Annotated in this window: 47 protein-coding genes and 1 other RNA gene (1 of these 48 running past the window's edge); 15 read left to right on the top strand and 33 right to left on the bottom strand. The window is 70.9% G+C overall.

Annotated features, from left to right (window positions below):
- The first annotated feature begins 10 nt into the window (after positions 1 to 10).
- Positions 11 to 820: a crotonase/enoyl-CoA hydratase family protein gene (locus tag ABZX61_RS02600; RefSeq protein ID WP_350728482.1), complete on the top strand. Its 810-nt coding sequence runs from the start codon at positions 11 to 13 to the stop codon at positions 818 to 820.
- Here ABZX61_RS02600 and ABZX61_RS02595 read toward each other — a convergent pair.
- A complete protein-coding gene (locus tag ABZX61_RS02595) occupies positions 817 to 1,923 on the bottom strand; it encodes a nitronate monooxygenase family protein (protein WP_350728481.1) in 1,107 nt (368 codons plus the stop codon). The two genes, ABZX61_RS02600 and ABZX61_RS02595, sit on opposite strands and share 4 nt — an antisense overlap.
- Before the next feature lie 124 nt (positions 1,924 to 2,047).
- Entirely contained in the window at positions 2,048 to 2,989 is a 942-nt protein-coding gene (locus ABZX61_RS02590; RefSeq protein WP_355190910.1) for a DUF3068 domain-containing protein, read from the bottom strand.
- A gap of 302 nt (positions 2,990 to 3,291) precedes the next feature.
- On the opposite strand from ABZX61_RS02590, the gene ABZX61_RS02585 reads away from it, so the two are divergent.
- Both ABZX61_RS02585 and ABZX61_RS02580 read left to right on the top strand, forming a co-directional pair.
- Entirely contained in the window at positions 3,292 to 4,011 is a 720-nt protein-coding gene (locus ABZX61_RS02585; protein WP_355190908.1) for a class I SAM-dependent methyltransferase, read from the top strand.
- The gene (locus tag ABZX61_RS02580) at positions 4,008 to 5,177 is read left to right on the top strand and encodes an acyltransferase (protein ID WP_355190906.1); all 1,170 of its coding nucleotides are present in this window, start codon (positions 4,008 to 4,010) and stop codon (positions 5,175 to 5,177) included. The genes ABZX61_RS02585 and ABZX61_RS02580 overlap by 4 nt, the downstream gene beginning before the upstream one ends.
- Here ABZX61_RS02580 and ABZX61_RS02575 read toward each other — a convergent pair.
- The 5 genes from ABZX61_RS02575 to ABZX61_RS02555 form a co-directional block, all read right to left on the bottom strand.
- On the bottom strand, positions 5,104 to 9,159 hold the full coding sequence (locus tag ABZX61_RS02575; RefSeq protein ID WP_355190904.1) for an alpha-(1->3)-arabinofuranosyltransferase family protein: 4,056 nt from the start codon (positions 9,157 to 9,159) through the stop codon (positions 5,104 to 5,106). The genes ABZX61_RS02580 and ABZX61_RS02575 overlap by 74 nt on opposite strands.
- The gene (locus ABZX61_RS02570) at positions 9,156 to 10,286 is read right to left on the bottom strand and encodes a glycosyltransferase family 4 protein (protein WP_355190902.1); all 1,131 of its coding nucleotides are present in this window, start codon (positions 10,284 to 10,286) and stop codon (positions 9,156 to 9,158) included. Before ABZX61_RS02570 ends, ABZX61_RS02575 begins: the two co-directional genes overlap by 4 nt.
- A complete protein-coding gene (locus ABZX61_RS02565) occupies positions 10,283 to 11,080 on the bottom strand; it encodes a glycosyltransferase (protein ID WP_350728475.1) in 798 nt (265 codons plus the stop codon). Before ABZX61_RS02565 ends, ABZX61_RS02570 begins: the two co-directional genes overlap by 4 nt.
- A gap of 8 nt (positions 11,081 to 11,088) precedes the next feature.
- Positions 11,089 to 11,223, bottom strand: a complete 135-nt coding sequence (locus ABZX61_RS02560) for a hypothetical protein (RefSeq protein WP_318787313.1) — start codon at positions 11,221 to 11,223, stop codon at positions 11,089 to 11,091.
- Positions 11,224 to 11,326: 103 nt separating this feature from the next.
- A complete protein-coding gene (locus ABZX61_RS02555) occupies positions 11,327 to 12,919 on the bottom strand; it encodes a hypothetical protein (RefSeq protein WP_355190899.1) in 1,593 nt (530 codons plus the stop codon).
- Between the two features lie 154 nt (positions 12,920 to 13,073).
- Here ABZX61_RS02555 and ABZX61_RS02550 point away from each other — a divergent pair, with 154 nt between their 5' ends.
- Positions 13,074 to 14,936: a hypothetical protein gene (locus ABZX61_RS02550; protein ID WP_355190897.1), complete on the top strand. Its 1,863-nt coding sequence runs from the start codon at positions 13,074 to 13,076 to the stop codon at positions 14,934 to 14,936.
- 3 nt (positions 14,937 to 14,939) lie between these two features.
- On the opposite strand, the gene ABZX61_RS02545 is transcribed toward ABZX61_RS02550, so the two are convergent.
- Both ABZX61_RS02545 and ABZX61_RS02540 read right to left on the bottom strand, forming a co-directional pair.
- Positions 14,940 to 17,117: an acyl-CoA dehydrogenase gene (locus tag ABZX61_RS02545; RefSeq protein ID WP_355190895.1), complete on the bottom strand. Its 2,178-nt coding sequence runs from the start codon at positions 17,115 to 17,117 to the stop codon at positions 14,940 to 14,942.
- Positions 17,118 to 17,179: 62 nt separating this feature from the next.
- Positions 17,180 to 18,241, bottom strand: a complete 1,062-nt coding sequence (locus ABZX61_RS02540) for a hypothetical protein (RefSeq protein ID WP_355190893.1) — start codon at positions 18,239 to 18,241, stop codon at positions 17,180 to 17,182.
- 80 nt (positions 18,242 to 18,321) lie between these two features.
- On the opposite strand from ABZX61_RS02540, the gene ABZX61_RS02535 reads away from it, so the two are divergent.
- Positions 18,322 to 19,752 carry an AMP-binding protein gene (locus tag ABZX61_RS02535; RefSeq protein WP_355190891.1) on the top strand — a complete coding sequence of 477 codons (1,431 nt, stop codon included), beginning with the start codon at positions 18,322 to 18,324 and terminating at the stop codon, positions 19,750 to 19,752.
- Between the two features lie 18 nt (positions 19,753 to 19,770).
- Positions 19,771 to 20,841: a trypsin-like peptidase domain-containing protein gene (locus ABZX61_RS02530; RefSeq protein WP_355190889.1), complete on the top strand. Its 1,071-nt coding sequence runs from the start codon at positions 19,771 to 19,773 to the stop codon at positions 20,839 to 20,841.
- A 76-nt stretch (positions 20,842 to 20,917) separates the two neighbouring features.
- On the opposite strand, the gene ABZX61_RS02525 is transcribed toward ABZX61_RS02530, so the two are convergent.
- The 5 genes from ABZX61_RS02525 to ABZX61_RS02505 all read right to left on the bottom strand — a co-directional run bounded on the left by ABZX61_RS02525 (position 20,918) and on the right by ABZX61_RS02505 (position 27,541).
- Positions 20,918 to 21,460: an OmpA family protein gene (locus ABZX61_RS02525; RefSeq protein ID WP_355190888.1), complete on the bottom strand. Its 543-nt coding sequence runs from the start codon at positions 21,458 to 21,460 to the stop codon at positions 20,918 to 20,920.
- Positions 21,444 to 22,028, bottom strand: coding sequence for a hypothetical protein (locus tag ABZX61_RS02520; protein WP_355190886.1), 585 nt, complete (start codon positions 22,026 to 22,028; stop codon positions 21,444 to 21,446). Before ABZX61_RS02520 ends, ABZX61_RS02525 begins: the two co-directional genes overlap by 17 nt.
- Before the next feature lie 73 nt (positions 22,029 to 22,101).
- Complete coding sequence (locus ABZX61_RS02515; RefSeq protein WP_355190884.1) at positions 22,102 to 24,894, bottom strand: BTAD domain-containing putative transcriptional regulator; 2,793 nt, start codon at positions 24,892 to 24,894, stop codon at positions 22,102 to 22,104.
- Between the two features lie 13 nt (positions 24,895 to 24,907).
- Positions 24,908 to 26,536 carry a serine/threonine-protein kinase gene (locus ABZX61_RS02510; protein ID WP_355190882.1) on the bottom strand — a complete coding sequence of 543 codons (1,629 nt, stop codon included), beginning with the start codon at positions 26,534 to 26,536 and terminating at the stop codon, positions 24,908 to 24,910.
- Between the two features lie 42 nt (positions 26,537 to 26,578).
- Complete coding sequence (locus ABZX61_RS02505; RefSeq protein ID WP_355190880.1) at positions 26,579 to 27,541, bottom strand: GlxA family transcriptional regulator; 963 nt, start codon at positions 27,539 to 27,541, stop codon at positions 26,579 to 26,581.
- Positions 27,542 to 27,640: 99 nt separating this feature from the next.
- Between ABZX61_RS02505 and ABZX61_RS02500 the strand changes: the two genes are divergently transcribed.
- Positions 27,641 to 28,048, top strand: a complete 408-nt coding sequence (locus tag ABZX61_RS02500) for a hypothetical protein (RefSeq protein WP_355190878.1) — start codon at positions 27,641 to 27,643, stop codon at positions 28,046 to 28,048.
- On the opposite strand, the gene ABZX61_RS02495 is transcribed toward ABZX61_RS02500, so the two are convergent.
- From ABZX61_RS02495 to prfB, 13 genes are all read right to left on the bottom strand, one after another.
- A complete protein-coding gene (locus ABZX61_RS02495; RefSeq protein ID WP_355190876.1) occupies positions 27,993 to 29,156 on the bottom strand; it encodes a hypothetical protein in 1,164 nt (387 codons plus the stop codon). The two genes, ABZX61_RS02500 and ABZX61_RS02495, sit on opposite strands and share 56 nt — an antisense overlap.
- Entirely contained in the window at positions 29,153 to 30,532 is a 1,380-nt protein-coding gene (locus ABZX61_RS02490; protein ID WP_355190874.1) for a hypothetical protein, read from the bottom strand. Before ABZX61_RS02490 ends, ABZX61_RS02495 begins: the two co-directional genes overlap by 4 nt.
- Positions 30,533 to 30,682: 150 nt before the next feature.
- Positions 30,683 to 31,288, bottom strand: a complete 606-nt coding sequence (locus tag ABZX61_RS02485) for a hypothetical protein (protein ID WP_355190872.1) — start codon at positions 31,286 to 31,288, stop codon at positions 30,683 to 30,685.
- Positions 31,285 to 32,121, bottom strand: coding sequence for a hypothetical protein (locus ABZX61_RS02480; protein WP_355190870.1), 837 nt, complete (start codon positions 32,119 to 32,121; stop codon positions 31,285 to 31,287). The genes ABZX61_RS02485 and ABZX61_RS02480 overlap by 4 nt, the downstream gene beginning before the upstream one ends.
- A gap of 166 nt (positions 32,122 to 32,287) precedes the next feature.
- Positions 32,288 to 33,316 (bottom strand): TIGR04500 family putative peptide maturation system protein, encoded by a 1,029-nt coding sequence (locus tag ABZX61_RS02475; protein ID WP_355190868.1) that lies wholly within the window; start codon positions 33,314 to 33,316, stop codon positions 32,288 to 32,290.
- Positions 33,306 to 34,313: an MvdC/MvdD family ATP grasp protein gene (locus ABZX61_RS02470; protein ID WP_355190867.1), complete on the bottom strand. Its 1,008-nt coding sequence runs from the start codon at positions 34,311 to 34,313 to the stop codon at positions 33,306 to 33,308. The genes ABZX61_RS02475 and ABZX61_RS02470 overlap by 11 nt, the downstream gene beginning before the upstream one ends.
- Before the next feature lie 74 nt (positions 34,314 to 34,387).
- Positions 34,388 to 34,555 (bottom strand): hypothetical protein, encoded by a 168-nt coding sequence (locus ABZX61_RS02465; RefSeq protein WP_355190865.1) that lies wholly within the window; start codon positions 34,553 to 34,555, stop codon positions 34,388 to 34,390.
- Between the two features lie 433 nt (positions 34,556 to 34,988).
- Positions 34,989 to 35,372: a transfer-messenger RNA gene (gene ssrA, locus ABZX61_RS02460) on the bottom strand.
- A gap of 289 nt (positions 35,373 to 35,661) precedes the next feature.
- On the bottom strand, positions 35,662 to 37,539 hold the full coding sequence (locus ABZX61_RS02455) for a penicillin-binding transpeptidase domain-containing protein (RefSeq protein WP_355190863.1): 1,878 nt from the start codon (positions 37,537 to 37,539) through the stop codon (positions 35,662 to 35,664).
- A gap of 19 nt (positions 37,540 to 37,558) precedes the next feature.
- Positions 37,559 to 38,026, bottom strand: a complete 468-nt coding sequence (gene smpB / locus ABZX61_RS02450) for an SsrA-binding protein SmpB (protein WP_350728456.1) — start codon at positions 38,024 to 38,026, stop codon at positions 37,559 to 37,561.
- Positions 38,027 to 38,048: 22 nt separating this feature from the next.
- Entirely contained in the window at positions 38,049 to 38,957 is a 909-nt protein-coding gene (gene ftsX, locus ABZX61_RS02445; protein WP_355190861.1) for a permease-like cell division protein FtsX, read from the bottom strand.
- A gap of 20 nt (positions 38,958 to 38,977) precedes the next feature.
- Positions 38,978 to 39,667, bottom strand: a complete 690-nt coding sequence (gene ftsE / locus ABZX61_RS02440; protein ID WP_020541427.1) for a cell division ATP-binding protein FtsE — start codon at positions 39,665 to 39,667, stop codon at positions 38,978 to 38,980.
- A gap of 391 nt (positions 39,668 to 40,058) precedes the next feature.
- Positions 40,059 to 41,177 (bottom strand): peptide chain release factor 2, encoded by a 1,119-nt coding sequence (gene prfB / locus ABZX61_RS02435; RefSeq protein WP_355190858.1) that lies wholly within the window; start codon positions 41,175 to 41,177, stop codon positions 40,059 to 40,061.
- 121 nt (positions 41,178 to 41,298) lie between these two features.
- Here prfB and ABZX61_RS02430 point away from each other — a divergent pair, with 121 nt between their 5' ends.
- The 3 genes from ABZX61_RS02430 to ABZX61_RS02420 are packed head-to-tail and all read left to right on the top strand — an operon-like array spanning position 41,299 to position 43,101.
- A complete protein-coding gene (locus ABZX61_RS02430; RefSeq protein ID WP_355190856.1) occupies positions 41,299 to 42,345 on the top strand; it encodes a hypothetical protein in 1,047 nt (348 codons plus the stop codon).
- Between the two features lie 46 nt (positions 42,346 to 42,391).
- Positions 42,392 to 42,622, top strand: coding sequence for a hypothetical protein (locus tag ABZX61_RS02425; protein WP_350728452.1), 231 nt, complete (start codon positions 42,392 to 42,394; stop codon positions 42,620 to 42,622).
- A complete protein-coding gene (locus tag ABZX61_RS02420; protein WP_355190854.1) occupies positions 42,619 to 43,101 on the top strand; it encodes a Clp protease N-terminal domain-containing protein in 483 nt (160 codons plus the stop codon). The genes ABZX61_RS02425 and ABZX61_RS02420 overlap by 4 nt, the downstream gene beginning before the upstream one ends.
- A gap of 168 nt (positions 43,102 to 43,269) precedes the next feature.
- On the opposite strand, the gene ABZX61_RS02415 is transcribed toward ABZX61_RS02420, so the two are convergent.
- The 4 genes from ABZX61_RS02415 to ABZX61_RS02400 form a co-directional block, all read right to left on the bottom strand.
- Positions 43,270 to 48,144, bottom strand: coding sequence for an NAD-glutamate dehydrogenase (locus ABZX61_RS02415; protein ID WP_355190852.1), 4,875 nt, complete (start codon positions 48,142 to 48,144; stop codon positions 43,270 to 43,272).
- Between the two features lie 38 nt (positions 48,145 to 48,182).
- The gene (locus ABZX61_RS02410) at positions 48,183 to 48,986 is read right to left on the bottom strand and encodes a tryptophan 2,3-dioxygenase family protein (RefSeq protein ID WP_350728449.1); all 804 of its coding nucleotides are present in this window, start codon (positions 48,984 to 48,986) and stop codon (positions 48,183 to 48,185) included.
- Positions 48,987 to 49,085: 99 nt separating this feature from the next.
- Positions 49,086 to 49,283 (bottom strand): zf-HC2 domain-containing protein, encoded by a 198-nt coding sequence (locus ABZX61_RS02405; RefSeq protein ID WP_355190849.1) that lies wholly within the window; start codon positions 49,281 to 49,283, stop codon positions 49,086 to 49,088.
- Positions 49,283 to 49,837, bottom strand: coding sequence for a sigma-70 family RNA polymerase sigma factor (locus ABZX61_RS02400; protein WP_221519425.1), 555 nt, complete (start codon positions 49,835 to 49,837; stop codon positions 49,283 to 49,285). The genes ABZX61_RS02405 and ABZX61_RS02400 overlap by 1 nt, the downstream gene beginning before the upstream one ends.
- A gap of 160 nt (positions 49,838 to 49,997) precedes the next feature.
- Between ABZX61_RS02400 and ABZX61_RS02395 the strand changes: the two genes are divergently transcribed.
- The 5 genes from ABZX61_RS02395 to ABZX61_RS02375 all read left to right on the top strand — a co-directional run bounded on the left by ABZX61_RS02395 (position 49,998) and on the right by ABZX61_RS02375 (position 56,244).
- Entirely contained in the window at positions 49,998 to 50,594 is a 597-nt protein-coding gene (locus tag ABZX61_RS02395) for a DUF4142 domain-containing protein (protein WP_355190847.1), read from the top strand.
- Complete coding sequence (locus ABZX61_RS02390; RefSeq protein WP_355190846.1) at positions 50,591 to 52,108, top strand: DUF1996 domain-containing protein; 1,518 nt, start codon at positions 50,591 to 50,593, stop codon at positions 52,106 to 52,108. The genes ABZX61_RS02395 and ABZX61_RS02390 overlap by 4 nt, the downstream gene beginning before the upstream one ends.
- A gap of 144 nt (positions 52,109 to 52,252) precedes the next feature.
- Positions 52,253 to 53,041 carry a hypothetical protein gene (locus ABZX61_RS02385; protein WP_355190844.1) on the top strand — a complete coding sequence of 263 codons (789 nt, stop codon included), beginning with the start codon at positions 52,253 to 52,255 and terminating at the stop codon, positions 53,039 to 53,041.
- Positions 53,042 to 53,090: 49 nt separating this feature from the next.
- Positions 53,091 to 54,734, top strand: coding sequence for an NADH-ubiquinone oxidoreductase-F iron-sulfur binding region domain-containing protein (locus ABZX61_RS02380; protein WP_350728446.1), 1,644 nt, complete (start codon positions 53,091 to 53,093; stop codon positions 54,732 to 54,734).
- Positions 54,735 to 54,822: 88 nt separating this feature from the next.
- Positions 54,823 to 56,244, top strand: a complete 1,422-nt coding sequence (locus tag ABZX61_RS02375; protein WP_355190842.1) for an FAD-binding oxidoreductase — start codon at positions 54,823 to 54,825, stop codon at positions 56,242 to 56,244.
- Here the strand turns inward: ABZX61_RS02375 and ABZX61_RS02370 are convergent.
- Complete coding sequence (locus tag ABZX61_RS02370; RefSeq protein ID WP_355190840.1) at positions 56,241 to 57,068, bottom strand: L,D-transpeptidase family protein; 828 nt, start codon at positions 57,066 to 57,068, stop codon at positions 56,241 to 56,243. The two genes, ABZX61_RS02375 and ABZX61_RS02370, sit on opposite strands and share 4 nt — an antisense overlap.
- Before the next feature lie 134 nt (positions 57,069 to 57,202).
- Positions 57,203 to 57,436, bottom strand: the 3' end of a protein-coding gene (locus ABZX61_RS02365) for an ABC transporter permease (protein WP_355190838.1). It continues 543 nt past the right edge of the window; only the last 234 of its 777 coding nucleotides appear in the window; the start codon falls outside the window, past its right edge; the stop codon is at positions 57,203 to 57,205.

The following is a 57,436-nucleotide window of genomic DNA, read 5'->3' as shown; positions in this document are numbered from 1 at the left end:
GGAGGCGTACGTGGAGCTCCTGCCGATCAGCACTCCCCACTGCCGGATCGAACGAGACGGCCATGTCCTGATCGTCACCATGAACCGGCCGGAGGCACGCAACGCGCTCTCCTCGGACATGCTGATCGGCCTGGCCTCGGCATGGGCGTACGCGTCGGCCGAGGCCGGGATCAGGGTGGCGATCCTGACGGGCGCGGAGGGCACGTTCTGCGCGGGGGCCGACCTCAAGGCCATGGGGCAGCCGTCCACGGACCCGGAGGTCCAGGCCAGGGCCGCGCAGATCCCCAACTTCCACTGGAAGGGCCTGCTCAGGGAGGAGCTGCCCACCAAGCCGATCATCAGCGCGGTCGAGGGCTACGCGGTGGCGGGCGGCACCGAGCTGCTGGTGGGGACGGACCTGCGGGTGGTGGCGGAGTCGTCCACGCTGGGGCTGTTCGAGGCCAAGCGGGCGCTCTTCCCCATGGGCGGCAGCGCCGTACGCCTGCCCCGGCAGATCCCGTACTGCCACGCCATGGACCTCCTGCTGACCGGCCGCCCGATCACGGCGGCGGAGGCGCTGTCCATGGGGCTGGTCAACCGCGTGGTGCCCGACGGCCAGGCGCTGGCCTCGGCCCGGGAGCTGGCCGAGGACGTCGCCTCCTCGGGGCCGCTCTCCGTGCAGGCGATCCTGCGCACATACCGGGACACCCTGGGCATGCCGGAGCCGGAGGCGCTGAAGGTGTCGGACGAGATCGGCTGGCCGGTGATCGGGTCGGAGGACGCCAAGGAAGGCACCAGGGCCTTCCGCGAGAAGCGCCCCCCGACCTACCACGCGCGCTAGTCGCCGGTGAGGCGCTCCAGGCGTTCGAGCGCCTCACCGTACTCCTCCACCAGGCCGAACATGACGTCCTTGGTCGAGCGGACCTGGTTGGTGATGCCGATGACCTGGCCGGCCGGAAAGGTGGCCAGGTCCGACACGTCGGAGCGGCCGATGCGCCGCAGGGCGTCCGACACCAGCATGAACTGCAGGGGCATCGGCAGCGTGCCGGGCGACTCCTCCGACTCCCACGCCTCCGTCCAGGCGTTCTTGAGCAGCCGCGCGGGCTTGCCGGTCCAGCTGCGCGAGCGGACGGTGTCGCGGGAGGTGGCCTCCAGGATGCGGCGCTTGGCCATCTCCGGGGTGTCGGCCTCCTCGACCGTGAGCCAGAGCGAGCCGGTCCAGACGCCCTCGGCGCCCAGCGCCATCCCCGCCGCCATCTGGCGGCCGTTGCCGATGCCGCCGGCGGCCAGGACGGGCACGTCCACCGCGTCCACCACCTGCGGGATCAGCACCATGGTGGAGATCTCGCCCGTGTGGCCGCCGGCCTCGGTGCCCTGGGCGACCACGACGTCCACGCCGACCTCCACCTGCTTGAGCGCGTGCCGGGGCGTGGAGGCCAGGGCGGCGACCTTGACCCCGTGCTCGTGGGCGAGGTCCACCACGTCGGCAGGGGGCGGGCCGAGCGCGTTGGCCAGCAGCGCGATGGGGTGCCGCAGGGCGACCTCGACCTGGGGGCGCGCGGTGGCGTCCGTCCAGCCGAGCAGCACCTTGCCGGGGTCGGCGTCCGACGACAGCGGCGGGACCCCGTGCTTGGCCAGGAGGTTCTCGACGAACCCCCGGTGGCCGTCGGGGATCATCGACTGCAGGCGGCCCACCAGCTCCTCGGGCGCGAAGTCGGCGCCCTCGTAGGAGGCGGGCATGACGACGTCCACGCCGTACGGCTTGCCGTCCACGTGGTCGTCGATCCACTTGAGCTCGGTCTCGAGCTCCTCGGGGGTGAAGTAGAGCGCACCGAGCACACCCATGCCGCCGGCGCGGCTCACGGCCGCGACCACGTCCCTGCAGTGGCTGAAGGCGAAGATCGGGAGCTCGATTCCGAACATGTCCGTGACACGTGTCCGCATGAGCCGACCATAAGCCGCGAAACCAGCGAACTGCAACGCGTTCTACCCTAGAACCTTTGCTCTAGTCACGAGTTCGGCCGGGCTGCTCGCGCAAGCCGGGCCGAACTGCAACCTGTTCCAGCAATTACGCGTCGACCGGCTCCTTGACAACGGCGCGCGGCGTGCGGCGGCGGGCGACCACCAGCGCGGCGCCGAACGCGAGCAGGCCCGACGCCAGCAGCGCGATGGGGATCGTGGTCTTCACCAGGGTGATCTGGTTCTTGGCGTCCCTGGCCGTGGCCACCAGGTTGGAGACGGTCTTCGGAGTGAAGGAGGCGGTGGCGACCAGGGCCTTGGCCCGCTCGACGCCGTCCTGGCTCTTGAGCGTCTCGTTCCTGCTCACTTCCTGCTTGACCGGCGCGCCGCTGGTGGGCTCCACCCAGTACGTGTCCACGCCCTCGTACCAGCGGTCGACCTGGACGTCACCGGTCCCCGTCATCCCCATCATCGAGGCGGGGGCGCTCAACGTCGCGATCTTGGTCGGCGGCACCTTCAGCTGGAACTTGTAGACGGGCAGCCCGTCCACGGTGTCCTCGCTGACGAACGTCGCGTCGAAGGCGTGCTTGGCCGTCTGGTTGAAGTACTTGTAGGTCTTCTTCTCCACGCCGAAGGGGAACAGGTAGATCTGCCCCTCCAGGGCCACGGGCTCCTTGTTGACGCTCACCCCGCAGCAGTTGACGCCCACGCCGGTGTGCCGGTCGAAGGCGCTGCGCCGCTCGGAGATGTTGATCTGCGGCTTGTTGTTGGTGACGTCGTCCACCACGGTGAACTCGTCCCAGACGACGCGGGAGTCGGTGGCCTGCGAGACGTCGCCGCGGGTGGTGACCAGCATCTTGAGGTTCGCGGTCAGCACCTTCCCGTCGGCGACGGAGAAGTACTGGGACGACGGGGCCTCGAGCTCGACGGTGCTGTACTGGCCCGCCGGCGCGGAGATGACCCGGTCCGCCGCCCAGAATTTCACCATTCCTGCGAGGACCACCAGAAACGCACCAACGGCGACGAGAACGAGTACAGGTGTGCGCTGCATTCAAGATCCTCCTGGCGTCGAAGGTGCGAGAACCGGTTACATACTCAGCGCCCCGCCCCCCGGACTTCAAGTCGCGCGTGTGATGTACGTAACATGATCGTTACTGGAAAGTAGCATCCGGCGAGACGTCTTCACAGCCACATCCGAGTAACAAATCGGAACATGTTCTACGAAGGACCGTCGGTGCACCGAACATACCCTGTCCGACGACCGCTCTCTTGACGCCCCCGGCGATTGCCTGTACCCAGGCATCGGAACGCGTTCTATTCTGGGTGTCTTCTCGACGGGACGGAGTCGTGGGCATGCGTGCCGATCTGGCCAGGTCCATCCGGCTGTTCCGCGCGTTCAGGACAGAGCAGGCCAAGCCGGACGCGTACTACACCACCCTCGCCACCGACACCGCCGCCCAGCTCGCGGACCGCGTGTCCCTGGCCGGCGCCACCGTGCTCGACGTGGGCGGCGGCCCCGGATACTTCGCCGACGCCTTCAGGCGGGCCGGCGCCCGGTGCGTGTGTGTGGACGTCGATGCGGGAGAGCTGACCGGCCAGGGCGCACCGGGCTCCGGCGTGCTGGGCAGCGCCCTGGAGCTGCCGCTCGCCGACGGGTCGGTCGACGTGTGCTTCTCGTCCAACGTGCTGGAGCACGTTCCGGACCCGTGGCGGATGGCGGCCGAGATGGCCCGGGTCACCCGCGAGGGCGGGGTGATCTTCCTCGCGTACACGAACTGGCTCTCCCCGTGGGGCGGGCACGAGACCTCGCCCTGGCACTATCTGGGCGGCGAGCACGCCGCCCGCCGGTACGCGCGGGTGCACGGCAGGCAGCCCAAGAACCGCTACGGGCGCTCGCTCTTCCCCGTCTCCGTCGCGCACGGCCTGCGCTGGGCGCGGTCCGCGCGGGACGTCGAGCTGGTCGACGCCTTCCCGCGCTACCTGCCGTGGTGGTGCCGTCCGCTGGTCAAGGTCCCCGTCGTCCGGGAGTTCGTCACGTGGAACCTCGTCCTGGTGCTCAGGAAACTCGGGTGACGGCCGCCGCGGAGGGCCCCGCCACCGGGCGGGACGCCGCGCTCGACGGCATCCGGGCCCTGGCCGCGCTCGGCGTCTGGGTCCTGCACGTGGGCGGCAACACCGGGATGATCTACCAGGAGGGCATGTTCGCCTGGATGACGTCCCGGCTCGGCATCGCCGTGCCGATCTTCTTCCTGCTGTCCGGGCTGCTGCTCTACCGGCCGTGGGCCCGTGCCGTGCTGGAGGACGCGCCGTCGCCGCGGGTGGGCCGCTACCTGTGGCGGCGGGCGATGCGCGTGCTGCCCGCCTACTGGCTGGTCACCGCGGTGGCGCTCTGGGCCTGGGGGCAGCTCGACTGGACGGGCTGGCTCAAGTGGCTGTTCCTGCTGCAGAACTACTTCGAGCAGGGGCGGGCGCCCGACGGGCTCTACCAGATGTGGACGATGCCCATCGAGATGGCCTTCTACCTGGTCCTGCCGGTGCTCGCCTGGCTCCTGCACCGGTGGGCGCGCGGCGGCAACCGGCCTCTCCGGCTGCTCGGCGGCATCGCGGTGCTCCCGGTGATCTCGCTGGCCGGCGTGGTCGTCTCGCACGTGCTCGACCAGCCGGAGCTGGCGCTGTGGCTGCCGAACCACCTGATCTTCTTCGCCGCCGGCATGGCGATGGCCGTGCTGTCGGTGTGGATCAAGCGGCGCGAGGTGGTGGACGCGCTGGCGCCGCAGCTCCTGGTGCTGGCGCTGCTGGCGTTCGCGGTGCTGAGCACGGAGCTTGCCGGGCCGCGCACCCTCACGCTGCCCAGCCTGTCGCAGTCGCTGTGGCGGATGCTCCTGGAGACGGCGGTGGCGGTGCTGCTGGTGGCCCCGTTCGCGCTGGCCTCCCGGCGCGACACGCTGCCGCACCGGGTGCTGGGCAACCCGGTGACCGCCTATCTGGGGCGCATCTCGTACAGCTTCTTCCTGTGGCACGCGCCGGTGATCACGCTCTTCTACAAGCTCACCGGCCGCCCGGTGTTCAGCGGCGACTTCGTGGGCGTGGCGGTGCCCACGCTCGTCGGCTCGCTGCTGGTGAGCGCCGTGAGCTACCACCTCGTCGAGGAGAACGCGCTTCGGCTCAGCCGCCGGTGGCGGTCAGCACCTCCTGCTCGGCCGGAACCTCAGGCTCCGGTGTCGGCTCCGGCGCCGTGACGAGCTGGCCGAACAGCGACCCCACCGCCGCGCACGACAGGAGCTGCGGCACCTGGTCGAGCAGCGGATCGACGTCGACACCCCGGTTGCGCAGGAACACCCCGGCGGCCAGCGCCACCGTCGCCGCGCCGAACAGGCCCGCCGTCGCCCAGTGCGTGTGCGGCCGGCGTACCCGCAGCCAGAGGGTGGCCACGACGGCGGCGAGCGCCACGAGCATGCCGGGCCAGTTCGCCACCCAGCCGCCGAACGCCAGGCCCAGCACCACGACGTAGGGCACGCGCCAGCGCGACAGCCGCGACTCCGCCGCGGCGGCGGTCTCCTTGACGTGCTCGGGGCGGGGTCCGTGCATCACCAGGGAGAGGAGCGCGAGCAGCGCGATCCCGGCCAGGCCCAGCCCGAGCGCGAGCCGGTAGGGCTGGTCGGGCTCGTACGTCAGCCGCACCGTCCCCGCGGTGCCCGCGGGCAGCTGCCAGCCCTGCTTCCACCCGTCGATCCGGATCGGGCGCAGTTGCCGGCCGTCCAGTTCGGCCCGCCAGCCGGCGTTGAAGTTCTCGTTGACCACGAGGAAGGAGTCCTCCGGCGCGCTCACCCGTACCTCGCGCTCGACGGAGGACCAGGCGCCGCGGGCGGCGGAGCTCTCCACGGCCTTGCGCCGGGGCGGGAACGCGCCGATCGCGAGGTTCTCCACCGCGAACGGCTCCCAGCCGGCCGCCCGCACCCGGTTGTCCCCCGCCCGCAGCGTGACCTGGCCGCACGCGGTGATCTGCACGGGCCGCCCCTCCAGCAGGTCGGCATAGACGCCGGTGACCTTGGTCTGCACGGCCGCGCCGTTCACCTGGAGGGTCGGGCCCAGCCCGCAGGCCAGCCGGAACGCCGGCCCGGCCGGCCGGCTCGCCGGGCTGACGCCGGGGATCACCAGCTCGGTGACCTGGAGCCGGCGCGAGGCCGGGTAGAAGCGCAGCTTCAGCCGCGTCGTGGTGAGCGGCTTGAACCGCAGCGTCCCGCCGGCGTCCACCCGGCCGCCGCGGACCTCGCCCTTGGCACCGGTCACGACCACGTCGAGCGCCTGCCGGTCGCCGCCGGGGCGGGCGACCTGGATCTGCGAGACGGTCCGCCGGCCCTTCCAGCCCAGCGTGAGCGTCGGCTCGGCGTCCTCCGGCGAGGGCACCCACGTGGTGGCGGAGTCGGCGTCGAACGCCGACCTCGGCGCGACCACCGCGTCCTTGCTCATCGCCGACGAACCGGTCACCGTGGTCAGGTCGCCGCTCAGCCGGGTGAACCGGTCGACGAGTGCGACGTCCCGCAGCACCGCCGAGCCCCGCAGGGTGGTCTTCCGGCCGGAGTCCGAGGTGAACGTCCGGTCGAACCCGGCGCCCTCCTCCCCCGACCTGACCAGCAGCGGGTTGCACACCCAGCGGGCCCAGTTGCGCATGCAGCGCGGCCGCTCGTCCAGCCCGCGGTCCATGACGAAGACGTCCCCGTCCCGGCCCGGCATCCTGATGGTGCGGCCGGGCAGGACCCCGGGGATCGCGACCTCGGTGATGCCGACCCGCTGCACGAAGCTCCACTCCGCGTTGTACGTGCCCAGCACCCTGATCCGCACCCAGGCCGTCGGCCCGGCGGGGACGCGGAGCGTTTGAGCGTCGTTGGTCCTGGCCACGTCCTGCACCAGCCGGCCGCTCTCGGTCTCCACGGCCACCTTCCTGACCGACTGGCTGATCAGCAGGTTGTTGGTGAAGGTCACTCGCAGCCGGGGGATCTCCCGGGGCTGGCGGAGGTCGATCCGGAGCCATTCGTTCTCCGGCCGCTTCCAGCCGCCGCTCTCCCAGCCGGTGTCCAGGTCGCCGTCCAGCGCGGCCCAGGGGCCGCGGCCGGGGGTGCTGAGGCCGGGCACGGCGTCGGCGTCGGCGACCGAGGAGGAGGCCGTGACGTCGGCGATGCCGTCGTACTCGGCGGTGGCCGTCTCCTCCAGCCAGCCGTCCTCCAGCAGGTCGAGCTCCTTGACGCCGGTGAAGTCGTCGCGCCGGTCCGCGGTCAGGGTGGGTGACCAGTTGGACCTGATCTCGCCGAACTGCCGCTCGCGCAGCCGCAGCCCGTCGCTGACCACGGTGGGCAGGCCGGAGTCGGCCCCGTCGCCGTTCACCAGCGCCGGGCCCTCGCCGAGCAGGCCGAGGTCGCCCATCGTCAGCAGCGAGTCCGGGCCGCCGCGCACCTCCAGCGCGTCCGCGGCGGGCTCCACGCTGACCATGTCGGTGCTCTCCGACACCTTGTACAGCTCCAGCGCCGGGAAGGGCCAGTCCACCGACTCGATGGCGTCGTCGGTGCCGGTGTCGCCCACCTCGCCGCCGAACGAGGTGACCTTGGTGATGCCGGGCGACTCGCGCAGCGCCTCGTAGACGCGTGACGGCCAGGCTCCCTGCAGGTTGGCCCGCATCAGGTCGTTCCTGACGAGCAGGTAGTGCACGCCCATCCTGCGCAGCACCTCGGTCAGCCCCGCCGAGCCGTGGCCCGCGGTGAGCCGCTGGTCGATGGCGTCGAGCAGCCTGGTCATGCCCACGGAGCCGGCCGCCGTGACCTGCCGGGCGGTCCAGCGGACGGCGGACAGCGGCTGCAGGGGGTCGTCCATGGGCCGGCCCCACAGGTACTCGCCGAACTTGGAACCGGGCACGACGAGCACCCCGTCGTCACCGGCGTTCTGGTTGAGCCACGTCGCGGCCTGCCGCCAGTAGAGCGGCACCTCCTTGAACTCGCCGGGCGGGGCCAGGCCCTGGTTGAACACCGGCAGCACCAGCGCGGCGAGCGTCGCCACGGCCACCGACCGGATCGGCAGCCGCGCCCGGGCCGTCACGTGGGCCAGCAGGTGGGCCAGGCCGAGCGCCAGCGGCAGCCGGACGAGGGGGTCGAACTTGCGCAGGTTGCGCAGCGGCGCGAGCGGCCCGTCGAGCAGCCAGCGCACGGGCTCGGCGACGACCGGCTCCAGCGCGCTCATGTGCCCGGCGACCAGCGCCGCCGTGCCGATCAGGAACAGGGTGACGACGAACCCCTTGGCGGGCAGGTCGCGCCGGGCCAGCCCGGCCAGGCCGAGCGCGGCGAGCAGGCCCGTGACCAGGACCATGGCGGCCGCGGTGGCGATCTCGTACCCGGGCGGCTGCGTGGCGACGCCGTTGACGGTCAGGTAGCGCACCCAGTCGGAGGCGCCGCGCAGCACGTTCGTCAGCGAGGTGACCTGCGTGGTGGTGGAGGCGGTCTCGGTGTACGGCAGGAAGGAGAACGCGTAGCGGCCCACCAGCAGCAGGGGCAGCCACCAGAACAGCGTGGCCACCGACACGGTGCCGGTCCACCAGGCGAGCAGCCGCCAGCGGGGCACCGGGCGCGGCCGGGTGAGGATGTAGACGACGGGGGCGACCAGCACGGCCAGCACCGCCACCGCGTTCACGCCGCCGCACAGCGCCACGGCCAGCCCGGACCTGATCGCGCCGCGGGCGCGCTGGCCCGTCTCCGCGGCGGTGAGCAGCGGGATCAGGATCCACGGCAGCATCGCCGCGGGCAGCCACTCGATCGAGATCTCGCCGAGGATCGACAGGGTGCGCGGTGCCAGCGCGTACGCCAGCGCGGCGGCGATCGCGGTGCCGGGCCCGCCGATGCCGAGCTGCCTGACCAGCCGCTCCACGCCCAGGAACGCCAGGCAGAGCAGCGCCGTCAGCCAGAGCCGCTGGGTCACCCAGGCGTCCAGCCCGGCCAGCTCGCCGAGCGCGAAGAACGGCCCCATCGGGAACACGTAACCGGCGGCCTGGTTCTGGAGCTGCCCGAAGTGCTGGAGGTCCCACAGGTGGGCGACGCGCTCCAGCCAGCCGATCGGGTTGAGCGCGAGGTCGAGCTTGGTGTCGGAGATGATGCTGCCGGGCTTGGTGGTGAACGACAGCACGGCGAAGCCGAGGCAGCAGATCGCCAGCCAGAGCCGATGCCTGGCCCGCTCGGTCACCGTTCCTCCCACTCAAGGACGACAGGGGTGGCGGGAGCGCCGGGGGGACGGCGGACGAGGGCGGAGAGCCGCTCGGCGCTGCGGTCCCAGGAGAACTGAGCCGCCCATTCCCGACATTTCGCGCTATAGGTGTCAGGGGTCACCGTGAGCTCGTCGAGGGCCGCGGTGATGCCCTTGGCCAGGTCCCCGCCCTCGGGCAGCAGCCAGCCGGTCTCGCCGGGCCGCACCGCGTCCCGCAGCCCGTCCACGTCGTACGCCACCGTCGGCACCCCCAACGCGGCCGCCTCCAGCACGCACAGCCCCCATCCCTCGCCTTGAGAGGTGTTGACCTGCAGCCAGGCTGCGGACACCAGCCGCTCCTTCTCCTCCTCGGTCAGATAGCCGTGCATGACGACGCCCTCGGGCGCCGCGGCGCGCAGCCGCGCCTCCTCCGGCCCTCTGCCGACGACGTCCACGACCAGGTCCGGCCAGCGCTTCCTGAGCTCGGGCACGGCCTCCAGCAGCAGCTCCACCCGCTTGTGCGCGACGAGCCTGCCGACGCACACGAGCCGCGGCCGCCGGCTCCGCGCGGCGCTCGCGCGCGGCGCGCGCAGCCGGCCGGGCACCCCGTTCGGGACCAGGTGGATGGGCCCGCGCCAGCCGAGCCGCTCCCGCATGGCGCGCACGGTCGACGGCGAGACGGCCACGCACTCGCGCCCCCGGTACGCCCACCGCGACACCGGCCCCTCCAGGAACCGGCCGAGCGCGGCCAGCCACCACGGCAGGTGCACGTCGAACTGCCGGTCGTGCACGTGGTGCACCACGCACAACACCCTGGTACGCCGCCCCACGACCAGCGGCGTGAAGAACGGGATGCCGTTCTGGCAGTCGAGGACCACGTCGAAGCGGTCGCGCCGGACCGACATCCAGAGCAGCACCAGGGGGTAGACCGTGAACGGCCCGCCCATGCGGACCAGCCGCACCCCTTCGACGGTCTCCTCGCGGGCCTGCCCGGGGGCGCGGGCCGTGACGAACCACACCCGGTCCCCGTCGGCCGCGAAGCGCCGGGCCAGCTCCCAGGCGTAGACCTCGGCGCCCCCCGCGGCCGGATGCCACGGGTCGCGCCAGTTGACGATGGCGATGTTCACGGATATCCGAGGGAGTCCAGCGGTTGCTTCACCCTGAGCGCGCCGCGCGACTCCGCGCGCAGCCGCGCCCAGATCCGGCAGAGCTCCAGCACTATGCCCAGGCTGTGCCGGGCCGGGGAGAACCGCGAGCCCGGCATGTCATGCCACGTCACCGGGATCTCCAGGACCGAGGCGCCGTCCGCGACGCAGCGCGCGAGCAGCTCGACGTCGAAGGCGAAGCCGTCGGTCCGCAGCCGGGCCGCCATCTCGCGGGCGAGCAGCCCGTCGAAGAACTTGAACCCGCACTGCGTGTCGCTCACCCCGGGCACCAGCACTCTGGCCAGCGCTCGGAATCCGAACGCGCCCAGCTCGCGGATCGGGCTGTGCCGGTGCTCCACCTCGGCCAGGGGATGCGCGCGCGAGCCGATGACGATGCGCTCGCCGGAGAGCAGCAGCCCGAAGGCGCGCTCGACGGCCCGCAGGTCGGTGGCCATGTCGGCGTCACAGAAGCCGACGAAGGGCGCGGTGGTCTCCAGCAGCCCGGCGCGCACCGCCGCGCCCTTGCCGGGCGTGGGGCACTGCGCGAGGCGTACGGGGACCGGCTCCTGCGGCCAGGTACTGACGATCTCCGCGGTGCGGTCGGTGCTGGCGTTGTCCACGACGATGACGGCTGTCGGGAACGGAAGGCGGGCAAGCTTCGCGCACAGCTGCAGGAGCCCCCCAGGAAGTCGCCGTTCCTCGTTGTACGCGGGAACGATGATCTCAAGCAGTGTCGGTCGGCTCGTCCTCTCGTTCCCTCGACGGGAGGGCGGCATGGCCCGTGTTACCGGTCGCCGTAGTTGTAGAGCGGCCGGTTGACCGGTGTCGCCGTGGCACCGGTGAGTGACACGGTCGTGACGGTCGCCACCAGTGCGGCCAGGGCGACGCCAATGATCGCTGCTAAGAGGATCTTTATCACCGGGAATTCCTCCTTTGAGGCGGCAATGACCCGGGCGCACCCAACTTAGAACCAATTCTCCTTACTCGCTAGTAGCTAGACTGAATTTTCACAAAGTCGCCGATCAAGTAGGATGATCGTTCCCGGTAGACGCTTGAATTCTGTACAACCGCAGCTCAGGCCGATCGACGACCAGGGTGGCCCCCTCGGTCCACCGGGCGAACCCGGCACGCTCCTCGGCCGTCCCCGCGTCCACCACGACGTACCGGAAGCCCGCTGCGGCCAGGTCTGGCGAAGATCCATCTAGTACGCGTTCCACCTCGCGCACCCGGTGGTCCTCGGCCGCGACGACCATGCTGCCCACCCGCACCGAGTCGTCGGCCACCACATCGCGCCCCGGCGCGGCGAAGAAGCGCTGGGCCGGGTCGAGCACCGCCTGCCCACCGTTCCACGGGAACCGGCGATAAGACTCGAACGGTAGCACCAGGACGTCCCCCGGCGCCCCGTCCGCCAGGATCGCCGCCCTGGCCTCGTACCAGCCGCGCGGATACTCCACCGCCTCCAGCCGGCCGAACGCCCCCCAGGCCAGCGTCGGCAGCACCGCCACCGGCGCCAGCACCAGGAGCGACACCCCGTACGGCACCAGGCGCCCGCCCTCGGCGGCGGCCCGCGCGGCGAGCAGGCCGAGCCCCACGGCGGCCAGCAGCGCGAGCGGCGCCAGGAACTGCTGCGCGTCACGCAGCACCCCGAACCCGCCCCACAGCTCCACCAGCCACCTGAGCGCCGCCCGGCCGGCGGCGGTGACGCCGAGGCAGGCGATCGCGAACCCGGCGGCCGACGCCACGGCGAGCCCCGCCCGGCCGGGCAGGTCCCGGGCGCGCGCCACAGCCGCGATCCCGGCGAGCACCAGCACGAGCCTGGCCAGGGCGGCGACCGGTGCGTCGTACCCGGCGGGCACCGCGCCGGCGTTCCAGATCCCGCCGAGCGACAGCAGGCTCACCACCGCGCCGAAGGGGCCGTCCGCCCGCGCGGCGAACGCGTCCACGCCAACGCCGTCCCCGTTCAGCGCCTCCGGCCGGGCCAGCGCGGGCAGCAGCCAGGGCAGGCTGAACGCCAGGACGAGACTCGCCGCCAGCACGGTGTCCGCCACCCGGCGTCTGTGCTCGACGGTCGCGCTCCGGGCGTACCAGGCCGAGGGGATGACGGTGATCGCGGTGACGGCCATCGCGGCGAACCCGCCCACCGCGGCCGGCACCATCGCCACGGCCACGCGGCGGCGCGCGCACGCCGCCCGCACCACCCACGGCAGCCCGGCGTACCCCAGGAGCAGCGCCCACTGCCCCATCAGCAGCCGCTCGGCGACGTACGGGTTCCAGACGTAGAACGTCCCCGCGACCAGCCGGGGCCCCAGCACGGCCGACGGGACCAGCAGCCCCGCCCCCGCGCAGCCCAGCGCGAACACTCCCAGCAGGACCGCCTTCTGCACCAGCTCCGCGGGAACCACCGAGGCCACCGCGGTCACGACGGCGTCGCTCGGCACGACCCGCGGCGCCCCGCCGGCCAGCCCGAAGGTGAAGCGCGAGAAACGCGGCTCCGGCACGAACACCATGTCCTGGACGAGGACGAACCCCCACCCCAGCCCGGGGCCCAGTGCGAGAGCGCCCAGGACGAGTCCGAGCAGCGCGCAGGCTGCTCCGGCCCTCCTGGTCTGCGGCATCCCGCTATGACATCACAACCCAGCCACAGACATTCCCGGCATGTCCCCCGATTGTTAGTCTTTCCGCAGATCCAGGTGCTCTCTCGGTGACACGACGCCGCGCAGGGGAGCTGCGCGGGACCGATCCACGCGAGCGACGGGGCCAGAGGGACCGGTGACGACGAGCGAGACGACGGCCGAGAGCCGCCCGCGGACGCGCGGCGCCGAGGGTCGCCCGTGGACGCGGGGCGACGCCGTGCTGGCCGCCGGGCTGGTCATGGTGGCCGTCCAGCTGGTCTGGAAGTTCGACCTGGTACGGCGCTCCTACTTCAGGCAGGACGACTTCACCTTCATCGCCCGCGGCCTGGAGCATGGCCTGACCTGGGACTACCTCATGCGGGTGGACTACGGCCACCTCGTGCCGGGGCCGTTCGCGATCCAGTGGGCGCTGGGCCGGCTGGGGGTCTACAACGACGTGCTGGCCCACGCCGTGGCGATGACGTTGCTCGGCGCCGCGGGGCTGGCGCTCCTCCGGCTGCTGCGGCTGCTGTTCGGGCCGCGCCCGGCCATCCTGGTGCCGCTCGCGTTCTACCTGCTGACCCCGATGACGATCTCGTCGCTGTCGTGGTGGGCGGTGCTGATCGAGACGCTGCCGTTCCAGATCGCGCTGCCGATGGCGCTGAGCTCGCACGTGCACTATGCGCGGACCGGCCGCTTCGGGCACGCGCTGGCCGCCGCGGCGTGGACGGCGGCCGGCATGGCCTTCTTCGTGAAGGCGCCGTTCATCCTGGTGCTCGCGCTCGCGCTGAGCGTGGGGTGGCTGCGCCGGCCCCGGCAGTGGCCGGCCTGGGTGCTGTACGCCGGGGTGGTCGCGGTCTACGCGGTGATCTTCTTCCGGCAGCTCTTCACCTCCGTGCAGCTCACGGACGACACCGTGCAGCCGAGCCTGCCGAGCCTGTCGGTCGCGGCCAGGTTCGCCTGGACGCTGCTGTGGGGCTCGCTGGTGCCCGGCGCGTTCGGCGGGCCGTGGAAGTGGCTGCCCATCGGGGACGACTACGCCATCGCCGCCACGCCGCCCGCGCCGGCCTGGGCCGCGCTCGGGCTGGCGGTCGTGGCCGTGGCGGTGTCGATCCGCTACCGCAGGCGCGCCTGGCTGGCCTGGCTGGTCCTGCTCGGCTACGTGCTGCTCGCCGACGTGGTGCCGGTGCTGATCGGACGCATCGAGCAGCTCGGCCCCGACCTGGGCGGCTACGAGCTGCGCTACGTCTCCTCCACGTCCATGGTGCTGGCCCTGGTGATCGGCCTGGCGTTCATCCCGCTGCGGGACGAGGAGCGGCCCTGGCTGCGCCCCGCGCCCCGGCTGAGGCTGGTGTGGGTGCCGCTGACCGCCGTCGTCGCGGCGGGCTCGATCTGGTCGGTGACGGCCTACGGCCGCCTGCCCCTCGGGCAGCACGTCAAGAGCTACGTGGAGACGGCACGGGTGGCGCTCAAGCGCACGCCGCCCGGCTCCGTCATCGTGGACGCGTACGTGCCCGCCAAGGTGGTCGTGGCCACGTTCTTCTACCGGTACGCGCTGACGTCCAAGGTGCTCGGCCCCATCGCCACGCACCCGGTCACCTGGACCGGCCGGCTGAACGGGCCGGTCAGCGGCCCGCTCATGTTCGACGACCAGGGCCGCCTGCGCCCGGTGTCCATCGAGGGCGCCGTCGTCCCCGGGCGGTCCCCCTGCACGCGGGTGGGCCCCGCGGGGGTCCGCTTCCGCCTTCCCCTGTCCCTGCCCAAGGGCACGTGGACGGCCCAGATCGGCTACCTGAACCCGGTGGAGACCACGCTGTCCGTGCGGCTCGGCGGGTCCGAGACGCGGGTGCCCGCGGGCAAGGACCTGGGCTCGACGTACGCGGCCGTCGAGGGCGGCGGGACCGACCTGGTCCTGCGCACCCTGGACGGCCGGTCCGCCTGCGTCGGCGAGATCAGGGTCGGCATCCCCAGACCGGCCGTGAACGCCACCGCCGTCCCCCCGCAGCCCGTGGGGGGATGACGCTCACTTGCCGGGCTCGGGGTCCCTGGGCAGGCCCAGCATGCGCTCGCCGATGATGTTGAGCTGCACCTCCGTGGTGCCGCCGTAGATGGTCATCGCCCTGGTGGCGAGCACCGCGCGGTTCCAGTAGCCCGCGTCGCCGAGCTTCATGTCGGCCCCCACGACCGCCGCCGCACCCAGCAGGTCCACCGCCGTCTCGGAGACGTGCTGGGCGTGGGAGGTGGACAGCAGCTTGCGTACGGACGCGTCCGCGCCCGGCTCGGCCCCGGCGAGCTGCTTGAGCGTGACCCGCAGCGACAGCGCGTTGATCGAGTGGCCCTCGCAGACCACCGCGGCCACCTGCTGCGCCTCGGCCGGCGTCAGCTCGCGACCGAGGCGGCCGATCAGGCCCAGCAGGTCGGGTACGGACGCGCCGGTGCCGCCGGAGCCGGACGACAGCGAGACGCGCTCGTTCGAGAGCGTGTTGCGGGCGACCTTCCAGCCGTCGCCGACCTCGCCCACGACCAGGTCGTCGGGGACGAAGACGTCGTCGAGGAAGACCTCGTTGAACAGGTTCTCGCCGGTCATCTCGGTCAGCGGCCGGACCGTGACGCCCGGGGCCTTCATGTCCACCAGGAAGTACGTGATGCCCTGGTGCTTGGAGCCCTCGCTGGAGTTGCGGGCGATGCAGATGCCCCACTCGGCCACGTGGGCGACGGAGGTCCAGATCTTCTGCCCGGTCAGCTTCCAGCCGCCCTCGACCTGCTCCGCCTTCATCTGCAGCGAGGCCAGGTCGGACCCGGCGCCGGGCTCGGAGAACAGCTGGCACCAGATCGTCTCGCCGCTGAGCGTCCTGGGCAGGAAGCGCTCCTGCTGCTCCCGGGTCCCGTACGCGGCGACGGACGGCACCACCCACGCGCCGATGATCATCGCGGGCAGCTTGACCTTGGCGGCCTTGAGCTCCTGGGCGATCAGCACCTGCTCCAGCGGCTTGGCGTCGCGGCCCCACGGCCGGGCCAGGTGCGGCATGACGAAGCCGCGGTCGGCCAGGGCCCGCTTCTGCTCCTTGCCCTCCAGCCGGGCGATCTCCGCGATCTCGGCCCGGATCGACTCGCGCAGCTCCTCGGCGTCCTCGGGCAGGTCGATCTGCATCTCGCGGGCGACGCCCGCCAGGGCCAGCCCGGTCACCTTGGCCGCCCACTCCGACGAGGAGCCGAGCAGGGCGCGCAGGGTGAGCGCGCGGCGGTAGTAGAGGTGGGCGTCGTGCTCGAAGGTGTAGCCGATGCCGCCGAAGGTCTGGATGGCGTCCTTGGCGCACTGGACGGCGGCGTCGGGGGCCATCACGCCCGCGATGGCGGCCGCGTACTCCAGCTCCTTGCCGTCCGCCCTGGTGGCGTCCCAAACGGTTGCGCGCGCCTGCTCCAGCGCGACCAGCATGCGGGAGAGCTTGTGCTTGATGCCCTGGAACTGGCCGATCGGGCGGCCGAACTGCACGCGCACCTTGGCGTATTCGGCGGCGGCGGTGACGCACCACGAGGCCAGGCCCGCGGCCTCGGCGCCGAGCAGGATCGCGGCGAGGTTCAGCACGTCGGGGCGCTGGACGCCGCCCAGGATGCCCTCGGCGGGGACCACCAGCTCCGACAGCTCCACCTTGGCCACCGGCCTGGTCAGGTCCAGCGACTTGACCTCGGTGACGGTGACGGCGGAGGCGTCGACGAGGATCCACTCCTCGCCGTCGTCCGTGGCGACCGGCAGCACGAGCGCGTCGGCCAGCGAGCCGCCGAGCACGGGGTCGGCCGTGCCGGAGACGAGCAGGGAGCCGTCCTCGGTGCGGGTGCCGGTCAGCGAGCCGGTCAGGGCGACGGCGCCGGTGAGGGTGCCGTCGGCGAACGACTCGAGGTGCTCGGGGCGCTTGGAGGCGTTGATCACCGCACTGGCCAGCACGGTCGGCAGGTAGGGACCCGGGGCCATGCGCTCGGCCAGCGCCTCGACGGCCACGGCCGTCTCCAGCAGCCCATAGCCGGAGCCGCCGTACTCCTCGGGCACGTGCAGGCCGAGCAGCCCCTGCTCGGCGAGGCCCGCCCAGAACGACGGACGCCCCTCTGTCCCGGCGCGCAGCAGCTCGGACGGGATGTTCCGCTCGGCCCAGCCGCTCACCGACTCACGGAGCGCCTCGTGCTCCTCGCTCAACCCGATCGCCATGCTCATCCTCCATGCCAGGTCCGACCCATACCTAGAACCATATTCTAGAGGATGCTTCTGGCCTAGAGCGGTCGAACCCGTTGGACGAGGGTGTTGATGTCCGCCCAGCGCTTCTTGTTCGGCTCGGGGATGGAGGCCAGGAGCATCGCGGGCTTGGTCCTGCCCACCTCGACGATCGTCACCATGGCCTGGGCGACCTGCTGCTTGCCGTTGAAGGTGTAGGTGACCTGGTAGCCGAGCGTCCAGCCCTTGCCGACCGGGACCTTCAGGGAGGCGGTCCAGGCGAGCGTGGCGCCCGCGGGGTACTGCGTGCGGAGCGACCAGCGGGCGGCCTGGGTGGCCAGCTCGCGGTAGTCGGCGTCCTTGGAGGGCTTCGTCGTGGGCGAGTCACCCGGGAACATGGCCGAGGCGACCACCGTGTGCGGGACGGCCACCTTGCCGATGCGCTGCGCGATGGAGAACGGCGGGAACGACTTGGCCTTCCACGGTGTGGCCAGCCTGGGGTAGCTGATCCCGGCGTTCTTGTCGCTGATGATGCCGGTGACCACGGCCGCGGTGCCCGCCAGGGTCGGGTACGCCTTGCTCTTCGGCACCGGCGGCAGCACGATCGGGCTCTCGGTGGGGGTCGGGGCGGCCGACGCCGAAGGGGCGCCGGAGCTCGGCACGGGGGCGACGGTGGCCGCCTGCTCGGCCGACTTGTTGGTGGGCACGTCACCGGAGAAGACCACGAAGATCAGGAACACGGCGAGGACGGTGACAAGGATCGCACCGAGGAGATAGACGACCTTGATCGGAATGTCGCCGATGCCGCGCCTCGGCGGCTTGGGGATGGGCAGGGGCGGGGACGGGGGCGGATACAGCGACTGCTGCTGCACCGGAGGCCGCGGGAGCGGGCCGGGGAGCGGGCCGGGACCGCCTCGCTGGGCAGGAGGCTGCGGGAGAGGCGCCTGCTGGGGAGGGGTCTGCTGCACCGGCGGGCCGCCCGCCGGGGGCCTGAGAGGGACGGATGGACCCGCCGCCGGCGGGCGGGGGATCTGGACCGTCTCCTCGGCAGGCAGGACGACCTTGCGGAACGGAGTGGTGGGTGAATCGTATGAAGGTCTCTTGTCGCCGACGTCCGCCATGGCCATGAGGTTACGTCACAAGAGAGCTGGATAATTCCTCCAATACCCCTGCAGAATCTAATTCTGTAAGGTCTGCGAACATGAGGGGTTTTTACGAGATCGCAGCCCATAACCCTGAACGTCCCGCGCTCCTCGGTGACACCGGCGCCACCTACGGTGAACTTCTCGCCCGGGTGAACCAGGTCTCCAACGGCCTGACGGCACGTGGAGTCGCCCCCGGCGACCGCGTCGTCACCGTGCTGAAGAACGGGCTCGACGCCCTCACCATGATGCTCGCGACGTACCAGACCGGCGCCTACCTCGTGCCCGTCAACTGGCATTTCACCGCCGAGGAGATCGACTACATCGTGGCCGACTGCGGGGCCGGGCTGGTGGTCTCGCCGGACGCCCGCTCGGTCGCCGAGCTCGCCGACAGGCAGCCCGCCACCGCGCCGCCGCACCGGCGGGCCGGGTCCATGATGCTCTACACTTCCGGGACGACGGGACGACCCAAAGGGGTACGTCGGCGGCTGCTGGACCTGACGCCGGAGGAGCTGTACCCGATCCTCGTCCGCAAGAGCTGGCACCACTTCGGGCTGCCGTTCGGCGGGGTGCATTTGGTGTGCTCGCAGCTCTACCACTCGGCGCCGTACGGGCAGGCCATGATGGCGCTGCAGTTCGGGCACGCGATCGTGGCGCCGGAGCGGTTCGAGGCCGTCGAGGCGCTGCGGCTGATCGAGCGGCATCGGGTGACGAACGCGTTCATGGTGCCCACGATGTTCCATCGGCTGCTGGGGGTGCCTGATCGGGAGTCGTACGACCTGGCGTCCCTCACCCACCTCTACCACGGGGCGGCCCCGTGCCCGCCGGCCACCAAGCAGGCGATGATCGACTGGCTCGGGCCCGTGCTGTGGGAGTACTACGGGTCCACCGAGGCGGCCGTGGCGACCATGGTGTCCTCGCAGGAGTGGCTGGCCAGGCCGGGCACGGTCGGCAGGGCGCTGGACGGGATGTCGTTCACGATCGTCGGGGAGGACGGCCAGGAGGTGGGGCCGGGCTCGCCGGGGCTGGTCTACATCGGCGGGATCAACCGGTTCGAGTACCACCGCGACCCGGACAAGACGGCGGCGGCGATGCGCGGCCAGGCGTACACGCCCGGGGACATCGGCTACCTCGACGACGACGGCTATCTGTTCCTGCTGGACCGGCGGACCGACCTGATCATCTCCGGCGGGGTCAACATCTACCCGGCCGAGATCGAGGCGGCGCTGCTCGAACACCCCGCCGTGGCGGACGTGGCCGTGATCGGCGTACCGGACCCGGAGTGGGGGCACAAGGTCGTCGCGCTCGTGCAGCCGGCGGCCGGCGCGGTGGCCGGGGACGAGCTCACGGCGGAGCTGCTGCGGCACTGCGCGCCCCGGCTGGCCAGGCTCAAGCATCCCCGGCTGATCGAGTACCAGGAGTCGCTGCCGCGCACGCCGACCGGCAAGCTGAGCAGGCGCAACGTGCGGGAAGCGTATCTTTCGGGCTGAGCTGGGAACAGTCCTCCCATGAGGAGGATCGCCGCGGGACTGGCCACCGCTTTCGTGCTGCTGCTAGCGGGCTGCGCTCCTCCCCCCACGTCCGGCGCGACGCCGTCGACCGAGACCCCGTACAGCTCGCCGACGGCCTCTCCCGCACCGCCGTCGCTGCACTCGCTGGAGTCGGCGTACGAGGACGTCATCGCCGACGTCCTGCCGTCCATCGTCCAGATCACCACCAAGGTCGGGCTCGGGTCCGGCATCGTGCTCGACACCGCGGGACACATCATCACCAACGCTCACGTCGTCGGCCAGGCCGGCAAGATGGAGGTCACGATCGCCACCGGCGGCCCGGCGCGCTCGGCCAAACTGGTCAGGTCCTTCAACGCGGGCGACCTGGCGGTGATCAAGGTGGACAACCCGAACGGGCTGCGGCCCGCGCGGTTCGGGGACTCGTCCAAGCTGCGGGTCGGGCAGATCGTGCTCGCCATGGGCAACCCGCTGGGCCTGTCGGGCAGCGTGACGAACGGGATCGTCTCGGCTCTCGGCCGTACCGTCTCCGAACCTCAGGAGGCGGGCTCCCCCGGGGCCACGATCGCCGGCGCCATCCAGACCTCGGCCGCCATCAACCCGGGCAACAGCGGCGGAGCACTTGTGGACCTGTCGGGCAACGTGATCGGCATCCCCACGCTCGCGGCCACCGACCCCGAACTGGGCGGGGGCGCGGCGCCGGGCATCGGGTTCGCAATCCCGAGCAACACCGCCAGGGACATCGCCACCCAGATCGTCAGGTACGGCAAGGTCACCAACAGCCACCGGGCCGCGCTCGGCATCCAGGGCAGCACGGTGATCAGCACGGACGGGCAGGAGATCGGCGTGGGCGTCATCCGGGTCGAGCCGGGCAGCGGGGCGGACAAGGCGGGGATCGCGGCCGGTGACGTGATCGTCTCGATCAACGGCCGGAACACGCCGACGATGGCGTCCCTCGCGGAGGCCCTCGCCACCCTCAGGCCCGGCGACCAGGCCAAGGTCGGGGTGCAACACTCCGACGGCACCACGGGCACGGTCACCGTCACCCTGAGCCAGCTCCGAACCGACTGACACCCCACCCACGGCACGCGTGCGGGGAGCGCCGCCACCCCAGCCGAAGTACGGCGCCTCAAAGGGGCCCGCAGGGTCACTGCTTGGCGGTGAAGACGATCTCGACCCGCCGATTCTGCGCCCGGTTCTTCTCGACCGGCTTCCCGCCCACCACGTTGGGCCGCCGCGGCCGGCTCTCGCCGTACCCCCGCGCCTCCAGACTCGCCCCCGCCCCCGTGAGCAGCCCGCGCATGGCCGTCTCCACCGCCTGCGCCCGCCGCCGCGACAGCGCGAGGTTGTACGAGTCGCTCCCCTGATCGTCCGTGTGCCCCTCGATCCTGACCGCCCCGCCCGCCCCGTCGGCGTTCACCTTCGCGGCCACCTCCCGCAGCCGCTGCCTCGCCTTCGCGGTCAGCTGCCACTTGTCCAGCGCGAACAGCACGTCGCTGGTGAGCGAGACCGTCACCTGGCGCCCCTGCTTGGTCTCGGTCTCGGTGCCGTCCAGCGACTCGACCTCGCCGATGATGTCCTCGACGGGCAGCACCAGGTCCTCCACCGCCCCCACGGCGTCGGACGGCGCGCCGGGCGCCGGGGTGGGCGACAGGACGAGGGCCAGGGCGACGCTAAGAGATCGGAACATCGGTGAGCACGCCGATCATGGGCATCTCAATGTTGATCTTCGTGACATCCGCCGGAGGCGCCGCGAAGACCGCGTACAGCGTGGACGTCTGTCCCTTCTCCAGGAACTGGCCCTGGGTGCCGGAGCAGACGCACTTCGCGTCCTGGCCGGTGCCGTTGCGGGCCACGCGGTAGCGCTTGGCGTTCACCGGGTCGATGAGGGAGACGGCCGACACCGTGAAGTCGAGCGTGGCCGTACCCAGGCCGTTGTGGACGTTGACCTTGCCGTCGAGCGCGGTGATCGACCAGTTGAGGCTGAGCGTCCTGCCCTGGCGCTTGAGCCCGAGGATGTCGGCGCGGGCCTTGCCGTGCTGCCCGCCGGCGGACACGTCGGCCTCGCGGCTGGCGATCGCCCTGGTCTCCTGCGGGGGCGCCTCTGTCACTTCGGCCGTGGCCGGGGGTTCGGTGGTGGTTTCCGCGACGGTCTGGGGCTGCTTCTCCTCGCCGCCACCGCCGGCCTGCCGCCCCGGGAGCGCACCGCAACCGGCCAGCGCGACGGCCGCGACAGCCAGCGCGATCGTCTTTCGCATTCTGAGATCACCTTCGTTGTCGGGGATGTGGCCCTCACCGTAGGGAGGCGGCGTTCAGGATCCGCATAGTCCGCTATATCCGCCGACCACGCCGTCTACGGGCCTCCTGCGCGAGCCGGTCGGCCTCGGCTCTGCCCTGCTCGTCACTGAGGCGGTCAAACTCTCCCATAGCACGCGTAAGCGCCTCAACCGCTCCGTCAATGTCGTCGAGGTCCACCGCGGCCCGGGCGAGCGCCATCAGGGCCTGCGCGGCGCCCCGCCGGTCCCCGTAGGCGACGAACGTCTCCAGCGCCTCCCTCGCGGAGCCGGCCGCGGCCCCTGGCGTGCCTTCCGCCCTGGCGATCTCAGCCAGTACGAGCAGCGCCCCCGCCTCGGGCAGCCGATCGCCCAGGCGGCGGTTGATCCGCAGCCGCCGTTCCACGCACCCGCGGGCCTCGGCGAGCCTGCCCCCGCCCAGGTGCAGCCTGCCCAGGTCCAGCAGCGCCTCCGCCTCGCCACGCGGGTCGCCGAGGTCCTGGTACGCGCTCAGGCTCTCGTTGAGCCGGCCCTCGTCCCGGCGCGACGCGCCCAGCGCCCGTAAGGCATCGGCCCGCCCGCGCCGGTCGCCCGCCTCCTCGAAGACCCGCAGGGCCCGTACGAACGCCTGCTCGGCCTCCGCCGGACGGGCCTGGACCAGCCCGAGCCGGAGCGTGACCCTGGCCAGCTCCAGCCCTTCCACCAGCGGCTGGGCCGCCCGCAGCGCCGCGGCCGCCGACTCCGTGCGCCCTTCGGCCCGGTGCAGATCGGCCAGGCCGCGCAGCAGGAGCGCCTCGCCGTGCCGGTGGCCCGCCGCCCTGGCCGCGTCCAGCCCGCTCGCCGTGGTGGCGTGCCAGTCGTCGTGGTGCGCGCCCAGCTCGAACAGCGGGGTGAGGTAGAAGGCCAGCCGCCAGGCGGCCTCGTACAGGCCCACCCGGGAGAAGTCCCCGACGGTCGCCACCAGGAAGCGGCGCTCGGCGCTCAGCCAGCGCGCCTCGTGCCGCAGCCACCCGGTCTCCAGCCGCTCTGCGCCGGGCAGGTGGACCTCGGTGCGGCCGGTGCCGGGCTCGGCGGGCAGGAGGGAGGCTCTGGCCTGCCGGGTCCGTTCGAGGATCGCGCCCGCGATGACGGCCAGCACGCGTTCCGGGCCGCCTTCCTCCCCGGCGAGGCGTTCGGCTGCGTAGAGCCTGGTCAGGTCGTGCCAGCCGTAGCGCTCCTGACCTGCCTCGTCCAGGCCGCGCGACTGCAGCAGCCCGGCCTCCGCCAGCGGCTCCAGGTCCGTGCCGAACACCCACGACGCGAAGTCGGGCGCCGACAGCGCGCCGAGCCCGCGCAGCAGCCGCCGTTCCGGGTCGGCCAGGCCCCGGTAGCCGAGCGCGAGGCTGCCCCGCACGGCGAGGTCGCCCGCGCTGAGCTCGTCGAGCCTGCGCCGCTCGTCCCCCAGGCGGCCCGCCAGGTGGTCGAGCGTCCAGCCCGGCTTCCTGGCCAGCCGGGAGCCGGCGATGCGCAGGGCCAGGGGCAGGTGGCCGCAGAGCCGTACGATGCGCAGGGCGGCCTCGGGCTCGGCCCGCACCCGTTCGTGCCCGGCCACCTCGCCGAGCATCGCCACCGCCTCGTCCCCGTCGAGCACCCCCATCTCGTACGCCCGCGCCGCCTCCAGCCCGGCCAGCGGCGACCGGCTCGTCACCAGGGTGAGGCTGCCGGGCCCGGTCGGCAGCAACGGGCGCACCTGGGCCTCGTCGGCGGCGTCGTCCAGCACGACGAGCAGCCGCTTGCGGGCCGTCATGCTCCGGTAGAGCCGCACCCGCTCGTCCGGCGCCGGCGGGACCGCGCCGTCCGGGCAGCCCAGCGAACGCAGCAGGTCCTCCAGCACGGCGCCGGGTGGGCGCGCGCCCAGCGAGGCGTAGAGCCGGCCGGCCGGGCGTTCGAGGCCGGTGGCGGCGTGCACCGCGACGGCCGACTTCCCGCAGCCGGGCGGGCCGTGCAGGACGAGGTGCACGGGGGCCGACGCGTGCTCGCGGGCCGTCCGGACGATCCAATCGAGTACGGGCGATCGGCCGACAAAATCGGAAATGTCGGGTGGCAGCTCGTCGACCGGGCCGCGGTCGCCACCGGCCGGTGCCGCGGGGCGGTCCTCGCCGGCCAGGACCCGCCGGTGAGCGTCGGCCAGCTCCGCGCCCGGCTCCAGGCCCAGCTCGTCCACCAGCGTCCGGCGCGCGTCCTGGTAGGCCCCGAGCGCCTCCGACCGGCGTCCCGCCTGGTGGAGGGCTTCGATGAGACGCACCCAGGCGCGTTCGCGCAGCGGATGCGCCCCGACCAGCGCCCGCAGCTCCCCGATCACCTCCGCACCCCGGCCCAGCCGCAGGTCCAGCTCCACCCGCTCCTCCAGCGCGGTCAGGCGCAGCTCCTCCAGCGGTACGGCGTGCGTCCGGCGCAACAGGGACGACTCGACGTCGGCCAGCGCCTGCCCCCGCCACAGCGCCAAGGCCGCCCTGAAGCCGTCGGCCGCCTCCGCCACCCGGCCCGCCGCCCGGGCCTGCCGCGCCCCGCCGACCAGCCGCTCGAACCGGTGGCAGTCGACGTCGTCCCGCTCGACGTCGATCAGGTAGCCGCCCGGCACCGTACGGATGCCGTCCACGAGCTTGCGCAGCGCGCTGACGTACACCCGGAGCACCGACCCCGCCGAGGCCGGCGGCCGGTCGTCCCACACCACGGACATCAGCCGCTCGACCGGCACCGTCTCACGGGCCGACAGCAGCAGCGCGGCCAGCAACGTGCGGTGCTTGGCCGGTCCCGGCACCTGACCGGACTCGATCCGCAACGGACCGAGCACGCCGAAGCGCACGCTCACGCACCTCTCAGCATCACGTGCCCGCCGGCCTGAGCGCGAAGGAGTCGAAGCGGACGCGTGCGGACCCGGTGGCGCCGGAGGCGGCATGGACGCCGGACTCGCCGGGGCCGTAGGGCGCGTCGGAGTCGGTCGCCTGCGCGACCAGGCGTTCGTTGAGCCACATGCGCAGCGTCACCTTGCCCCCGCTCTCGCCGCACTCCGCAACGACGCGGTTGACGGCCGCGCCCCGCGCGTCCGCCGGGCCGTACAGGGTCGTGCCCCGGGTGCCCGTACGGCGCTTGACGATCGTGACCTTGCCCGAGCCGCTCACCCCGAACTCGTAACGATCGCCGGAGCGCGCCGAGCCGTGGCACCACACACCGTACTCCCCGCTCCCCTCCTCAAGGGTGGCCTTCGCGCTGACGACCACGCCGCCCTCCGGCTCCTGTCTGGGGGCCGACTTCCACAGCCGCCAGCCCGGCTTGACGGTCAGCTCGTAGCCGGAGCCCGCCTGCCGCGCGTTCCCGCCCTCCGACGCGCCGATCGCCCAGGAGTCGCCGAAGTCGGCCTCGTACGGCCAGCTCTCCTGGGACAGCGCGGGCACGGTCACGGCGGCGGCGACGGCGGCGAGCACGAGCCCGACGGCCCCCGCGACCCACGGCCACCGCCTCCGCTTCGGCTTCACCCCAGACACAGACGCAGAAACAGACGCAGACACAGGCGGAGCGGGCGGCATCGCGGGCGGGGGCGACATACCGGACGCGGGCCGCAGGTCGGGTCCGGGCCGCACGTCGGATCCGGGTCGCAGGTCGGGTCCGGGCCGCACGTCGGCCGTCGTGGTGCCCGTCCAGGTGCGCTCGACCCGTTCGGTGGCCGTGGCCAGGCGGGTGCCGCCGACCAGGTCCGCCAGCAGCCGCTGGGCCGTCGGCCGCAGGCGCGGATCCTTGGCCAGCGCCCGCTCCACGACCTGCCTGATCCCCTCGTCGAGCCCGTCCAGCCTGGGCCCCTCCTGCGTGATCCGGTACAGCACCTCCGCGGGCGCCCCGCCCCCGAACGGCAGCCGCCCCGTCCCCGCGAACGCGATCACCCCGCCCCACGCGAACACGTCGGCCGCGGGCGTCAGCGGCTCCCCGCGCACCTGTTCGGGCGCCATGAACGCGGGTGTCCCGAGTATCGCCTGGCTGACCAGGCTGTCGTGCTCCACGAGCTGGGCGATGCCGAAGTCGATCACCCGGGGCCCGAGCGGCGAGAGGAGCACGTTCGACGGCTTGAGGTCGCGGTGGATCACCCCGGCCCCGTGGATGGCGCTCAGCGCGGTGGCGATGCCCACCGCGAGCGCCTCCAGGTTCCCGCCCGACAACGGCCCCTGCTCGTTCACGGCCTGCGCCAGGTCGGGCCCCTTGACGTATTCGGTGACGAGGTAGGCGATATCGCCGTCGATCCCCGCGTCCAGCACGGGCGCGGTGCAGAACCTGGCCACCCGGCGGGCCGCCGCGACCTCCCGCTCGAAGCGCCGCCTGAACGCCGGATCGCGGGCCAGCGCCGGATGGATGACCTTGAGCGCCGCCAGGCCGCCGGTGGGTGTCGAGGCGAGATGCACCTCGCCCATGCCGCCGCGCCCGAGCAGGCGCCGCAGCGTGTACCCGCCAATGACCTCGTTCATCGCAGACAGACTAGCCAGCTCCCGACATTTCCCTGGATCGGGTCACCCGGCCGCCTGGGTCAGCCGGTAGCGCGACGGCGGGATCCCGTACCGGTCGACGAACGCCTGCCGCAGCGTCTCCGCCGTCCCGAACCCGCACCGCACGGCCACGGACGCCATCGGCAGGGACGTGGACGCCAGCAGGTGCGCGGCGGCCTCGGTGCGGGCCTGCCGGACATATCGCCCGGGTGTCAGCTGCAGGTGCTGGAGGAAGAGCCGGGTGAGGTGCCGCTCGCTCACCCCCGCCTCGTTCGCCAGCGCGGCCGTGGTGAGGTCGTCGCGCAGGTGCGCGGCGATGTACTCGATGGTCCGCCTGACCAGGTTGTTCGCGGGGACGGGCGCGCTGACGAACATGCTCATCTGCGCCTGGTCGCCGGGCCGCTGCAGGTAGGTGACCAGGTTGCGGGCCACCGTGCGGGCCAGCTCGGGGCCGTTGTCCTCCGCCACGAAGGCGAGCGTGAGGTCGAGGGCGGCGGTGACGCCGGCGGACGTGGCGACGTTGCCGTCGCGGATGAAGATCGGGTCGGCGTCCACGGCCACCGCGGGATGCCGGGCCGCCAGGTCGTGCGCCAGCTGCCAGTGCGTGGTGGCGCGCCGCCCGTCGAGCAGCCCCGCGGCGGCGAGCACGTACGCGCCCGTGCAGACGGAGGCGACGCGGCGGCTCTCGCGGGCCAGCCTGCGGACGTGGCCGACGATCAGCGGGCTGGCCGCGGCGTCGTCGTGGCCGACCCCGCCGGACACCACCAGCGTGTCGAGCGGCCCGTGGATCCGCTCCAGCGCCAGCTGGGCCTGGACGGTCAGCCCGGTGCCGCAGGTGACGGGGTGCCCGCCCGGCGTGGCCACGCGCACCTCGTAGCAGGGCGCCGCGCCGTGCCAGTTGGCCTCCTCCAGCGTCGAGGTGACGCAGGCGACGTCGAGTAACCCCACCGCCTCGTACGCCACGACGACGACCCGTCGTACCTCCATGGCCATGACTGTAGGGCCGAAGGACAGAGAGCCCAAGTTTCCGGACCTCCCCGGCTCATCTCCCTTGGCACGCGGTGGCCCTCCGGCAACAGTCGTGGCATGACAACGACAAACACCGGCACCGGCCGCCGCTGGGGCAGGTTCGCCCTTCACTACGTCGAGATGATCGTCGCCATGTTCGTCGGGATGTTCGCGCTCGGCATGCTGCAGTCCGCCGTGGGGCTCAGCTTCTCCCACGAGCAGCAGCCCGAGCTCGCGTACCTGGTCATGGCGGTCAACATGTCGATCGGCATGGCCGCGTGGATGCGGATCCGCGGGCACGGCTGGGCCTCGACGCTGGAGATGTGCGCCGCGATGTTCGTCCCGGTGGTGCCGCTGTTCCCCTTGCTCTGGCTGGGCGCCATCGACGCCGGGACGATGATGACGGCGGCGCACGTGGCGATGTTCCCGCTCATGCTGGCGGCGATGCTGCGCCGCCTCGACGAGTACGCCGGCTGCGCTCACTGAGCGCCTTGCGGTAGCCGTCCAGGACGTCCTGCCGCAGCAGGTGCCCGAACCCGGCCCGCTCCAGCCGCAGCCCCAGCTCGGCGGCGCTCACCCGCAGGCTCTCCGCGGCGGCGGGCAGGCTCCAGTCGTGCTCGGCCAGCGTGCTCAGCAGGTGACCACGCCTGACCTGCGCCTCCGACAGCCTGAACGTCTTCAGGTAGGCCGTCCGCCCGTCCGCGTCGTTGATCATCTCGCCGATGTGGTTCTCGCTCTTCCGCTCGAAGGCGGGCAGGAACCGGCTCAGCGTGAACCCGCCCATCCGGTAGACCTCCTCCACCCGCGCGGGGGCGCGGAGGAGGCCCGCTGCCATCACCGAGTCGTGGAAGCCGGCCCAGTCCCGCTCGGCGCGTACGGCCTCGGCCCGCAGGTCGGACAGCGAGGCGACCGCGCTCTCGTCGATCACCGCGGGAAAGTCCCTGGCGGGGTAGAACAGGGCATAGTCGTGGATCAGCTCGCCGTACATGTCGCGGACCAGTGTCGGGTGCAGCGCCCGGTAGTCCTCCGGGTGCGGCACCACGAAAGCGCTGGCCAGCGTGTCACCGGCGTACAGCAGCAGCCCGCACTGCCCGGGGTAGATCTCGAAGATCTTGAGCGCGTCCTCCAGCCCGCGCACCTCCGCCCCGGCGTAGGCCTCCTCGGAGCGGGGGGACAGCCCGTGGACGAGCGCCTGCCGCGACCACTCCTCCCACGCGACCACGGGGCCGCCGAAGTGCAGCGCGAGGTAGCCCTCCACGGCCAGGTGCAGCGGCAGGAACCGGAGCCGGTTCTTGTCCACCCGCCGGGCCATCCTGCGCCTGGTCCTGATGCACATGTGGCGCAGCGGCTGCCCGAGCTGCGTGCCGTAGGCCGCCGCCGGGGTCCCGTCGCCGGTCCACGACGCGACGAAGGCGTGCGGGATGTACGCCGTGTAGAGGGTCTTGTCCGGCAGGTGGACCATGGACAGCTCGTCGCCGTACACCTTGGCGTGCAGCCGCAGGTCCTCGACGGGCTCGCGGCGCACGAGCGGCACCAGCCGCAGCCCTCCCCAGGTCTGCGCGGGCCGCGTGTCCAGCCCCGTGAGATCCATCATCGCCGTGCCGCCCGATCTTCCAGGTACGTCCTCAGCTCCCCGAGCCCGGTGCGCCCCTCCGCGAACCGGGCCAGCTCCACCAGCGCGGGCAGGTCCTCGGCGTCGCGGATGCCGGCCGTCGGCACCATGGGCGACAGCCGCCGCACGTCGAACCGGTCGGCGTCGTAGACCGGGTTGATGTGCACGATGCCCACCTCGCCGCCGGGATCGAGCTTGCGCCGCCACACGCGCAGCACCTCGCCCGCCAGCCCCGGCGGCGCGTTGTCCCAGCCGTCGGAGACGATGACGAGCAGGCCGGGCCGGTGTTCGAGCGCGTCGAGGATCCGCTGCCCCAGCGGCGTCGGCCCGTACGGCCGCACCTGGAGCGGGTCGGTCCGGCGCGACAGCCACAGGCCGCGGTAGTCGCCGGCCAGGGCCTCCAGCAGGTGGTGGCAGGCCAGCGCGACCGCCAGCGGCCGGCGGCGCTTCACCGGCGAGCCGAACGAGGAGAAGCTGTCGTCCAGCACCGCCGCGACGCTCCCCCACGTGCCCGCCCGCGCCCCGGCCACCCGGGCCGCCGCCGCCCGCAGCGCGCCCACCAGCTCGGCGCGGCGGCTCGCGCGCACGTCGGCACGCAGCGACAGAATGTACGAGGCCAGCCTGACCAGCGGCATCGCGGCCAGATCCGGCTCGGTGTCCACCTTGTCCCGGCTCGCGGACTCCGTCAGCCGCAGGCGCTCCAGCCTGGTCAGCCGGGGCGCGATGCGCTCCAGGAAGATCTCCCTGCCGATGCCGTGGCGGGCGGCGAAGCCCTCGGCGACCGTGTATGGAAGGTCGTACAGGGCGCTCTTGTCGAAGTGCGCGCGGCGCCACGCCTCCAGGACGGGCGTCTCGTAACGGGCCCGGCTGAACGGCGCGAACAGGAAGTCGCCCAGCTCTCCCGGCAGTCGCAGGTGGGCGTGGCGCACGGCCGACTTCACCTGCGCGCGGTACTTGACCGCGTCGAAGGCCAGGTCGGGGCGGCCGGTGAGCCAGTCGCGGACGACGGCCCTGGTGCGCCGGTTGTTGACGCCGTCGCGGCGCAGGCGCCGGAAGAGCCGGTAGACCCTCGGCGGGCTCATCCGCTCCAGCCGCCAGGCGATCAGCCGGCCGTCGCCCGCGCGCCCGCTCAGCAGGTTGGCGATGATCAGGGCGGCGTTGTGGTCGTTGATGTCGAGCGCCAGCGCGGCGGCGTACAGGTCGGGATAGTTGCCCTGGACGTAGCGGTGCAGGAAGTCGAGGGAGAGCCGCTGCTCGCCGGCCGTGCCGTGGAACTCGCGCTGGCCGGTGGAGGTGATGGCCGCGTTCGCGAAGATCAGGACGTCCTCGCACTCGATCAGGTCGGCGTAGGTCTCCATGGGCTCCCCCGGCGGTCGGCGGACTGGCCGGGGAATGGGGGCACGAGCTGCGAAGCATCGCTGTACAGGCGGGTTCCGGAAGTCGTACCTGAGTCCCGCGGCCAGTCTGGTCCGGACCTTACCGGGCCTTTCGCACCGATGCGACGGTATTTACCGGGCTTCGGTGCGCGCCGAGCGGGCCTTGATCTCGCCGAGCGTGGTGTGGTTCTCCCGGATGACGGAGATCAGCACGTACGAGACCAGTATCAGCCCGAGACAGAGCGCGTCGGCGGCCCACCAGGGGATCTCGGCGAGCAGCAGATAGCCGTCGCCGTCGCCCATCGACCTGATCACCGCCGTGACCACGGCCACCACCAGGGTGACCAGCAGCCAGCTTCGCAGGCGCGGCAGATTCCCCTTGTTCCACAGCCGGATCCGCCAGCCCATGAAGACGGCGAGCACGCCGAGCAGGGCGCAGAACCCGATCAGCCACCAGGGCAGCGCGAAGGCGGTCTGGTCGGCGATCTGCCGCTGCGTGGTAGCCAGCTCCGTCTCGGCCTTCCGCTTGGCCTCCACGGCCGCGTCGAGCTGCTTCTTCAGCTGGGCGACGCTCCTCTCCTGGCGCGGAGGAGTCGCGGGGGTGTCCGTCGGGAGCATCCGCGCCACGACGGTCAGCATGATCGCGACGAACGACAGCGCCAGGACGATGGCCATGAACAGGTCGATGAAGCGCAGATCGAGCGGCGGGGCGAACGATCGGGCGGGCCGCCGCCTCACGGCTCCCTCACCAGCGTGTACTTCTGCGGGCGGCTCTCGGCCGCGCTCAGCCGCTCCACCGCCGTACGCAGCGCGTCCAGGCCCTTGACGAGCTCCTCGGTCCGGCCCCTGGACTGGGCCAGCTCCTGGGTGAGCCCGTGCATCGCGGGGGCCGCCTGCTTGGCGGGCAGCCGCGCGATGTAGATCAGGAACACCTCGTCGGCGGCCACCACGTTGGCCCGCTCGCCCCGCTCGACCAGGGCCATCGCGCTGAACGCCAGCACGCTCAGGAACAGCGCGACCAGCGTGACGCCGAACGCGGAGGCCAGCTCGGGCAGCACGTGCTGCTTGAGCGCGGCGATCAGCACCCCGGGGTCGCCCTCGCGGTCCAGGGCGTTCGAGAACGAGTTGACCATCGCGCCCATCGTCAGCGCGGTGCCGATGAACCCGAAGACCGGCAGCGCCCAGATGAGCGCGTGGTCGAGATGGTGCTTGTTGGCCATCTCGCTCTCGTCCAGCGCGGACCGCGCGCTCAGCACCGCCTCGCAGTCGTTCCCTGCCTCGGCCGCCTCCCTGAACAGCTTGAGCCGCCGCGCCACCAGCGTGTCTTCCGTCGGCTTCACCGCCTGGACGTTCGACACGGCCCGAGCCGTCGCGGCGTTCTCACGCCGGATGTCCGGAACGGCCCTGACGATCCTGAGCACCGCGGTCAGGAACACCGCGATGATCAGCGTGACCACAAGCTCCGCTGCCACGGGGGCCGTGGTCGCGCCCACGGACACCAGCAGAGCCTCCACCATTCCGGCCGCCATCAGCAGCGCGGAGAACACCACACCCACCACAGGCGCGAACACCGAGTGACGCCAGCCGTACCTTGACACCCTTTACCCTCACTCCGGCCCGCAAAATGTCAGAGACCCACCTAAGCACATGTAAAACACGCGTTGGTTACGGTCTGCGGTGTCAGCGGTACCAAATGTTGTCAGCGAAGGTGAGCGCCGGCGCTCCGCGGGCGCCTTCTCACAACCAGAACCACCGGACCTCCGACGTGCGCCGCCGCTCGTCCAGCCACGCCTGGAACGCCGCATCCCGCGCCGCCTCCAGCACCTCGGGAGCCTCGGGATCGGGCGGGACGACCTCGTGGACGACTCCCGCCAGATAGCCGCCGTCGTACGGAACGGGCCCGGCCGAGGCCTGTTCGGGCAGCGCCCGCAGGGGCTCGGGCAGCTCCGGGGTGAGCGCGACGGCGGCCTGCAACCGCATCCCGCGCCGTCCGGATGCCGGGCTCCCGGGCAGCGCGGCCAGCGCCCGCGCGTGGAAACCCGGCACCGGCCCGTCCAGCAGGGCGCCCAGCTCATCGGCGTCCGGCCCGATCACCCACACCGCATGCCGCACCGTGAACTCCTCCGGGTGCTCGGCCAGACGGCGACGGGCCGGCTCACCGGCGAAGCGCTCACGGACGCGGGCGATCAGGCCCTGCGTTCTGACGTGGCTCCAGAAGGCGTCCTCCGACATGCCCGTCTCGGCCAGCCACCGCAGGGTCTGCGCACGACCGGTGAGCCCGCGCCGTCGCCGGAACTCGTCGGCGGCCCGCCGCGCCTCCTCCGGAGTCACCGGCCGCATGTCCTTCTCCAGCTCGCTGAGCAGGATCCGGTGGTCCACCAGCCGCTCGTGCAGCTGCCGGTCCCGGGCGCCGAGCGCGCGGATCGTGGACAGCGCGGCCGCCACCGGCAGCCCCTTGCCGTCGACGCTGAGGACGCACGACGCCGCCCAATGGGTGGAGTGGTCCACCAGCCAGGGAATGCCGTCGTCCACCTCGGCCGACAGCGCGACGGTGCCTCCCTCGGGGTGCTCCAGGAGCAGGTCGTAGCCCGCCCTGGTGGTGCCCGGCGGCTCGTCGACCGCGAGCTGGACACGCAGGTGCGGCCGCTTCGCGCCCCAGTCCCCGACGCGCCGCTGAGCGTCGCCCACCTCCTCCTGGGAGGTCGGGAGGTCGCGCAGCAGCACGACCGCGTCGAAGAGATCCATGGCGAACGAATCAGCGGACATCGGTGGCTTCCTCGATGCGGGGACGGGCGGTGGCGGTGGCGTCGGCGAGCCAGTCGGCGATGGCGTCGCTGATGGGCAGGCCGGTGAGCATCTCGACGAAGGCCCATTGGCCGTTGACGTTGAGCTCCAGGAAGACGTACCGGCCGTCCGGGGTCACGATGAAGTCCAGGGCGGCGAAGCTCAGGCCGAGCCCCGCGACCAGGCGTACGCAGCCGTCGGCGACGTTCCGCGGCAGATCATAGGCGGCATAGCGGGTCTTGGGATCCTCGAGGTGCCGCCAGTCGACCTCGGTCATCCGTGACGCCTGGGAGTCGATGCTCGCGGCGAACACCCGCTCGCCGACGACCGTCACCCGCAGCTCGTAGGCTTTGGGCACATTGGGCTGCAGCATCGCGGGCCCGTACCGCAGCCGGTGCCGCCCGGCGAGCCGCCGCCTCGGCACCACCGTCGTGAAGAGGTGACGGTCCTCGCCGTCCACGAAGAACGGCCGGTAGTCGAGCGTCTTGGTGATGACCCGGCCGCCGGCCCGGTTCCACAGCTGCGCCAGCGCCTCCGGATCGTTCGTCACGACGGTGTCGGCCACGGTGAACCCCAGCTCGGTGGCCCGGTACAGGTGCAGGAGCTTGTTGTCCACCGCTACGACGTGCGGCGGCGGCGCCGGCATCCACCGCGCCCCTGCCATCAGGTCGTACGCGCCCGCGAGCGCGATCCTGGCCACGTGCTCGGCGAACGCCCGCTGCGACGGCTCTCGCACGCCGGGTGCGGCCACTTTGCCGGGGCGGCGGTCCCAGACCGCGGTGACCTTCGACAGGTCGTACGTCTCGCCCTGGAACGTCAGCGTCTGCCGCCACCGGCCGTCGAGAAAGGCGGTGGTGAGGGTGGAGGACCCGGGGTACTCGGCCTCGTCCCACCACAGCAGCGGGACGCCGCGCTCCTCCAGCTTCGGGCGCACGGTGTGCACCGAGTCGTCGCGCGGGCTGCTGATGATCAATAACACGGTCGGATGCTCCTTCAGCCGTTCACGCGGCGGGGAGCCGGCACCCGGTGATCGCCGGCTCCCCGCCGCAGCCATCAGCGATTCACGCAGTCGGCGCTCGGGTTGCCCCACGTGGAGCTGCAGGTGTAGCCCGAGCCGGGCTTCATGTCCGCCATGGGCATGCCCGCGACGACCTCGAGCTCCTCACCGACGAGTTCGGAGACCCCGGCGGGCAGATCCTCGATCTTGAGCAGGTTGCTCATGAAACATCCCATCTGGTTACAGAAGGCCGCGATCTACGGCCCGGTGCAGGAGCTTGGCGCTCGCACCTTGGGAATGGGCTGGGGCGACTTGTATCCGGCGGCCCCGGCCCGCGACGCCCCTCTCCAAGCGGCATCAAGCGTCCTGCCAAGGAAAGCCCCGACTGCCGCTCTCCCTTGGGATCCTGCTCCCCCTTTGGGCCCTGCGCGCCCCTGAGCCCCTGCTCACACCTCGGACCCTGGGGCCTGAGGCGCCCTTGTCGCGTTGAGGACCTTGAGGCCCCTGAGGACATTGGGGCCCCTGAACACAAAAAACCGCCCCTGCCTGCCGAGGTCTCGGCAGATCAGAGGCGGTCTGATAGGGGTTCCAGGGGGTTCCCCTGGACAGCACAAAGGCCCGCGGGAGGAAGCGCAGCTTCCGACCACACGGGCCTTCCAGTGGAGGTGGCGGGAATCGAACCCGCGTCCTTCAACCCCAAGTCAGGGCTTCTCCGGGCGCAGCCTGCTGTGCTTTTCTCGGCCCCGGCGATCACGCAGGCGAGTCGCCGACGGGCCCAGCCACTGTTTGATTTCCCGCTCTCCCCCGTGGCCGGGTCGAGCGGTTGAGCCTTCTAACGATGCCAGACACCGGGCCGAAGGCACTCCCGGGCTGACAGTGGTTTCGCTACTTAGGCAGCGAGGCCCAGGGAATCCTGGGCAGCCACAGTGCGCTTAGAATTGGCACTTGTTGTTTGCGGTCACAGGATTAACGAGGTTATGTCCGCAGTCCTCGGCCCGCTTCACCTGGCTTGCAAAGTCGAAGTCGAAGCCAGTCACCCCCTGTGCAGTTGTCAACACACCTCCGCGGAGGTGAGCAACAAGAATCTACAGGGAACAACGCCCCCAACGCCAACTTGATTCCCCATGACGAAACCCCCGGGAGCGCGGCTCAGCGGCTCGCGCTCCCGGGGGCCGACCGGCAGGGTCGAGCCGGTCCGGACGGCAGGACTTCCCCCGAGATGAAGTCCTGATCTCATCACGGCGACTGGATCCGCAACCCCCCGAGCGGGTCCAGTCACTCAGTAAGACGCAGCCGGACCCTCGAATGGTTGCTCAGCGTGACGACAATTTCACGGAGAGTTCCGAAGAGCCGAGAAGAAGCTGCCCGCGACCGCTCCGGCGTCGTGGTTGCGCGCCAGCACGGCGACCGCCACATCCCCCTGCCAGCCCACGAACCACTTCAGCTGGTTGCCTGCCGTGGCCGTCACGCCGTAGACCCTGCCCTTGCCCGCCTGGGCGGGCGTGCCGGTCGCCCCGGCCGCCATCATCCGCTTCAGCGTCGCGTGGACCTTGGGGTCGACGGGTACGGGGGCGGGCTGCGGGGCCTGCGCGGCCTCCACCGTCGGGTCGGGCGACCTGGGATCGGTGACCAGCACCGGCGGACGCCAGGTGCCCGAGGCGACCGCGGCGGCCACCAGCGCCATGCCGAGCGGGCTGACCTCGACGTTCTGGCCCGCGATGGCCTTGGCCTTGTCGGCGTCGCCGGCCAGCTGCGGCAGCGCGCCGCTGAACGACTTGAGCGGCAGCCGCCACGGCTGGCCCACGCCGAACGCCTTGGCGCTCCCGGACAGGTCGTCGGCCGTGACGCGGCGGGCCAGCGAGGCCAGCGCGGTGACGCAGCCCTTGGCGAAGTTTTCCTGGAAGGTGGCCGAGGGCGTGACCCCGGTGGACTCCGCGGCCTGCACGAACTTGGCGCCGCCGACCGTGCGCTCGTCCGGGCAGGCCAGCCGTAGCTTCGGGCTGACGTCCTTCTTGAGCAGCGCGTTCGCGGCCACGATCGAGAACGCCGTGCCCGCGGGGAAGCGGCCGGCCAGCGCGCCCATCTCCTGGTTCAGGTCCTTCTGCCGGGTCAGCTCGCCCTGGGATCCGACCGCGAGGATCTGACCCGTGTCGCGCTGCACCGCCACCAGCAGGCTGGCCTCCGTGTCGCCCAGCGCCTGCTCGGCCGCCGCCTGGACGGACCGGTCGATGGTGGTCTTCACCGAGACGTTCTCCCGGCCCCGCCACTCCTTCAGCAGGGCGACCTGCTTGCCGGTCTTCAGGTCGAGCGTGATCACCTTGGTCTGCGTCGAACCGGTCAGGTAGTCCTGGTAGGCCTGCTGGAGGCCGCTCCTGCCAACCGAGTCACCGGCCCGCTCGGGCCCGCCGAGCTTCTGCTCGGTCTCGGGGGTGAGCGCGCTGACGCTGCCGACGATCTGCTGCGGCGGCTCGGGGTTGACCGGCTGATCCTGCTGCACGGTCTCGATCCCGTCGATGGCGTCGAGCTTCGACTGCATCGTCTGGTAGCGCGAGCGGCCGAACGTGACCAGCGGCACGAACTTGTCGGGCGGCGACGACCTGATGCGGCTCAGCAGGCGGTCCTGCGCGTAGTCGGTGATCTTGGACAGCTTGGCGGCGACCTCTTCCGCCTTGTCACCGAGCTTGGCCGGGTAGACACCCGCGCTGTAGAACACGGTGTTGCCCTGCAGCGGCTCGCCCGTGCGGTCGACGATCGGCTTGCGCGGCCTCGGGTCGGTGTCGACGGCGAACCGCTGCCCCTCCTTGAGCTGGGGATGCAGCACCGAAGGCGACCAGCGCACCTTCCAGGTGCCGTCCACGAGGTGGAGCGGGAGCAGCCCGTCGTACTCCCAGAGGGGGTTGTTCTCCCCCAGATCGACCTCGGCGCGGAAGTCGGCCTTCGCCTCCTCGCCCGTCATGCTGAGGCTCTTGATCTTGAAGCGGAAGGAGGCCGCGTCGAGCTCCAGCTTGGCGTCGGACAGCGTCTTGCGCACGGTGGCCTGATCGCCGTCGGTGCGGCCGGCGGCGAGCTCGTAGTCGCCCGACTGCCAGCCCACGAGGAAGTCCCGCACCGCGTCGTGCGGTGAGGGCTCCTCGAAGCAGCCGGTCAGGGTCGTGCTCGCGACCGCCAGGGTGGCGGCCGCGGAGAGGATGCGGCGAGCGCGTGTCATGGGGTGCGGTGCCGCCGTCTCATCGGTTGCGGTGCCGCAGGGCCCGGGCCATCTCCCGCTTCGCCTGCTGCTCCGCCAGCGACTGCCGCTTGTCCCAGTCTTTCTTGCCCCGGGCGAGCGCGATCTCGACCTTGGCCCTGCCGTCCTTGAAGTAGAGCGTCAGCGGCACGATCGTGAGCCCGCCCTCCTTCGTCTTGGCGGCGAGCTTGTCGATCTCCTTGCGGTGCAGCAGCAGCTTGCGCTTGCGGCGGGCGGCGTGGTTGGTCCACGTCCCCTGGGAGTATTCGGGGATGTGGACGTTGAGCAGCCACGCTTCGTCGCCGTCGATGCTGGCGTAGCCGTCGACGAGCGAGGCGCGGCCCTCACGCAGCGACTTCACCTCGGTGCCCTGGAGCACGAGACCCGCCTCGAAGGTGTCCTCGAGGAGGTAGTCGTGCCTGGCACGCTTGTTCTGGGCGATGACCTTACGCCCGGTCTCACGTGGCATGCTTCGACTTTACCGGCGATCCCTAGACCCTCAGGTAGCGTCGGAGCGTCACGAACGATGCCAGCACACAGATGACCACACCGATGACCATGGTGATGGTGATGGTCTGGGCCACATCGTTCCAGCCCAGCTGCGCGGTGGCGTCGCCCAGGTAGCGCCCGAGCTCCTCGAAGAGGAAGACCTTCGTGACGATCAGGATGACCGCCGCGAACACCCCGCCGATCAGGCCGGCGATGACGCCTTCCATGACGAACGGGAGCTGGATGTAGAGATTGGACGCGCCGACCAGGCGCATGATGCCCGTTTCTCTACGCCGGTTGAACGCCGAGAGCCGTACCGTGTTGCCGATCAGCAGCGCCGCCGCCAGCACCAGGATGATGGCCACCGCGAGCGCGTAGAACGCGAGCTTGTCGAGCATCTCGAAGAACGGACCGACCAACTGGGCCTGGTCCAGCACCTGCGAGACGCCCGGCTGCCCCTGAAGGGCCTGCACGACGGCCTTGTAGTTGTTGGGGTCTGCCACCTTGATACGGAACGACTGCGGCATGTCCTCGACCTTGGCGGTGCTCACCAGGGCCTTGTTGGTCGCGTACAGCTTCTGGAAGTTCTGGTACGCCGCCGACTGGTCCTCGAAGAACACCTCCTTGACCCCGGGGGTGCCCTTGATCAGGGTGTTGAGGGCCTCCTTCTGGGCGTTGGAGACCTCCTTGCCCTTGCAGGACTCCATGGCCGAGCCCTTGGTGCACAAGAAGACCGAGACCTCGACCTTGTCGTCCCAGTAGCCCTTCATCATGCCGACCTGGGCGTTGATCATCAAGCCGACGCCCAGCATCGCCATGCCGACCGCCACGGTGATCACCACCGCGATCGTCATGGTCAGGTTGCGACGGAGGCCGATCCAGACCTCGGAGAAGATGAAATTCGCCCGCATGTTCTGTCTGCAGCTCCCTGTCAGTACGCCTGGCCGTACACGCCACGCGACTGGTCACGGACGATCTTGCCGTCCTCCAGCTCCACCACGCGCTTACGCATGGAGTCGACGATGGCCGCGTCGTGCGTGGCCATGACGACCGTGGTGCCAGTCCTGTTGATGCGGTCGAGCACCTTCATGATGCCGATGCTCGTCGCGGGGTCGATGTTGCCCGTGGGCTCGTCGGCCAGCAGGATCATCGGCCGGTTGACGAACGCGCGGGCCATGGCGACGCGCTGCTGCTCGCCGCCGGACAGCTCGTCGGGCATGCGGTGGGCCTTGCCTTCCAGGCCGACCAGCTCGATGACCTCGGGCACCACCTTGCGGATGAACCGCCGGGGCTTTCCGATGACCTCGAGGGCGAACGCCACGTTTTCGTAGACGTTCTTGTTCGGGAGCAGCCTGAAGTCCTGGAACACGCAGCCGATGCGGCGGCGCAGGTGCGGCACCTTGAAGTTGGAGAGGCGGGCCAGGTCCTTGCCAGCGACATGGATCGCACCGGAGTTGGGCCGCTCCTCCTTGAGGACCAGACGCAGGAACGTGGACTTGCCTGATCCCGAGGGACCGACGAGGAACACGAACTCGCCCTTGTCCACGTCTACGGACACGTGGTCGAGGGCGGGCCGGTTCTGGTTCGCGTAGACCTTGGTGACATTATCGAAATGGATCACGAGAGCATCACGGCATGCCAGTCTAGGGGTCAGGACGGAAGCGAGGGTGGCACATGCCCACTTCCCGCCACCGGCCGATCGGGTTACGCGGTCTTTACTGTTGATCGACGTTCCGATTGGCCAGACGACAGTCTAGGGGGAAGACTGGCATGGAAAGTCCATAACGGAAACAAAACGATTGTGCGGCTAGACTTGGGGCTGTCATGAGTTGTGAACACCTCGTATGCGCGCAGTGCGCCCACCCTGTGATCGAGGGACGCTGCCCCACCTGCCGAGCCAGCAGGGAGCGGATGCACCAGCACGGCTTCGCCGGGCTGTCACCCGCTCTGATCGCCCTGCTACTGGTCGTCCTGCTCTTCGTGAGCCTGGTGCTCAAGCACCTGAGCGGGCTCTAGTCGGCGGTCCCCGACTCCTGGCGGCGCATCCAGCGGATCTCGGACTCGATGAACTCATCGAGGTCGCCGTCGAGCACCGCCGACGGGTTGCCCGCCTCGGTGGCCGTGCGTAGATCCTTCACGATCTGGTACGGGTGCAGCACGTAGTTGCGGATCTGCGTGCCCCAGGACGTCGTGGTGGCGCCGCGCAGCTCCGACATCTTCTCCGCCTCCTCCTGCCGCTTACGCTCCAGCAGCTTGGCCTGCAGGACGTTCATGGCGGTGGCGCGGTTCTGGAGCTGCGAGCGCTCGTTCTGGCAGGAGACGACGATGCCGCTCGGAAGGTGCGTGATGCGCACCGCCGAGTCGGTCGTGTTGACCCCCTGGCCGCCCGGGCCGCTCGACCGGTAGACGTCGACGCGGATCTCGTCCTCGATGATGTCGATGTGGTCGGTCTGCTCGACGACCGGCACGACGTCGACCCCGGCGAACGAGGTCTGCCTGCGGCCCTGGTTGTCGAACGGGCTGATGCGGACCAGCCGGTGGGTGCCGTGCTCGCCACGGAGCGTGCCGTACGCGTAGGGAGCCTTGATCGTGAACGTGGCCGACTTGATGCCGGCCTCCTCCGCGTAGGAGGTGTCGTAGACCTCGGTCGAGTAGCCCTTGCGCTCGGCCCAGCGCAGATACATGCGCAGCAGCATCTCGGCCCAGTCGGCGGCGTCGACCCCGCCCGCCTGGGAGTTGATCGTGACGAGCGCCTCACGGGCGTCGTACTCGCCCGAGAGCAGCGTGCGCACCTCTAGAGCCCCGATGTCGGACTTGAGCGTCTCAAGCTCCTTGTCGGCCTCGGCGCGCGTGTCGTCGTCGCCCTCCTCGGCCGCCAGCTCGTAGAGGACGTTGAGATCGTCGAGGCGGCGCGCGACGCCGTCGACGCGGTTGAGCTCACCCTGGAGGTGTGAGAGCTTGCTGGTGACCTTCTGCGCCTGGTCGGGGTCGTCCCACAGGTCCGGTGCGGCAACCTGCTGCTCCAGCTCCTCGATCTGCTTGCGCATCGCGTCGAGGTCGAGCACGTCCTGGATGCTGCGGAGCGTGCCCGCGAGCTCGTTGATCTCTTCTGCCGGATCGATGCCTGCCACGTCTCCCAAGCCTACTTCCCCCGGAGGGCTGCGCCCCCCATCCCGCCCACGTCGTCAAAAGGCGGCTTCTGTTCGGGCACCGGAGGGCCCGTCGCCCCGCGGTCGCGAATAACATGGCGAGGTGCGTGCATACGGTCGGCGGAAGGTGCTGGCGCTCGCCGCCGGCGTACTGGCCGCGGCGACCGCCTGCACGGGCAATGCCCCGGCCGAGCCGTCCAAGGCGGCCGCGACCTCGTCGGCGTCCGCGTCCCCCTCGCCCTCCGTCCCCATGACGGCCGTCACTCAGGCCGAGGCCACGGAGGAGTTCTTCAAGTTCACGGCCACCGACGACACGCTGCGGGCTCCGAGCGAGTTCCAGGGACGCCTGGACATGGAGCTGAAGGACGTCGTGACAGGCGGGCAGTTGCCGCTGACCGCGGCGGCGTTCCTGTCGCATGACTTCGCGCCTGCCCGCTACAGGTGGGGGACGCCGAAGCTGTTCGTGCCGAGGTTCGCGCCGACGGAGCAGGCGCCCTGGTTCAGCGCGCTGGTGACGCGCGACGGCAGCCCGACCCTGCTGACGTTCGCCAAGTCCGCCGACCGGTGGCGGCTCAGCTCCGCGGCCGAGCTCCTGCCCGGGCAGGAGGTGCCGGAGATCCAGCTCGACGCCGACGGCTACGCGACCGCGGTGGCGCCCGACGACAAGACGGTCACGATCAGCCCGCAGTTCATGGGTCCGGTGCACGCCAGCGTGGCCGAGACAGGGGCGGCCGGGCCCACGGCCGGGCTGCTCGCGCCGGGGCCGTACACGACCGAGGTGGCCGCGCAGATCGCCCATCTCCGGGATGTTCTCAAGAACAGTACAGAGCAAGGCGGTTACAGCTACGACTCGATCTTCAGCGCCGACAACTTCCCTGTGTACTCGCTGCGGACCAAGGACGGCGGGGCGCTGATCCAGTATTCGCTGTCGCGGACGTCGACCACGACCGCCGTGACGAAGGCGGCCGAGGACGAGGGGATTTCGGTGCCCGAGCCGGCCCAATGGGCGCTCGGCAAACCGAAGGTGCGCAAGACGCTGCGACTGATCGAGACACACCAGTACGCCACCGTGGTGCCTCCCCTGAAGGCCCCCGCCGCCGCCGACGTCATCGCCCACGACGGCGCCCTGACACGCGCCTCGGGCCAGTAGCAACTTGAGTTGACTAATTCGCCTGTAGGCAACTATGGTTGCTTGCATGCCGGCCGACATTCCCGAACCCCAGGAGCCCGCTGACGCGCTGGCGGCCGTGGTCGCACTGCGGCGCCTGGCCGATCAGCTGGAGGACGCCGCCGTCGAGCAGGCGATGCGGGCCGGCTGGAGCTGGCCGCAGGTCGCCGAGGCGCTCGGAGTCACCCGTCAAGCGGTGCACAAGAAGCACGTCAAGCGGCTCATCGCCGCCGGCGTCACGCTGAGGAGACGACAGTGAGCGCGATCGACCACTACATCCAGGCCGTCATCCTGCACGGCCAGACCGAGGCCAGGCAGGACGGGTCCGCCGCGATAGAGGCGCACCACCTGCTCCTGGGCATCGCCGCCCAGGAGGGCACCGCCGCCCGCGAGGTCCTGACCTCGGTGGGGCTGGACCGCCGGGCGATCCGCGACGCGCTGGACCGGGAGTTCGAGCACAGCCTGGGCACGGCCGGGGTGTCGGCCGCCTCGTTCGGCCTCCCGGCGCCGACCCCCGACCCGGACCGCCGTGTGAGCCTGGGGGCCTCGGGACGGCTCTCCCTCGAACGCGGCTTCGCCTCCGCCACGGGCAAGAAGGACCTCAGACCCGGCCACCTGGTGCTCGGGATCCTGGAGGCCGAGGTCGGCACCGTGCCCCGCGCGCTCACCCTGGCAGGGGTGGACCGGGCCGCGCTGGCGACCCGCCTCCGGCAGGTACTGGCGGACGGGAGCTGGTGACCCCCTGGAGCGCCCTGGAAGGCGCCCCACGCCACGCGGCGCTCCGGGCGCACCACCGGGGCATGGCCGAGCACAGGCCCGGGCCGCTGTAGACACAGCGGCCGGGCCGGACCCGGACCGCGGTACGCACGGCGGCCGGGCCGGGCCACCGTAAGCACAGCGGCCTGGCTACGCCTCCGTGTGCGGGAGGTTGCTGGCCGCCACCAGGGTCCGGATCGCCCGCAGCGCGACCGACAGGGTGGCCAGGTCGAAGTGGTCGCTCTCCCAGATCTCCGAGAGCGTCTGCCGCGCCCTGGAGACCGCCGCCGAGTTGGCCTCCGACCACCGGGCCAGCCGCTCCTCCGGCGGCAGCCCCGGCGTGCTGTGGGCCAGCACGTCGCGGGTCAGCGAGGCGTGCGCGGCGTAGAGGTCGTCGCGCAGGGCGGAGCGGGCCATCGAGTTCCAGCGGTTGTCCCGGGGCAGCGCGATGATGCGCTCCCGGAGGCGGGCCAGCTGGAGCCGGTCCGCCAGGTCGAAGTAGACCTCCGCCACCTCGGCGACCGGGCGGCCCGTCAGCGACGCCACCTCCACCAGGTCCAGCATGGAGTACGCGGGCACCATGGCGGCCGCCCGCTCGGCCAGCTCCAGCGGCACCCCCCTGGCCACGAACGAGTCGCGGCGCTCCTCGTAGGCGGCCAGGTCGGGCCCGGTCAGCAGCTTGGGGATGTGGGTCAGCAGGCCGTTGACGCCCTTCATGAAGAAGGCGACCGACCCTGCCAGGTCCAGCGGCGGGCGGCGGTTGACCAGCAGCCAGCGGGTGCCGCGCTCGGCCAGCTTGCGGGCCTCCAGCAGCATGGCGATCTGGGTGGCCGTGTCGACCTTGTTGTCCAGCGCCTCTATGGCCCGGTGGAAGCTGGGCAGGTCGAACACCTCGCGCGCCACGAGGTAGGCACGCACGATGTCGGGGGTCGAGGCCCCGGTCTCCTCCCCGAAGCGGTACATGAACGTGGTGCCCATGGAGTTGACCAGCTCGTTCACCACGCAGGTGGTGATGATCTCGCGCCGCAGCGGGTGGGCGTCCATGTAGGGGCGGAAGCGCTCGCGCAGCGCGGACGGGAAGTACGACACCAGCCACGAGGCCAGGTAGGGGTCGTCGGGCAGGTCGGAGCCCAGCAGCTCGGCGTCGGCGACCAGCTTGGTGTAGGCCAGCAGGACGGAGAACTCGGGCGCGGTCAGGCCGAGCCTTGCCTGGCGGCGCTCGGCCAGCGTCTTGTCCGAGGGCAGGAACTCCAGCTCCCGGTTGACCAGGCCGTCCCGTTCGAGGCGGCGCAGGTATCGGGAGTGGATGTGGAGCATCTCGACGGCCTGGGTGCGGGCCGCGGCGAGGACCACGTTCTGCGCGTAGTTGTCACGCAGCACCAGGTCGGCGACCTCGTCGGTCATCGAGGTGAAGACCTGGTTGCGCTGCTTGTCGGTCAGCTCGCCGTCGCGGACGACCTGGTCGAGCAGGATCTTGATGTTCACCTCGTGGTCGGAGGTGTCGACCCCCGCCGAGTTGTCGATGAAGTCGGTGTTGACCAGCCCGCCGTTCAGCGCGAACTCGATGCGGGCGAGCTGGGTGAACCCCAGGTTGCCGCCCTCGCCGATGACCTTGCAGCGCAGGTCCGCGGCGTTGACCCGCAGCCCGTCGTTGGCCTTGTCGCCCACGTCCGCGTTGGACTCGGAGCCGGCCTTGACGTAGGTGCCGATGCCGCCGTTCCACAGCAGGTCGACGGGGGCCCGCAGGATGGCGCTGATCAGGTCGTTGGGGGCCAGGGAGGTGACCCCGGCGGGGATGCCGAGCGCCTCGCGCATCTGCGGCGTGATGTGGATGGACTTGGCCGTACGGGGGAAGATGCCGCCGCCGGCCGAGATCAGCTTGGCGTCGTAGTCCTCCCAGGAACTGCGTGGCAGCTCGAAGAGGCGCTGCCGCTCCGCGTACGAGGCGGCCGCGTCGGGCGAGGGGTCGACGAAGATGTGCCGGTGGTCGAAGGCGGCCACCAGCCGGATGTGGCGGGACAGCAGCATGCCGTTGCCGAACACGTCGCCGGACATGTCGCCGATGCCGGCCACCGTGAAGTCGGTGCTCTGCACGTCCAGGCCCGTGGTCCGGAAGTGGTACTTGACCGACTCCCAGGCTCCGCGGGCGGTGATGCCCATGGCCTTGTGGTCGTAGCCGATCGAGCCGCCGGAGGCGAACGCGTCGCCCAGCCAGAAGCCGTACTCCTTGGCCACGCTGTTGGCGATGTCGGAGAAGGTCGCGGTGCCCTTGTCGGCGGCGACCACGAGGTAGGTGTCGTCGCCGTCGTGCCTGACCACGTCGGGCGGCGGCACGACCTTGCCGTCCACGAGGTTGTCGGTCACGTCGAGCAGGCCGGAGATGAACGTCCGGTAGCAGGCGACGCCTTCGACGAGCATCTCCTCGCGCGTTCCGGACACAGGCGGCTGTTTGACGACAAATCCGCCTTTAGACCCAGTGGGGACGATGACGGTGTTTTTCACCATCTGCGCCTTTACCAGGCCGAGAATCTCCGTACGGAAGTCCTCCATCCGGTCCGACCACCGCAGCCCGCCCCGCGCCACTTTCCCGAAGCGCAGGTGCACGCCCTCGACCCGCGGCGAATAGACGAATATTTCGTACTTTGGCCGCGGCAGCGGCAGGACGCTGATCGCCTGCGGGTCGAACTTGAGGGATATGTACGGTTTGCGGTGCCCATCGACCCTTTGGAAGTAATTCGTGCGCAATGTCGCCTGAATCATCTCCAGGTACGCCCGCAGGATCCGGTCCTCGTCCAGCGAGGCCACCTCGTCGAGCGCGCCCAGGATCTCCTCGTTGAGCGCCTCGGCGAGATCGAGCCGCACGTCCTCGCCGCGCCGCGGATCGAGCTTGGCCTCGAAGAAGCTCACCAGCAGCCGCGCCAGCCGCACGTTCCCGGCCAGCACCCGCTCCATGTAGGTCTGCGAGAACGTGCCTCCGGCCTGGCGCAGGTACTTGGCGTACACCCGGAGGATCTCGACCTGCTCCCAGGTCAGCCCGGCGCTCAGGATGAGCGAGTTGAGGTCGTCGGCCTCGACCTGCCCCTTCCAGAGGGCGCTGAGCCCGTCCTGGAACAGCCGCTTGAAGTCGTCCCTGCCGACCTCCTCCGTCGGCGTGTACCGCAGGCCGAAGTCGTAGATCCAGGCGTTCTTGGTGTTGGGGTCGTTGTCGCGGTCGATCTCGTACGGCCGCTCGTCCACGACCTCGACGCCGAGCCGCTGGATCAGCGGCAGCGCCTCGGAGAGCGAGATGGGCGAGCCGACCTTGTAGATCTTGAGCCGCCGCTCCCCCTCGGCCGCGTCGTACGGCTCGTAGAGGTTGATGTCCACCTCCGCGCCGTCGCCCACGGCCACGAGGTCCTCCAGGCGGCGCAGGTCCACGACGGCCACCTTGGGCGGGAAGTCCGCCTTGTAGCCCTCGGGGAACGCGGAGGCGTACCGCTTGATGAGCGCGGGCGCCTCGTCCTCGGCGGTCCTCCGCCCCAGCTCGGTGGCCAGGTCGTCCTCCCAGGAGCGGGTCAGGGCGGCCAGCCGCGCCTCCAGCTCCTCGACGTCCACGCTCGGTGGCGGGAGCTGCTTGCCCCGCTCGCCCCGCACGACCACGTGCAGCCGGGCCAGCACCGACTCGCCGATCATCGCGCTGTAGTCGAGCGACTTGCCGCCCAGGGCCTTCAGCAGCACCTCCTGCATCTTCAGCCGCACCTTGGTGGTGTAGCGGTCGCGCGGCAGGTAGATCAGGCAGGAGATGTAGCGGCCGTAGTCGTCGCGGCGCAGGAAGAGCTTGACCTGCTTGCGCTCGCGCAGCCGCAGCACGCCCAGCGCGATCGGCAGGAGTTGGTCGATCGAGGTCTGGAAGAGCTCGTCGCGCGGGAACGTCTCGAGGATCTCGATCAGGTCCTTGCCGTCGTGGCTGTCGGGCGCCAGCCCGGCCCTGTCCAGCACCTCCGCCAGCTTCCGGCGGAGCACGGGGATCCTGGAGATCGACTCGTTGTACGCCACGTGCGTGAACAGGCCCAGGAAGCGCCGCTCGCCGATCACCTCGCCCTCGGACGAGAAGATCTTGACGCCGATGTAGTCGAGGTAGGTCGCCCGGTGGACGGTGGCCCTCGAGTTGGCCTTGGTGGTGATCACGAGCTGCTTGTCGCGCGCCTTGGCGCGCACCTCGGCGGGCAGCGCCGAGAAGCTTTCCGAGCCGACCTTGTCGTCGCGCAGGATGCCCAGCGCCGCGCCCGGCAGCGCCCGCAGCGTCTCGCCCTCGTCGGTGTGCTCGAGCCGGTACTCGCGGTAGCCCAGGAAGGTGAAGTGCCCGTCGGCGAGCCAGCGCAGCAGGTCGATGCTGTCCTCGACCTCCGCGGGCTCCAGCGGCGGCGGGCTCATGCCCAGGTCCTCGGCGGTCTGTACGGCCAGCGCCCGCATCTTCCTGAAGTCCTCGACCGCGTGGCGCACGTCGGTGAGCACCCGCTGCAGGTCGGCCTCGAGCGCCTTGAGCGCCTCGGGATCGGCCTGCCGGTCGACCTCGATGTGCATCCACGACTCGACCAGCATCTGGCCGGTGACGTCCTCCTGGCCGCGGCCGAGCATCCGGCCCGTCATGTCGCGGCGCACCCGCATCTGGGGGTGGACCAGCAGGTGGATGCCCAGGTCGTGACGGTCGAGCTCCATCGTGACGGAGTCGACGAGGAACGGCATGTCGTCCGTGACCACCTCGACGACCGAGTGGCCCGGGTCCCAGCCGTTCTCGTCCAGCGTGGGGGTGTAGGCGCGGACGACCGCCCGGCCCTGGGGGCGGACCTCGGCCAGCTGCCGCTGCGACATCGCGGGGCCGTACACGTCAACGGGGTTGCGGTCGAGCAGGTCCTCCGGCGCGACGTGCCGGTAGTAGAACCGGAGGAAGGACAGGGCCTCCTCGGGGCCCACATGTTCGCTGCTCGCCGCGCAACTTTCCGCGGCTCGCTGGAGCAGCTCGTCCTTGGCCTCGTCGAGGGGCATTTCGGTCTCACTCCTTTGTGAGGGTTTGCCAAAGCTGTTCATAGCCAGGCCCTTAGTTCCCACAGCAGCGGGAAGTAGTGCAAACGCGTTCTGCCGCGTAGATAGGGGGCGCCTGTCGAGCCGCCGGTGCCCGACTTGGTGCCGATTTGACGTTCGACCATCTGGACATGACGCGTCCGCCACTGCGCGGCGGTCGCGTCGTGCGTCAGCAGGTCTTCGGCCAGTTGCCACAGGTCGTCGTACGACCCGCGGTCCCTCGCCACGGCCAGCAGCGAGCCCATGATCTCGTCGTCGGAGACCGGCAGGCCACGCTGGGAGAGGGCGGTGAGGTAAGCATCCCACAGTGAGGGCTCCTCCAGCCTGCGGCGCAGCCGTGCGAGCTCCGTGTCGCTGGCGTGCCTGAAGCTGCCGAGATAGCGCTCGTCCTTCAGCCCGGACAGGAACTCCAGCTCCCGGAACTGCACCGACTGGAAGCCGCTGGCGGGCGCCAGCTTCTCCCGGAACATGAGGAAGTCCTGGGGCGTCATCGTCTCCAGGACGTCCACCTGCTCGATCAGCACCTTCTCGACCGCGTGCACCCGTCGGAACAGGTGCCTGGCCCGCCAGAGCTCGCCGGCGAACATGGCCTCGCGGGCGTTCTCCAGCTCGTGGAGCAGCAGCTTGAACCACAGCTCGTAGACCTGGTGGATGGTGATGAAGAGCAGCTCGTCGGGCGCTTCCGACTGTGGCCGTTGCTGTGCGAGAAGCGCGGGCAGGCGAAGGTAGCCGCCGTACGACAGCCGGCCGCCTTCCTCGCCGAACCGCCGATGCGGGGGAACGGGCGCATCTCCGTCGATGCCCACCGAACACCTCCCCCTGACCGTCCGGTCACGCTACACCGGACGCAACGCCTCGCCGTACCGATACCACCCGAAAAGGGCACAGACGTCAACGTACAGACGTCAGCGTGACATCGACCTCGGGGGGTCGTCATCGGAGGCTGCGGGAGCGTTCTTGAGCTCGTCGAGCTCTTCCGGAAGCTCGGCAAGCTCAATCAGCTCCGCCTGGCATATCTCACACGTATCGAGGTGGCGTTCGAAGGCCTCGTGCTCATCCTCATCGAGGACTCCGAGGACATAGGCAGCCACCTCGTCATGCATCAGCCGGCTACCCCCTTGTCCCGCAGCAGTTCGCGGAGAGCCCGGATCCCGTAATAGAGCCGGGACTTCACCGTGCCCGGAGGTATCCCCAGTATCTCCGCCGCTTCACTAATCGTACGGTCTCGGAGGTAGGTCTGCTCTATGACTTCGCGGTGTTCTTCAGAGAGGCTGCGAAGGGCGTCGGCGACGACCATCCGCGACAGAGCTCGCTCCGAGCCGTCGGGTACGGCCATCATGTCGACTTCGGGCGGCTCGACCTCTTGAGGCCGGACGCTCTTCCGTCGACGTCCATCGATAACGATGCGGCGGGCTACCGTCAGTAGCCACGCCCATATAAGGCTTGGTTCCCACTGCAGTCTTGCCGAGTTTTTCCAGGCTCGGACGAGCGTCTCCTGCACCACGTCTTCGGCCCATTGAAGGTCGTTACCTGTCGATTTGCGTACGTGGCGCAGCAGAGGGCCGCCGAACTCCTGGTAAAGCACCGCGATGCGATGCTCCGCCTCGGCATCCGCACTCTCGAACCTGCCGTCGAGGTGACCTAGCACGGGGCACATCTTTACACCTTCGTTATCTCAGCGGTAGCCACTCCGATAACTCCAGTCATTTCTAACTATCTCCGGCCATGTGCTGAACCAAGCCCGAGAGACTCGCGTACCTCCGACCATGCACAGGCTTTTGCGCGGTGGCGAGCTGTTCATGCTCGGTGGCTTCGTCGTGGCGGCCGCGGTGACGATCGTGCTGGTCATGCCGCCTTCGATCGATCCCGCCGCCACTGCGGCGACCCAGACATCATCGGGGCCCGTCACGGCCGCCGACCGTGACCTGCTCATCAAGGTACGGCAGGCCGGTCTCTGGGAGATGCCCGCGGGCGACTATGCCCAGACCCGCGCCGAGTCCCAGCGCGTCAAGGAAGTCGGCAGGCTGATCATGCAGGACCACCAGAGGCTGGACCTGATGACACGGCAAACCGCCAAGAAGCTCGGTGTGGCACTGCCCAGCGAGCCCAACGCCGATCAGCAGAGCTGGATGGCCCAGCTGGCTGCGGAGCGCGGACCCGCCTTCGACCAGGACTTCGCGAACCTGTTGCGTGCCGCGCACGGCAAGGTCTTCACCGTCGTGGCGGCTGTACGGGCCGGTACGCGCAATGCGGAGATCAGGAAGTTCGCCCAGGAAGGCATCAACTTCGTCATGCGCCACATGACGCTCCTGGAGTCCACCGGCCTGGTCGATCACACGCAGTTGCCCGAGCCTCCGACGCCCTCACCAGCTCCACCCGTCGCGATGGCGGTTGAAAAGAGGAGAGACGCATGACGAGATCTAGACGCATGGCCTCGGCCGTGTCCGCCTTGGCCGTGGTGGCCGGCGGATTGGTGTCCGCGGCCGTCATCGGCGTCGGCCCCGCGCGCGCCGACCACTGCGACCCGGCACAGGCCTCCCAGGAGCAGCAGCAGGGTCAGCGGAACCGGAACAACAACCAGAATCAGAACCAGGACCAGCAACAAGATCAAGATCAGCAGGGACAGGATCAGAACCAGCAGGACCAGAACCAGAACCAGGATCAGAACGGGCAGAACCAAGACCAGAACAACAACCAGCAGAACAACAACCAGCAGAACGGCCAGCAGCAGAACAACCAGCAGCAGGGCCAGCAGCAGGACCAGAACGGCGACCAGCAGCAGAACGCCGACCAGCAGGGCCAGGGCGGCGGGCGCGCCGTGCTCGACCCGGCCCAGAACCCCGACGCCCAGAACCCCGACGCCCAGAACCCTGACGCCCAGAACCCCGACCCGGAGCAGACCGCCGAGACGTTCGGCCGCCGCAACCGGCCGACCAGGAACCCCGGCCAGGGCAACAACGGTAATAACGGGAACAACGGCAACAACGGGAACAACGGCAACGGAAGCGCCTCCCCCAGCCCGTCCCCCACGGCGTCCGAGGAGCACAACGAGAACGAGTGCGCCGACCTGGGCCCGTTCGTCGAGGACTTCGTCGACATCCGCCAGGTGGCGCCGCGTCAGCTTGACGCCCGCATCGGCAGGGGCGGCTCGCGCGGCACCTTCGTCTCCGCGTGCGGGACGAACCGCAACGGCCACAACAACCCGGACAACTTCATCGTCGCCCCCGGCGTGAGCAACGGAGCCCACCACCTCCACGACTACGTGGGCAACCTGTCAACGGACGGCTTCTCCACGGACGAGAGCCTGGCCGCCGCGGGCACCACGTGCCGGCTGGGCGATAAATCCACCTACTTCTGGCCGGTCCTCAGAGACCGCAAGGTGGACGTGAACACTCAGGATGCGGACGGCAACGTCGGCCAGGTGCTGCGTGCACGCTCCGTGACGCTCCAGTTCCGCGGCAACGCCAGCTCCCAGGTCGTCGCGATGCCGAGGTTCCTCAGGCTGATCACCGGTGACGCCAAGGCCGCCACCAACGGCGCCGGCAACGCCAGGGCCGCCTGGAGCTGCACGGGATTCCAAAACCGCATAAGTCCCGACAAATATCCGCTTTGCCCGCGCGGCAGCCAAGTCGTTCGTATTCTGGACTTCCCTAGCTGCTGGGACGGCCAGAACACTGATAGCGCCAATCACCGAACGCACGTGGTCTTCCCTGGACAGGGTGGCGCCTGCCCGCAAGGAACCAAGGCGGTGCCGGCTTTGCGCATGACCCTCACGTACACCGTGCCGCAAGGCCCGTCATTCGCCGTGGACGCCTTCCCTGAACAGAAGCACAACCCCGTCACCGACCACGCCGACTTCGCGAACGTGATGCCCGACCGGCTGATGCAGTTCGTCGTCTCTTGCATCAACCGGGGCCGCCGATGCTGATCTGAAAGCCCTCACGGGCTACCCAGCCTTCCGAGTCGCACCCTCACCCGACCTTGGAGGGAACCTTAGATGCTCCACAGACGACACCCCCGGCACACTCCCACCAAGTTAGACACCCGCAGTGTCCGACTGGGAGCCAGCGCCATGGTCATGGCAGTCGTGCTGTCGGCGTTCGCGCTGACCAGGACAGACCGTGGCATAGCAATCCTCGGCCGGGTGGTCGGCTTCCTCGAGTTCTACGTGGGCGTGATGGCCCTGGTGACCTTCACCGCGACCGTCGCGCTCGGCATCATCACCACCGAGCGGGTCTTCCTGTCTCCGGTCAACCGGGTCAGGTCGCAGCTCGCCCACAAGGCCTTCGGCCTTCTCGGGATGATCTTCCTGATCACGCACATCTCCCTCATGATCAGCCTGGGCCACGTGCCGCCGGGCGCGGCGGTCGTCCCGATCGCCGGAATCAACAAGGGTCTCGGCATCCTGGCCTTCGACATGATGATCGTGGCCGTGGCCACGGGACTGCTCAGGAGGCGCTGGGCGGCGAAGGCCAGGCCATGGATGTGGCGGGTGATGCACTCGGTCGCGTACCTGGGCTGGCCCGTCGCCATCATGCACGGCCTGACGGCCGGCCGTCCGCCGGCCGGCTGGGTGGCCTGGTCCTACGTGGCCAGCATCGCGGCGGTCGGCGGAGCGCTGGTCATCCGCGTGCTGGCCGCGGCCTTCCGGCCGCCGGTCACGCTCGAGAAGATCCAGGGGCCGGCGGTGACCAACCCCGCCGCCATGGGCGTACCCGCCGAGCAGCCGCAGAAGGTCGCGGCGGGGAACGCCGCCGCCGCGGCAGCTGCGGCAGCGGCCGCGGGCCCGGGCCCGGCCCAGAGAAGGAACGCACCGGTAAGCCTCGCCGACGCGCGGCGCAGGTATCGGGAGGCCGGATGAGACCGCCTCAGGAGACCCGGTTGACCCCCGCAACCCGACAGGAGCGATCGTGATTCCGGCCCGAGTGCCGCGGGTCTTACGGATGGGTCCGGCCCGGCTGACCGCCGGGCTGGACCAGACCCGCCGACTGGACCTGCCCGCCCACCGCACCCTCCACGGTTCCCCCAAGCCGCGCGACCTGGATCAGCTCATCTCGATGGCCAACGAGGTGGACATGCGCGGCCGGGGCGGCGCGGCGTTCCCGTTCGCGCGCAAGCTGCGGGCCGTCGCCGACGCGGTGGGCTCGAGCGGCGAGTGCGTCGTCCTCATCAACGGCGCCGAGGGCGAGCCGGCCAGCTCCAAGGACGCCATGCTGCTCACCCGCAACCCCCACCTGGTCCTCGACGGCGCCGTGCTGGCCGCCGAGGCGCTGGGCGCCCGCGAGGTGGTTCTCGCCACGGCCGGCGGCGAGGTCGCCGAGGCGTCCGTCAGCGCCGCCGTGGACGAGCGCCGGGCCGCGAACGTCGCCGGCGGCGCGGAGAGCCGCATCCCGATCCGGGTGGTCGGGATCAAGGAACGGTTCATCTCCGGCGAGGGCGGCGCGCTCGTCAACGCCGTCAACGGCGAGATAGGCATCCCGCCCGGCCGCAAGAGGCGCGCCGCGATCAGCGGCGTGGACGGGCTGCCGACCCTGCTGTCCAACACCGAGACGTACGCGCAGCTGGCGCTGCTGGCCGAGCTCGGCCCGGAGAGGTACGCCGAGGTCGGCACGCCCAAGGAGCCCGGCACCATCCTGCTCACCGTCAGCGGCGGCGCGGCCAACGGCGCGGTCATCGAGGCGCCGACCGGCACGTACCTGGCGGACGTGCTCGCGCTCACCGAGGCCGAGATCGGCGACGGGGTGCTCATCGGGGGCTACCACGGCGCCTGGCTGTCGGCCGAGGTGGCGCAGACGGCCGTGATCTCGCGCGAGGGCATGAAGCTCGCCGGCGCGACCCTGGGGGCCGGGATCATCGTCCCGCTCGGCGAGTCGACGTGCTCGCTGGGCGAGGCCGCCCGGGTCACCTCCTACCTGGCGGGCGAGTCGGCCGGCCAGTGCGGCCCGTGCCGGCTCGGCCTGCCGGACCTGGCGTGGGCCATGAACGCGCTGGTCGAGGGCAGCGGCTCCGTGGACGCCGTACGGCGCTGCGTGCGCGGCGTCGAGCGGCGGGGGGCGTGCTTCCACCCGGACGGCACGGCCAAGTTCGTGCTGTCGGCGCTGGACGCGTTCGAGAGCGAGATCGCGCTCCACCTCGAGCACGGTTCGTGCGGCCGGCCGGTCCGCGGCGCGCTGCCGATGCCCGAGCCCGAGAAGGACTACGTGGAGTACCGGCTGGAGGTCGACTGGTCCCGCTGCGCGGGACACGGACTCTGTGCCCATCTGCTGCCGGAGTTCGTGGAACTGGACGACTACGGGTTCCCGTCGTTCAGGACCGTCCCGGGCTGGATGGCCAAGGAGGCGCGGCGCACGGTCGAGATGTGCCCCGCGCTGGCCCTGCGGATGGTCCAGACCACGGGAGACGGTCACGGTGGTCCGGCTCCGAAGCCGGCCGCCTCGCCGCTGCGGCTCGTCAAGGACGGAGCCCTCAAGAAGTCCGAGAAGAGCGGCCCGCCGCGGCTCACCCGGGTGGGGGGCGCCACTCCCAGGAGCGCGTTCGGAGGGAGCGCCGGCTGAGCTCTGAAGTGATGGAGATGTGACCAAACCTGGCGGGTCATCCGGACGTCTCACCGAGCGGCTCAACACCGATCACACGGAGGCGTCCATGGACCGCCGGGACTTTCTGCATGTCGCCGCGCTCGCCCCGCTGGCCGCCACCGCGCGGTCTACTGGCACGTCCGGGCTCTCCGCGCCGCCGCCCAACTGGGCGAGGCTGCGGAGACAGCTGAAGGGCACGCTCGTGCTGCCGGGCGACGCCGGGTACGACACCGCGCGCCGCCTGTACAACCCCGCCTACGACCGGATCCGGCCGGGCGGGGTCGCTTACTGTGCGAACGCGGCCGACGTGTCGGCATGCCTGACGTTCGCGCGCACCGGCGGCGTGCCGGTCACCACCCGTTCGGGAGGTCACTCCTACGCGGGCTGGTCCACGGGCCCCGGGCTGGTGATCGACGTGTCCAGGATGAGCTCGGTCGCCTATGCGGGCGGCCGGGCCACGATCGGCGCGGGCGCCAAGCTGATCGACGTCTACGACAAGCTCGCCCGCCACGGCGTGAGCATCCCCGCAGGCTCCTGTCCCACGGTCGGCGTCGGCGGTCTCACGCTCGGCGGGGGCATCGGCGTGGTGTCCCGGAAGTACGGGCTCACCTGCGACAACCTCCAGTCGGTACGCGTCGTCACGGCCGACGGCCGGACGCTGGACTGCGACGCCGCGCGCAACACCGGCCTCTACTGGGCCTGCAGGGGCGGTGGCGGCGGGAACTTCGGCGTGGCGGTGTCCTTCACGTTCAGGACGTTCGCGGCGCGCGACGTCACGGTGTTCTTCCTGCACTGGCCGTGGGCCAAGGCGGGGGCCGCGGTCAAGGCGTGGCAGTCGTGGGGGCCTTCGGCGCCGGACGAGCTGTGGTCCTCGCTGCACCTGGGACGCTCGGGCGGCGGCCTGGACGTCGCGATCGTCGGCACGTACGTGGGCGGCAAGCCCGCGCTCGACCGGCTGCTGGCCCCGCTCGTCGGCAAGATCGGGCAGCCCTCCTCCCGCTCGGCCCGGACGGTCCCCTATCTGGACGGCATGAAGATCATGGGCGGCTGCGCGGCCATGTCGATCGCCGAGTGCCGGCGGATGCCGCGGGAGGCGTTCGCGGCCAAGTCGCACATGGCGTACCGGAAGCTGCCGGCGGACGGCGTGCGGGCGCTGGTGGACGGGGTGGCGCGGGGCGGGCGGCACTCGGTGCTGCTGGACGCCATGGGCGGGGCCATCGGCCGGGTCGGTCCGGCGGACACGGCGTTCCCGCATCGGGCGGCGCTTTACAGCGTGCAGTATTACGCGGAGGGGACGGATCGGCGGTGGCTGCGCGGGCTACATTCCGACATGTCACCATTTTTCGGTGATCATGCTTACGTTAATTACATCGACCCCGATTTGAGTAATTGGCGAAATGCGTACTACGGGCCCAATGCGGCCCGGCTGGCCGAGGTGAAATCCACGTACGACCCCGGCCGGCTGTTCCGGCTGCCCCAGGGCATCTAGATCTGTCCGCGTACGTACACCGGCTCCCCCTCCTTCACCATGTTGAACACGCGCACGGAGGTCGACAGCGGCATGCGTACGCAGCCGTGCGAGGCGGGCCTGAGCGGCACCTCCGTCGAGCCGTGCATGGCGATGCCGCCGACGAAGTAGAGCGAGTTGAACATCGAGCCCAGCAGGCCCGTCGTCCAGCCGGGCGCCTTCCTGGTCACCCGGAAGTCGCCCACCGGCGTGATCGCGTTGCCGCAGTGGCCCTTCTCGCAGTACTGCTCCTCGGCGCCGGTGGAGACGTGGGTGACCAGCACCGGGCGGTTGTCGCGATAGATGGTGAGCAGCTGGTGGGTCAGGCTGATCTCGATCCGGTTCGCGCCGCCCTGCGGCACCAGCGGGCGCAGGCCCTTGCTCCGCCTGAGCGCCGCCCACGTCTTCGGCCCCACCTCGCCCCTCGGCACCATCCCCCTGCTCTTGTGCAACCCCCAGACCGCGTACCTCGTCTGCTCGTCATAGACGCCGTGCGCCTGGCCGAAGTAGAAGCCGCCGTCGTGCAGGCGCCGCTGGAGCTGCCTGACCATCTCGCCCCGGTCGCCCGGCCGCAGCACACCGATCTTCCCGGCGCGGGAGCCCTTGACGCCTTTGACCACCCGGACCTGCTTCACCGGCTCCGGCACCGTCTCCACCACCGGGTCCGGCAGCACGTCCGGCACCGCCTCCACCGCCGGGACGCCCGTGTCGGTCTGGACGCCCGGGTCCCCCTGCGGGAGCTCGTCCGCCAGAGCGGGCGCCGCGGCCAGCAGCGGCAGAAAACATCCCGCGGCCAGCGCCGCCATTCCCCTTATCCTCATAAATCGACGCGTACCCAGATCGCCGATAATTCACATCCAACGGGAGGTTTTGTCAAGCAAAGTCCGCGAGAATATCAATCCCGGTAAATACCGGCATTTCCTCTTTATTCGCTATTCGATCACGCGTCGCGGTACCGGAGGAGCAGACCGCCCCCCACGAGGGAGGCGGCGGACCAGGCGGCGAGGACGCCGAGGCCCGCCCACGGTCCGATGGGGAGGGACGCGAGATCCACGGTCGTCTGGACGGCCAGCCCCGCGTTCGTCGGGGACAGCGTCCACAGGAGCCGCCGCACCTCGGGGTCCGCGACCATGAGGATCACGACCGGGAACACGTACAGGAGCCCGATCACGAC

Source organism: Nonomuraea sp. NPDC003709, assembly GCF_040610775.1.
In the GTDB taxonomy this organism is placed as follows: domain Bacteria; phylum Actinomycetota; class Actinomycetes; order Streptosporangiales; family Streptosporangiaceae; genus Nonomuraea; species Nonomuraea angiospora_A.
The sequence above is the reverse complement of the archived record's forward strand: the minus strand, read 5'-3'. Positions and strand labels throughout refer to the sequence as shown.

Bases quoted from the DNA above. Each gene is read 5' to 3' on its own strand.
- ABZX61_RS02385 (WP_355190844.1), top strand. From the start codon at position 52,253: ATGGTCATGGCAGTCGTGCTGTCGGCGTTCGCGCTGACCAGGACAGAC.
- ABZX61_RS02495 (WP_355190876.1), bottom strand. From the start codon at position 29,156: ATGATGGATCTCACGGGGCTGGACACGCGGCCCGCGCAGACCTGGGGA.
- ABZX61_RS02595 (WP_350728481.1), bottom strand. From the start codon at position 1,923: ATGCGGACACGTGTCACGGACATGTTCGGAATCGAGCTCCCGATCTTC.
- ABZX61_RS02565 (WP_350728475.1), bottom strand. From the start codon at position 11,080: ATGCCGCCCTCCCGTCGAGGGAACGAGAGGACGAGCCGACCGACACTG.
- ABZX61_RS02375 (WP_355190842.1), top strand. From the start codon at position 54,823: ATGGACCGCCGGGACTTTCTGCATGTCGCCGCGCTCGCCCCGCTGGCC.
- ABZX61_RS02490 (WP_355190874.1), bottom strand. From the start codon at position 30,532: ATGGAGACCTACGCCGACCTGATCGAGTGCGAGGACGTCCTGATCTTC.
- ABZX61_RS02540 (WP_355190893.1), bottom strand. From the start codon at position 18,241: ATGGCGGACGTCGGCGACAAGAGACCTTCATACGATTCACCCACCACT.
- ABZX61_RS02545 (WP_355190895.1), bottom strand. From the start codon at position 17,117: ATGGCGATCGGGTTGAGCGAGGAGCACGAGGCGCTCCGTGAGTCGGTG.
- ABZX61_RS02500 (WP_355190878.1), top strand. From the start codon at position 27,641: ATGACAACGACAAACACCGGCACCGGCCGCCGCTGGGGCAGGTTCGCC.
- ABZX61_RS02405 (WP_355190849.1), bottom strand. From the start codon at position 49,283: ATGCATGACGAGGTGGCTGCCTATGTCCTCGGAGTCCTCGATGAGGAT.
- ABZX61_RS02585 (WP_355190908.1), top strand. From the start codon at position 3,292: ATGCGTGCCGATCTGGCCAGGTCCATCCGGCTGTTCCGCGCGTTCAGG.
- ABZX61_RS02475 (WP_355190868.1), bottom strand. From the start codon at position 33,316: ATGTCCGCTGATTCGTTCGCCATGGATCTCTTCGACGCGGTCGTGCTG.
- ABZX61_RS02400 (WP_221519425.1), bottom strand. From the start codon at position 49,837: ATGTGCCCCGTGCTAGGTCACCTCGACGGCAGGTTCGAGAGTGCGGAT.
- ftsX (WP_355190861.1), bottom strand. From the start codon at position 38,957: ATGCGGGCGAATTTCATCTTCTCCGAGGTCTGGATCGGCCTCCGTCGC.
- ABZX61_RS02520 (WP_355190886.1), bottom strand. From the start codon at position 22,028: ATGCGAAAGACGATCGCGCTGGCTGTCGCGGCCGTCGCGCTGGCCGGT.
- ABZX61_RS02505 (WP_355190880.1), bottom strand. From the start codon at position 27,541: ATGGAGGTACGACGGGTCGTCGTCGTGGCGTACGAGGCGGTGGGGTTA.
- smpB (WP_350728456.1), bottom strand. From the start codon at position 38,026: ATGCCACGTGAGACCGGGCGTAAGGTCATCGCCCAGAACAAGCGTGCC.
- ABZX61_RS02425 (WP_350728452.1), top strand. From the start codon at position 42,392: ATGCCGGCCGACATTCCCGAACCCCAGGAGCCCGCTGACGCGCTGGCG.
- ABZX61_RS02510 (WP_355190882.1), bottom strand. From the start codon at position 26,536: ATGAACGAGGTCATTGGCGGGTACACGCTGCGGCGCCTGCTCGGGCGC.
- ABZX61_RS02370 (WP_355190840.1), bottom strand. From the start codon at position 57,068: ATGGCGGCGCTGGCCGCGGGATGTTTTCTGCCGCTGCTGGCCGCGGCG.
- ABZX61_RS02555 (WP_355190899.1), bottom strand. From the start codon at position 12,919: ATGCCGCAGACCAGGAGGGCCGGAGCAGCCTGCGCGCTGCTCGGACTC.
- ABZX61_RS02415 (WP_355190852.1), bottom strand. From the start codon at position 48,144: ATGCCCCTCGACGAGGCCAAGGACGAGCTGCTCCAGCGAGCCGCGGAA.
- ABZX61_RS02390 (WP_355190846.1), top strand. From the start codon at position 50,591: ATGACGAGATCTAGACGCATGGCCTCGGCCGTGTCCGCCTTGGCCGTG.
- ABZX61_RS02465 (WP_355190865.1), bottom strand. From the start codon at position 34,555: ATGAGCAACCTGCTCAAGATCGAGGATCTGCCCGCCGGGGTCTCCGAA.
- ABZX61_RS02530 (WP_355190889.1), top strand. From the start codon at position 19,771: ATGAGGAGGATCGCCGCGGGACTGGCCACCGCTTTCGTGCTGCTGCTA.
- ABZX61_RS02590 (WP_355190910.1), bottom strand. From the start codon at position 2,989: ATGCAGCGCACACCTGTACTCGTTCTCGTCGCCGTTGGTGCGTTTCTG.
- ABZX61_RS02455 (WP_355190863.1), bottom strand. From the start codon at position 37,539: ATGACACGCGCTCGCCGCATCCTCTCCGCGGCCGCCACCCTGGCGGTC.
- ABZX61_RS02535 (WP_355190891.1), top strand. From the start codon at position 18,322: ATGAGGGGTTTTTACGAGATCGCAGCCCATAACCCTGAACGTCCCGCG.
- ABZX61_RS02525 (WP_355190888.1), bottom strand. From the start codon at position 21,460: ATGTTCCGATCTCTTAGCGTCGCCCTGGCCCTCGTCCTGTCGCCCACC.